This window comes from Paenibacillus sp. UNC496MF, from assembly GCF_900113915.1.
In the GTDB taxonomy this organism is placed as follows: Bacteria; Bacillota; Bacilli; order Paenibacillales; family Paenibacillaceae; genus Paenibacillus_Z; species Paenibacillus_Z artemisiicola.
Genome location: NZ_FORE01000022.1, coordinates 1 through 57671, shown reverse-complemented (window position 1 = coordinate 57671; position 57671 = coordinate 1). Strand labels below are relative to the sequence as shown.

Here is a 57671-nt window from a genome sequence, read left to right as displayed (position 1 = left end):
CTGCTCTTCCGGGCCGGCAAGGCGTGGGACGACGCCGCGGCGCGCGATCTGAAGGAGAGCCAGCCGGATCAATACGCGGCGAGCAAGCTGCTGGAGAAATACAACTTCGACGATTATTCGCTCGGCATGGAGAACCTCGAGCCGGACGGCTCCACGCCGGAGGGCACGATCAACGCGAAGGTCAAGGACCTGTGGAACAAAACGATTCCGAAGCTGATCCTGTCCAAGACGGACGCGGAGTTCGACGCCGCGTACAATGGCTTCCTGAAGCAGATGGACCAAGTCGGCGCCGAGAAGGTCGAAAAAGTGATGTACCAGCGCCACCTGGGCGATCTGAAGAAGAAGGGTTTTTAATCGCCGGGCACGGCCGCAAGGACGATCGGGACGGGCTGCCGCATGCCGGCAGCCCGTTCGCCGTGGCGCCGGGCGAGCTAGGCGGACCGTAAGCGCAAGAACAAGTGCAAGTGCAAGTGCAAGTGCAAGTGCAAGTGCAAGTGCAAGTGCAAGAGCGAGAGCGAGAGCAAATGCAAGAAGGAGGAGAAGCGCGCGTGAGCGACAACCAAACGCTGCTGTTCATCGGCGATTCCATCACGGACGGCGCCCGCGGCCGAACGAGCGACCCGAATCATATCTTAGGACACGGCTACGTCTTCCAGATCGCGGGCAAGCTGGGGCTCGAGTATGGCGCGGACGCGCCGCGGATCGTGAACCGCGGCGTCAGCGGCGACCGCGCGTCCGACCTGTACGCGCGCTGGAACGAGGACGCGATCGCCGTGCGGCCGGATGTCGTCAGCATCCTGGTCGGCGTGAACGATGCCTACTACATCGTGAACGGCGATCCCCGCGGCGCGAGCGACCGGTTCCGCCGGACGTACGGCCATCTGCTGGAGGAGACGCGGACGGCGCTGCCGGACGCCCGGGTCGTGCTGCTCGAGCCGTTCGCGCTGCGGACCGGCGGCGTCGTGGAGCGATGGGACGCGTGGTCGGCGAAGCTGGCGGAGTACCGGCTCGCGGTCGGGGAGCTCGCCCGCGAGCACGGGGCGACGTTCGTGCCGCTCCAGGCGCTTTTCGACGACGCCTGTCTGCGGGCGCCCGAGTCGCATTGGCTTTGGGACGGCATCCATCCGACGGCGGCCGGCCACGAGCTGCTCGCGCGCCAATGGCTGGACGTCGCGGCGTTCCGTCCGCGGGGTCGGACCGGGGATTAGCGGGAGAACGGTCCCGATGAAGGCACGAAGGATGTTGGCCGGCAGAACGATAACAGGGCAGAACGGCAGCATGGCTGTACGTACAAGGTAATGGAATCGAATACGGCATTGTTGCACACGGCGCATCCGAAATACGGTATGAGTCAAGGCCGCCCGACGGGGCGGCCTTTTACTAGGCCGCGAAGCCCGGCTTGCCGCCGTGCGCCGGCGACTGCGATGCATGCGTTCGCTCGGTACCGCCCGACAGGGCGGTTTTTTTGTAGGCTTCGGCACTTGTTGGACGCTTAGTTCGGCACTTAGTTCGGCGCTCGTCCGGCACTTGGTTCGGCGCTCGTCCGGCACTTGGTTCGGCGCTTGTCCGGCACTTGGTTCGGCGCTTAATTCGGCACTCGGTTCGGCGCTCGTCCGGCAACCTGCTTCGCCGCCATGGGCCGCCGACTGCGATGCTTCCGCAAGATGCCGCCCCGACGCTCCTCGCTCCGCCGTCTCGAGTGACGCTCATGATAATAGCGGCACAGACGCCGATTCCCCCCTCCCGCCGCGCTTCTTTTGCCTGACATCCCATATTCCCATCGCTTCGAAGTCATGTTATGGTAGGAGATGCGAAATCGCTTACACCTGTCCGATCGGGACAAGCCCGAAGCGACGGGCTATTGACGCGGGAAGAAGAAAGGAAGGTTGAGGCGCATGTGGCCGAAGCTGTCGAAACTGAATACGCTGCGCAATCAGATGCTGCTCGGCTTCCTGTTCATCATGCTGATCATCCTCGCGTTCGTCGGCGGCATCACGTTCAACGCGGTTTCGGAGCTGCTGAAGAACAACGCCGAGAAGCATATCCAGCAGACCGCGGTGCAGGCGAACGGCCGGCTGGAAAGCGTGCTCGACCAGATCGATTCGCTGACGACGCTCGTCTCGACGAACGGCTACGTCCAGCAGCTGCTCTTGAAGGACATGCACGGCAAGCCGTCGACGTTCGCCGAGCGGCAGGCGCTGCCGCCGATCATCAACCTCGTGCAGATGTACACGGACGGCATCAAGTCCGTCGAGCTGTACAACAAGGACGGGGAACGGCTGTATCCGCTCGACGGCGGCAATCTCGGCGACAAGGTGAGCGAGGATTGGATCGCGCAGACGACGGCGAAGAAGGGCGGCATCGTCTGGTTCGGCATCGATCCGTCCGACCCGTCGTCGCTGCTCGCGATGCGGCGCATCAGCCTCGTGGACCAATATTTCTCCACGGGCGGCTACCTGCTGATTCGCGCCGACCGGGGCAAGTTCGCGCTCAAGGCTCCGCTGTCCGGCGAGGGCCAATCGGAGACGATGCTGCTGATCGCCCGCGACGGACAGCTGATCGCGTCGAACGACGACGCCGTCTCGCAGGCGGAGGCCGCGGGATTGACGGCGTCGAACGATCAGACCGTCGCGATCGGCAGCCGTTCGTTCATCCTCGTCAAGCAGCGGTCGTCCGTCACCGGCTGGACGCTGCTCATCCTGACGCCGGTCGATACGATCACGAAGGGGATCTCGGTCGTGCGGACGACGATCGTCGTCTCGGCGTGCATCGGCACGTTCCTGTTCGCGCTGTTCTCGTTCTTCCTGTCGACGATGATTACCCGGCCGGTGTTCCGGCTGATCAAGACGATGCGCGGCACGCGCCTCGGCGTGCTGAAGCCTACGGCCTCCGTGTCGTCGACGATCGAGATCAAGGAGCTGAACCATTCCTACAACCAGATGGTCGGCAACATCAACGGGCTGATCAAGCTCGTGTACGAGAAGGAGCTGTCGCAGAGCCGCACGGAGCTGAAGGCGCTTCAGGCGCAGATCCATCCGCACTTCCTGTTCAACACGCTCGACGCGCTGTACTGGTCGCTGCTGGACAAGGACGAGGACGAGCTGGCGTCGTACGTCGTCGCGATGTCCGACCTGTTCCGGTACACGATCACGGGGCCGAACAAAGACGAATGGGTCGCGCTGCGCGACGAGCTCGACCATGTCGAGCGGTACTTGCTGATCATGAAAATGCGGTTCGGGGACCGGCTCGCCTGGCGGATCGACGCCCCGCCGGAGCTCGCGGACGCGCAGCTGCCGAAGCTGCTGCTGCAGCCGCTCGTGGAGAACGCCATCCTGCACGGCCTCGAGAGCCGCATCGGGCCCGGGCGCGTCGACGTGTCGGTCGCGCGCGACGGAGACGACGTCGTCATCGCGGTGGAGGACGACGGCGCGGGCATGGACGAGACGCAGCTGCGGCGCGTCATCGACGGCTTGGCGCGCGGGACCGTGCCTTCGTCCAAGAACTCGGGGGTCGGCATCGCCAACGTGCAGCGCCGGCTGAAGCTGTACTTCGGCGAAGAAGGCGGGAGCGGGAAGGTGCCGCGCCTCGTCATCCACAGCCACAAGGGAGCCGGCACGCGCGTCAGCGTCCGGATTCCCGCGAAAAGGGGGAGCACGCCATGAGAATCCGGACCATTCTGATCGTCGACGACGAGCCGCGGTCGCGGGAAGGCATGAAAAAAATGCTGGGCACCTGGGCGGCGGGGCAGTGCGAGCTGCTGACCGCGGATAACGGCGCGGCCGCGCTCCGGCTGCTGGAGGAGATGGCCGTGGATCTCATGATCACGGACATCCGCATGCCGGAGATCAGCGGCCTCGGCCTCGTCGAGCGGATGAACGCGTCGCCGCTGCCGCGCCGCCCGCCGGTCATCCTCGTCTCCGGCCACGCCGAGTTCGAATACGCCCAGCAGGCGATCCAGCTGTCGGTCGTCAATTATTTGCTGAAGCCGGTCAGCCGGGAGAAGCTGATCGCGGCGGTGGAGCAGGCGCTGAAGGCGGGCGAGGAGCGCAACCGCGTCGGGCTGATGCGGAAGCTGGCCGACCCGCGGCTCATGGAAGTCGCGGACGGGGAAGCCGCCTTAAGCGAGCCGGTCCGCGCCGCCATGCGGTACGTCGACGCCCGTATCGGCGAAGCCGTCGGCCTGAAGGAGGTCGCCGACGCCGTCCATCTGAACGGGAGTTATTTCAGCGCGCTCTTCAAGGAGCAGAGCGGCATGACGTTCAGCGAATACGTCGCCCGACGGAAGCTGCACAAGGCGAAGGAGCTGCTGCTCACGACGAGCCTGCCCGTCGCCGAAATCGCCGAACGGGTCGGCTACCAGACGGCGAAATATTTCAACAAGGTGTTCAAGGAATACGAACGCGCGAGCCCGGGACAATTCCGGAGCGGGATGCATAACGCGGAGCCGGATATCGGAACCTAAGACAGGTTCGGATGGAACATCCAAAAATAGTGGAAGTTTAACCAAACGCCGTGCCCTTATCCCTCTTGGGCGCCGATGATACACTTTAGTCAGAAGGAAAGCGCATACATCCTTCGCAACCGTTTAAGGGGGAATTCGTTCATGAAGCGCAAGATCATTTCGCTCGGCACCCTGATGACCGCGCTGCTGCTTGTTGCAACCGCTTGCGGAAGCAATTCGGGCGGCAGCGCCGACAACCAAGCCGCGAACGGCGGCGGCAATAACGCGAACGCGGCGAACGCCGGCGCCGATAACGGCAGCGCGGGCGGGAACGCCGGTTCGGACGAGAAAATCACGCTCAAAATGATGCATCTATGGCCGGACGGCAGCAACTCCGCGCAAAACAAAATGGTCACCGAGATCATCAAGGAATACGAGGAAGCGAACCCGAACGTGACCATCACGACGGAGGTGCTCGAGAACGAGCAGTACAAGAGCAAGCTGAAGGTGCTGTCCGCCTCCAACGACCTGCCCGACGTCGGCTTCACGTGGGCGGCCGGCTTCATGGATCCGTACGTGAACGGCAACATGTTCGCGCCGGTGGACGATCTCCTGCAAGGCGAGCTGAAGGACAAATTCGTCGCGGGCACGACGGAAGCGTATGCCTTCGGCGGCAAGACGTACGCGCTTCCGGTCGAGCTGAACATCGTGCCGGTGTACTACAACAAGGACATTTTCGCCAAATACGATCTGCAGCCGCCGAAGACGCTGGACGAGCTGAAGACGATCATCAAGACGCTGAGCGACAACAAAGTGACGCCGATCACGCTCGGCGGCAAGGACGCCTGGCCGTCCTCGTTCTGGTACATGTACCTGGCGGACCGCATCGGCGGGCCGGACGTGATGGACAAGGCCGTCGCGGGCAGCGACTTCGGCGACCCGTCCCTGCTCGAAGCGGCGAAGCAGGCGCAGGAGCTCGTGAACATGAACGCGTTCGTCAAGGGCTACAACGGCCTGTCCAACGACGAGGCGAAGTCGCTCTTCATGAACGAGCAGGCGGCGATGTTCGCGATGGGCACGTGGGAAGTGCCGAACTACACGACCTCGGCGGACGTGCCGCAGGCGTTCAAGGACAAGATCGGCTACTTCAAATTCCCGACGGTCGACGGCGGCAAAGGCAGCGTGGACGATTGGGTCGGCGGACCGGGCGTGGGCCTGTTCGTGTCCCAGAACTCCAAGCACGTCGACGAAGCGAAGAAATTCGTCAGCTTCTTCGTGCGGAAGTGGGGCGAGCATTCCGTCACGGACGCGGGCGTCATCCCGGCCACGAAGGTCGACACGTCCTCGGTCAAGCTGCCGCAGATGTTCATCGACCTGCTGAACGAATTGAACCAAGCGAGCAAGGTGACGCTGTACCTCGACACGCAGATGAAGCCGGGCGCTTCCGACGCGCATCATAACCTGGTGCAGGCGCTGCTCGGCAAAGCCGTAACGCCGGAAGAATTCATCAAGAAGCAGGACGACGCCCTCAAGGCGGGCAAATAACGACATCCGGGCCATCGGCCGGGGGACGGGCGCGCCGCATGCCGCGGCGGCGTCCGCTCCTTATCCGGACGACCCGGCGGGAGGCTCTGACGAACCATGAATACGGTCATGTCGAACAAACGGATCATCGCCTTGTACGTCCTGCCGTCCTTGTTCCTGCTGCTCGCGATCATCTACGTGCCGATCGTGCTGACCGGCTACTACGGCTTGATGGAGTGGAACGGCATCGGCAAGCCGGACTTTATCGGCTTGGACAACTACAAGACGCTCATGCGCGATAGCGTCTTCTGGCACAGCACGTACCATTCGCTGCTCTTCGCGCTGCTGTCGACGCTCTGCTTGATCCTGTACCTGGCGGTCGCGCTGGTGCTCTCCGGCAAGATCCGGGGCGCCAACCTGCTCCGCAAAATCTACCTGCTCCCGATGCTGCTCTCCTCGGTCGCCATCGCCCAGCTTTGGCAGAAGGTGTACCATCCGACGAACGGCATCCTGAACGGCATTCTCGAGAAGCTCGGCGTGGAGAATACGCCCAGCTGGCTGGCCGATCCGCATCTGGTGCTGTACGCGATTTTCATTCCGATTCTGTGGCAGTTCGCGGGCTTCTACATTCTCATCTACTACGCGGCGTTGAAAAACATCCCCGCTTCGCTCGAGGAAGCGGCCAGAATCGACGGGGCGACTTCGCTGCAGGTCGCGCTGCGGATCAAGCTTCCGCTGATCGCCGAGGTCCTCAAGGTAACCGTCGTGCTGGCCGTCGTCGGCTCGCTGAAGTATTTCGACCTGATCTACGTCATGACGGACGGCGGACCGAACCAAGCGAGCGAAGTGATGGCGTCCTATATGTACCACAAAGCGTTCAAGGAATTCGACTTCGGGTACGGCAGCGCAATCGGCTTCTTCCTGCTCGTCATCTGCCTGGCGGCCACCTGGGTCATCCGGCGCGCGACGGCGACCAAAGACACGATTCAATATTCCTGAACTGGAGGCGATTCCCTTGTCCGGCATCACGACCGCCATTCGACCCCGTACCGGGACGGGCGTCTCTTCGAGGCCCATCGGCAGGACGATCGGCTACGGCATCCTGTACGCCGCGCTTGCCGTCACGGCGGTGCTGCAGCTGCTGCCCCTGCTCTGGCTGCTGCTGTTCTCGCTGAAGAACAACCAGGAGATTTTCAATTTGGCGCCGTTCGCCGTGCCGAAGCAGCTGCACTGGAGCAATTACGCCACGGTATGGGAGCAGGGCAAGATCGGCCGCTACTTCCTGAACAGCATCTGGATCACGGCGGCGTCCGTCGTCTGCACGATCCTGCTCGCCAACTTCGTCACCTTCGCGATGACGCGCATGAAGTGGAAGCTTCACAAGGCGGTGCTCGGGCTGTTCATGGTCGGCATGATGATTCCCGTCCATTCGACGCTCATCCCGCTGTTCAGCCTGTTCAAGACGATTCATCTGAAGGACTCGCAGATCAGCATCGTGCTGTCCTACGTCGCCTTCAACCTGCCGCTGACGATCATGATTCTGATCGGCTTCTACTACGCGCTTCCGCGCGAGGTGGAGGAAGCGGCGGTCATGGACGGCTGCAGCGTGAACCGGATGTTCTTCCGGATCGTCCTGCCGATGACCGTGTCCGTCAGCGTCACGGCCGCCATCATCAACATGATCTACAATTGGAACGAATTCATCTTCGTCAACACCTTCCTAAGCTCGGACGGCAAAAAGACCTTGACCGTCGGCATCCAGAATTTCGTCGGGCAGTATACGACGAACTGGGGCGCGATCGGCGCGACGCTCATGATCAGCATTTTGCCGATCCTAGTCCTGTTCTTCCTGCTCAGCAACCGGATCGTCGAGGGCATCGCCGCCGGATCCGTGAAAGGCTGAGGGAAATCAATTCACGATAGAGGAGAGAGAGCCCATGTCCGATTCGCGCAAGCCGATCGCGCCGAACGAACCGATCGTCACGCATCTCTATACGGCGGATCCGTCCGCGCACGTCTTCGAGGGGAAGCTGTACGTCTATCCGTCGCACGACATCGACCACGACGGCCCGACGAACGACAACGGCGACCAGTACGCGATGGAAGACTACCACGTCCTGTCGTTCGACGAAGAGCTGAAGAGCTGCACCGACCACGGCGAGGCGCTTCACGTCCGCGACGTGCCCTGGGCGTCGAAGCAAATGTGGGCGCCGGACGCGGCGTTCAAGAACGGCCGCTATTACCTCTTCTTCCCGGCGAGGGACCACGACGGAATCTTCCGCATCGGCGTCGCGACGGGCGATTTGCCGGCGGGTCCGTTCCGCGCGGAGCCGGACTGCATACCGGGCAGCTTCAGCATCGATCCCGCCGTGTTCGTCGACGACGACGGCCGGGCGTACATGTACTTCGGCGGCCTGTGGGGCGGCCAGCTGGAGAAGTGGCAGACGGGCGAATACGTCCCGGACGCCGCCGGCCCCGAGCCGTCGGCGCCCGCGCTCGGCCCGCGGGTCGCGGAGCTGAGCGGCGACCTGCTGTCGTTCCGTTCGGCCCCGACCGAAATTCGCATCGCGGACGAGGACGGAACGCCGATCGTCGCCGGCGACGAAGACCGCCGGTATTTCGAGGGGCCGTGGATGCACAAGCACAACGGGCTCTACTACCTGTCCTATTCCACGGGCACGACGCATAAGCTCGTCTACGCGGTGAGCGACAACCCGCTCGGGCCGTTCGCGTTCAAGGGGACGATCCTGACGCCCGTCCTCGGCTGGACCACGCACCATTCGATCGTGCGCTACCGGGACAAGTGGTACCTGTTCTATCATGACGCGTCGTTGTCGGGCGGCGTCGATCACAAGCGCAGCGTGAAGTTCGCGGAATTGCGGTATCGCGACGACGGCACGATCGTAACGATCGATCCGTACGCCTGAAGCGCCGCCGCGGCAAGATCTCGGCAATCCTATGAAACGCAGCCCCCGCGGCTGCGTTTTTTTGGCGTTTCATAGAAAAAAATCGCGGTTATAAAAATTTGACAAGCACTATATATTGATATAAATTATAGTTCAACACCCTATATATTGATTCTATTTGCAGCTATCGATCGAAAAGGAGCTACCAGCCATGATCATTGCTTATGATTCCCGAACGGGCAACGTGAAGCGATTCATTCAGAAAACCGACCTTCCCGCCGTGCAAATCGAGGCGTCCACCGTGCTCGACGACCCGTTCGTTCTCGTTACATACACGACGGGCTTCGGCGGCGCGCCGGAGAAAGTCATGACCTTCCTCGAACGCAACCATCGGAACCTGGTCGGCGTCTCCGCGAGCGGCAACCGCAACTGGGGCGACCGGTTCGCCAAGAGCGCGGACGAGATTTCGCGCAGGTACGGCGTGCCCGTGGTCTCCAAGTTCGAGTTGGCGGGCACGGCGAAGGACGTCGAACGATTCGTCATGGAGGTGAGCGCGCTTGCGGCACATTGAGCTGAACAATTTGCTGATGCAGCGCGGCGAGGACGGCTTCTTCCGGCTGGAGAAGGACCGCGAGGCCGTCGACGCGTTCATGGCGGAAGCGGCGAGCCGCAGCCTGACGTTCGCGTCCACGGCGGACAAGCTGCGCTATATGATCGACCACGATTATTACGAGGATGTGTATCGCGATTATACGGCGCGGGAGGTCGACGAGGTATTCGCGCTGACGCACGGGCATCCGTTCCGCTTCGAATCGTACATGGCCGTTTCGAAGTTCTATACCGATTACGCGATGAAGAGCGACGACAAGTCGCTGTACCTGGAGCACTACCCGGACCGCGTCGCGATCGTCGCGCTGCATCTGGGCCGCGGGGACGCCGAGACCGCGCGGAAGCTGGCGCTGGCGATGATGGAGCAGCGCGTCCAGCCGGCGACGCCGACGTTCCTGAACGCGGGCAAGAGCCGCCGCGGCGAGCTGGTCTCGTGCTTCCTGCTCGAAATGGACGATTCGCTCAATTCGATCAATTACGTGCTCGCCACGTGCATGCAGCTGTCCAAGATCGGCGGCGGCGTCGCCGTCAACCTGTCGAAGCTGCGCGGCCGCGGCGAACCGATCAAGGGCGTCGAGGGCGCGGCCAAGGGCATCATGCCGGTGCTGAAGCTGATGGAGGACGCGTTCTCGTACGCCGACCAGATGGGGCAGCGCAAAGGCTCGGGCGCGGGCTATTACAATATTTTCGGCTGGGACGTCATGGAGTTCCTGGACAGCAAGAAGATCAACGCGGACGAGAAGACGCGGCTGAAGACGCTGTCGATCGGCCTCATCGTGCCGAACAAATTCTATGAGCTCGCCGAGCGCAACGAGAAGCTGCACGTCTTCGGGCCGCACTCGGTGCTCAAAGCGTACGGGACGCATCTCGACGACATGGACATGGACGAGATGTACGAGACGCTGCTGGCCGACGGCCGCGTGAAGAAGAAAGCGGTGCTGGACGCGCGGGACATGCTGACCAAGATCGCCACGATTCAGCTGGAATCCGGCTATCCGTACATCATGAACCGGTCCAACGCGAACCGGGGGCACGCGCTGCGGGGCATCGGCATGATCAAGATGTCGAACCTGTGCACGGAGATCTTCCAATTCCAGGAGACGTCCGAGATCGGCGATTACGGGCAGGCGGACGTCATCCGCCGCGACATCAGCTGCAACCTCGCGTCGCTCAACATCGCGAACGTGATGGCGCTCGGCAAGATCCGCGAGTCGGTGCACGAAGGCATGCTCGCGCTGACGGCCGTCACCGACATGACGCGGATCGAGAACGCGCCGGGCGTGGCGAAGGCGAACGACGAGCTCCGCTCGGTGGGCCTCGGCGCGATGAACCTGCACGGCTACCTGGCCAAGAACCGCATCGCTTACGAGAGCCCGGAAGCCCGCGATTTCGCGCGGACGTTCTTCATGACGATGAACTATCATTCGCTGGAATGCAGCATGGAGATCGCCCGCCGGACGGGCCGGACGTTCGCCGGCTTCGGCAAGTCGGATTACGCCAGCGGCGTCTACTTCGAGCGCTACCTGGAGACGGACTACCGTCCGGCGACGGAGAAGGTGCGGGCGCTCTTCGCGGACATCGCGGTTCCTTCCCCCGCGGACTGGGCGCGGCTGAAGGCGGACGTGGCGGAGCACGGCCTATACCACGCGTACCGCCTGGCGATCGCGCCGACGCAAAGCATCTCGTACGTGCAGAATTCGACGAGCAGCGTCATGCCGATCGTCGAGCCGATCGAGACGCGGACGTACGCGAATTCCACGACGTATTATCCGATGCCGTTCTTGAGCAAGGACAATCTGTTCTATTACAAGTCGGCTTATCAGATGAACCAGCTCAAGGTGATCGACCTGATCGCCGAAATTCAAACGCACGTCGACCAAGGCATCTCGACGATCCTGCACGTCAACAGCGACGTCTCCACGCGGGAGCTGTCCCGGTACTACGTCTACGCCGCCAAGAAGGGGCTGAAGTCGCTCTACTATACGAGGACGAACATGCTGTCCGTCGAGAATTGCATCAGCTGCGCCGTCTGAGCGGCGAAGCCATACGCGCGTAACAAGGGAGAAGAGCCGCCATGTGTGCCATGAAAGCCGTTAATTGGAATCGCCCGGACGACGATTTCACGAGCCAGTTTTGGAATCAAAATATTATGCAGTTTTGGACCGACGACGAAATCCCGCTGTCCGACGACAAAATGTCCTGGATCGAGCTGAGCGGGGCGGAGCGCGAGACGTACATGAAGGCGCTCGGCGGCCTTACGCTGCTCGACACGGTGCAGGGCGGCGTCGGCATGCCGAAGATCCTCGAGCACGTCGACGGCTTGCAGCGCAAAGCCGTGCTCGGATTCATGGGGATGATGGAGCAAATCCACGCCAAGTCGTACAGCAGCATCTTCACGACGCTCGCGTCGACGGAGGAGATCGACGCCGTCTTTCGCTGGGTCGAGGAGAACCCCCGTCTGCAGGCGAAGGCGGAGCGGATCGCCGGGTATTACCGCACGATCGCGACGGGCAAGAGCCTTTATCTCGCGATGGCGGCCTCCGTGCTGCTGGAAAGCTACTTGTTCTACAGCGGCTTCTTCTATCCGCTCTATCTCGCGGGGCAGGGGAAAATGACGAGCAGCGGCGAAATCATCGACTTGATTCTGCGGGACGAAAGCATTCACGGCGTTTACGTCGGCGTGCTCGCGCAGGAGACGTTCGCGGCGCTCGGCGAGGCGGAGCGGGCGCAGGCGCAGGAAGAATTGCTCGGTCTGCTGCACGAGCTGCACGAGAACGAAATGCGCTACACCGAGGAATTGTACGGGGCGATCGGACTGGTCGACGAGGTGAAGACGTTCGTGCGCTACAACGCCAACAAGGCGCTGATGAACCTCGGCCTCGAGCCCGCTTTCCCGGACGAGGACATCAACCCGATCGTGTTCAACGGCATCAGCACGAAGACGAAGCAGCACGACTTCTTCTCCAAGAAGGGGAACGGCTACGTCCGGACGATTCACGTCGAGCCCTTGAACGACGCGGATTTCGTCTTCGAATGAAGGAAGCGCCGGCCATCGGTGCCCGGCAGGACTCCCGCGAGCGGTCGCGGGAGTTTTTCGGCGCGGCGCGCGAAGTTTCATCCGATCTTCATGATGCGGACGACCCGCCGTGGTAAGATGAATGAACAAGGAATATTTAAACTAAATCTAAATATAATGATTGCAGATGCAGCGAATAAGGAGGACGATTCGAATGACGCATTATTTTTCCGATGAGGCTTACGTGTTCTGGGACGATGTGCTGGAGGCGGTCGTCATTCGCTGGCATGCCATGGCGGAGATGGACCGGCTGAGCGCCGTCATGACCCGTGCGATCGAGCTGGCGAAGGCGAAGCGGGCGCGCAAAGTGCTCGTCGACACCCGCCATCTCGCCGGGCTGTCGCCGCAGGACGCGCGCCGGATGACCGAGGAATGGAGCGCCCGGCTCGCGGAAGCGGGCATTCGGTACGCGGCCGCCGCGTTGCCGGATTTCGCCAATCCGCTGATCACGACGAAGTCCGAGCATCGGAACGCGGTGACGGCGGAGCAGACCGAGCTGCTGCACCCGTTCCCGGAGCTGAATCAAGCGATCGCATGGCTATCGGGCATTCCCGCCTGAGCCGCGGCGGGGGCGCCGCTCGCTAAGCGGACGCATGGCGAAGCTTGCGCGGCGGACGCCGCGGCGCTGCTCTCGGCATGACGATGCCGTCGCGGCCGAAGCGGCGGCGCGGCGCTCTTGTTCGCCGACCGAAGACCGGTCAAAGGACGATCCGCCTACGCTAATGATGGCGCCTCGCCGCGCTACGAAAGAGCAGCCGAATTCGGCTGCTCTTTTTTTTGGCTAGACCTGGCGCGATTGCGATTGCCGTTGCCGCTGTCGCCGATCGAACACGCCAAAGCCCGCGTCGCAGTCCGGATCCGCGGCAGTATGGGAGGGGCGATACATGAGTCGCCGCCTTTTGTTCATAGTAAAGAATAGACCAGACCGTAACCGTAAGCCTCCTAAAGGAAATGATTTCGGTTTCCGGCCCGTGGTAGACGAACTATCCGGCGCTTGCGCTGCGTCTATATACATAGGACGCTTTCTTGCGAGGTACAAGATCAGGAATTGCAGTTCTCTTGACGATAAATACATAATTGTTTACTATGTTTACAAGCAATCCAAAACTAGTTTTCGGATTACCATCGATTCATTCGTTGATCTATATCAATTATGATATATATATATTTACTTTATTTTTAGTTCTCCCGATATGAACAAAGGAGTGGTTTCATGGACGCGTCGACATTCATCGGCTACGGCATCGCCGCCGTCGTCATCGTGCTGGTGATTTGGCTGAGATCCCGGGGGAAGCGCCGGCCGGTTCGGAACAACGGCATCGGCATGCTGATGCCCGTTTTCGTGCTGTTGGCCGCGTTCGGCTTCGGCATCAACGCGCTGACGCAGATTCCGGATCATCCGTTCCATATGCCGGCCGCCTGGGAGCTGCTGTGCGCCTTGCTGGTCGGCTGCGGCCTCGGGTCGATCATGCTGTACCATACCGGGTACGAGAAGCTGGCGGACGGGCTCGTGTACGCGAAGCCGAATAAAAATTTCAAATACGTCCTTATCGCGATCGTCGTCATTCGGATTGCGCTGTCGGAGTACTTCAAAGGGCTGGATTATACCGAATTCACGCTGCTGACGATGGTGCTGGCGTTCGCGTACGTAAGCGTGTGGCGAATCGGCAGCTTCGTCAAGTTCCGCCAGGCGCGGCTGACGGCGGCCGAATAAGGCTCCGAGTTGCCAAAGGGAGGGGGAAAGCGTCATGACGAACCCGCAAGCGACCTGCCGGCTGTGCGCCAGGATGAGCCTTGAGCGGACAAGCTGCGACCTGTACGGCCCCATGCTGCCGGAAGAGCTTGACGACGCGGGGCTCGGCCGCATGTGCGTCCGCCTCGGGCAATTCGTCCGGCGGCTGCATGGCGGGACGAGCGGGATCGGCCTTCCGCGGAGGAGCGGGTCCGACGTGGAGGCGGCGGATGAAGGCGGGATGGGCGGGAATCGGGTCTTTCGCGTGCTTCGCGGCATCCCGGTCGAGACGTGGGGCGAGTTGTTCCCGAACGCGAAGCCGCCTCGCGGGCACCCGCTTCAGGATGAAGAGGACCGGCATGAACAGGCCGGTCCCGGTGAGGACGGCGAAAAGAGGGCGGCGCCGCGCATCCCGCCGCGACGCCGATGAGCCGGTTCCGGAGGAGCCGATCCCGGACGAGACGTTCGTTACCGATCCGCCGCGAGATAGTCGCTGAGCACCGACGCGATCAGCCGGTGATCGCCGTCTCCGGGCAAGCCGCTTACGGCGATCGTGCCGATCGCGCCCGCGCCGCGCACGCGAATCGGAAATGCGCCGTTGTAGGGCGCATACATGGACGGATCGAGAAAATAGCGTTCGGCGACCGTCCGGCCCGATGCGCGCAGCTCGACTTCCAGCCGGTAGGAGCTGCAAAGGAAGCGCTCCGCGACGCGCGCTTTCCGCGCCGCCCAGTCGTCGTTATCGGCGGAGGTTCCCGGACAAGCGTAATGGAAGAGCTGCTGGGAACCTCTTCGGATGTCGATCGTCACGGCTTGTCCCGACGCCGTCGCCCGGTCGGCGAGCTCCAGTCCGAGCCGCAGGGCGGTGTCGTTCGTGAACGCGTCGAATTGCAGCTCGGCTTCTTCCCGCGCGAGCGCCTCGAGCAGCTCCGCGTCGTTCAGGCTTCCCTTCATAGCGCGATCCCGAGCTCCGCGGCGACCCCGGAGAGGTGGGAGGCCGCTTCGCGGTAGTCTTCGTTCGTCGACAGATGCTCGATCATCAGCGGCGTATCGGGATGCAGCCGGTTCAGTTCGGCCAGGAACGTCCGATAATCCAGCCGGCCCAGGCCCGGCCGCACTTCGTCCAGATGCACGGTCAAGCTTCCGCGCAGGAGGATGTCCTTGGCGTGGCAGTTGCGGATGTAAGGACCCAGCTTGGCGAAGAAGTCGCGGATGATGTCGCCGTTGCGGTAATAGGCGCGGGGGCTGCTGATGATGTTGACGGGATCGAAATGCACGCCGAAACCCGTCCGGTCGATCGATCGCACGAGCGACAGGTAAGCGTCCGCGGAATCGGGCAGGGCCCACGGCATCATTTCCAGCGCGAAGACCGTTCGCTCCGGCTTGACGGCGTCGATGATCTCGCGGACCGTATCCACGATCAGGGCGTAGGTGTCCTTGGTGAAATTGTCGGGGTCGGGACCGTCCCATTGTTCCCCGCGCGAGCCCGAGATGTTGACGCAGCAGCGCGCTCCGATTCGTTCGGCCAGCGCGAGCCGCCGTTTGCAATAGCCGACGGCCTTCCGTCTCGTCTCGTCGTCCCGGCTGACCGGGTTGCTCCAGGCGCCGACTTCGGCGATCAAGATGTCGTGCCGACGCGCCATCGCCATGTACGCATCGAGCTCGGAGTCGTCTTCATCGCCGCCGACCGGACATGTCGCCGCGCGGAAGCCGGCTTCCTTCAAGGCAATCGCCCAAGTCTCCGGATTTTGTTCGTTTACAAACACTTGACCGCCAAGACGCATCGTTATCCCATCCTTTGCGAGGAGTGTCATGTAGCAGGTGCCTTCAAACTGTGTCTAGCTTACCATAAACACGCGTTTATGCAAGAGTTTCCCTGTTAATAATATTCAAAATGCCTGTGAATGCCTGCCGTTATGCGAAATAGATTGACAATCGAGAAGCCGGATGTGTATCATTACCACGTAAACACGCGTTCATGATAAAGGATGGTTGGATGAAAAAAACGGACATCAACAGCACGGAGATCGCTCGGCTAGCCGGGGTTTCCAGAAGCACGGTAAGCCGGGTCATCAACAATTACGCCAATGTGCCCCCGGAGACGCGCGACAAAGTGTTGAAAGTGATCGAGGAACATAATTATTTCCCGAACGCCTCCGCCCAAGTGCTCGCCGGCAAGCGTTCGCGCACGATCGGGCTTTTCATGATCGAGCAGGGCAGGGTGTCCGGCGACATCTTGACCAACATGCTCATCGTAAGCGTCATCGAGCATGCGTCCGAATACGGCTACTACGTGCTGACCCATATTCTCCGCGACGCGAAGGATGCCGAGCTGGTCAAAGGGGTCCGGGAGATCTTCTATCAGCGCCGCATCGACGGCGGCATCTTCATCGGCGCGGACAATCCCGAGCCGTTCATCGAGGAACTGATCGCCGAAGGGTTCGCGATCGGCGTCGTCGATCAGGAGCTTCCGGAGCATCCGGAGCCGAACCGGATCGTGCTCAATTTCAACAACGATTCGGGCATGAAGCAGGCCGTGGCCTATTTGGCCGGGCTCGGCCATACGAACATCGGCATCATTAACGGCGACATGAAGCGGCTGTCGGGCGTGACCAAATTCGAGGGCTTCAAGATGGCGATGCGCATGTGCGGCCTTCAGGCGAACCCGAGATGGGTGCTCGACGGCGACTTTAACGAAGCGGGCGGGTACGAAGCGATCCAGACGCTGCTGGACCGGCGGGAGGATTTGCCGACGGCCATCGTGGCGGCCAACGACAGCGTGGCTTTCGGCGCCATCCGGGCGCTCAAGGAACGGGGCTTGCGCGTGCCCGACGATATCTCCATCATCGGCTTCGACGATCATGCCCTGAGCGAGAAGCATCACCCGGCCCTGACGACGATTCGCGTCGACCTCGGCGACATGCTGAAACGCATGACGGCGTACTTGATTACGAAAATCGAGCAGAAATCGCCCGGCGCGAAAGAAATCACGCTCGATTGCAGTCTGGTCGTCAGAGATTCGTGCCGGAGAGTTTGATCCGGCGCCGGTCGGGCGGATTCGTACGCCAACCACTGCGTCAAGCGCGTTATCGCGATTTCGCTCGACGCGCCAAAAAAGACTCGCGGCATCGCCGCGGGTCTTTTTGCGCTGCCGGCGCAAGCGAGGCAACCGGCGCGGGGCGCAACCGGGGCAACCGGCGCAACGCTGGCGCAAAGCCGGGGAGGTAAATCCGGCGCATGCGGCAATAAGCGGCGCCTGGCAGACGCCGAGCCGGTCCGGGTCGCGGGCCTATAGTTCCCGGATCCGGATGCCGCGCCACCTGCAGGCTGCGTTCGGCCCCCAGCGGGCGGCGCCCATGCCGGGATCGTTGTCGTGAATTTCGAAGGCGACGTGGCCTCTTACGCCCAGCAGCTCCCGGACCGCGGCGGCGTCGTAGGACGGATGCTGCAAGGCGGCCGCGTCCAGCTCGGCGACCTTCAGGCCGTTCACGTGGACGGTGATTCGCGGCGACGCCCCTTCCACGCGAATGCGGAACGTATTCCAATCGTCCCATTTCCAGACGGACAGAAAGTCCTCGCCGGAAGCGGCGTAGTCCAGAATCGCCGGCTTGTCGGACGTGAGCGGCTCGATGGAAGCCGCGGGATCTTCCAGCTGCAGCCCGACCGGCTTGCCATGTTCGTCGTATACGGCGTCCAGGGTAAACGAAATGCCGTGAAAGCCGCCGATGCCGTTGCCGTACAGGCCGCCGATATTTCCGGAACGGCGATGATCGAGCAAGATCTGGAAGCCTTGCGAGCCCAACGCGGAAGCGCGCACGAGAATGCCGGTATCCGCGGGCCAGTCGGGCCGTGCTTCCGCTTCCAATTCGAAATCGCCGTACAGGCCGTCGCTGACCAGATAACCGCCGTATCCGCATCCGGGCGGATCCTGCCGGCCCGCGATCGCGCCGTCCTCGACCGTCCACTTGCCCGACGTCGCCGCTGCCTTCTTGTAAGCTTCGGCGCCTTTGTCCGGGCCGGGTCCGCCGGGGTAGCGGGGGACGGGCAGGCGCGGGACGGCATGCCAGCCCGCAAGCGTGCGGCCGTCGAACAATGGGCGAAACCCTTCGTCGTTCGTCATCAGGTTGACCTCCTTGCCGCATGGCTGCTTTTCGGAACGACGCGCGTGTTCGAAACGGCGAACGCGGACAGCGCCCGATTGGGAGAAGTTTCAAGTCATTATATAATATAAACGCGTGTTTATTCAATTCAAATTTCTGAATCGGTCCGAATGTTTTGGGAAAACCTTATAATTTAGAGATTGACAGCGTTTTTATTCGTTGTGTATGATGGGCTCGTGGACACGTGTTTATGCCAAATGCGTAAATTGCTGCCAACCCTGTCATTGAGTTCGGCCTGTTCCATAGTCCGGATAAGAAGGGGAGCAACCGGAACGGGCGTGGTGGAAATGCTTGTTTTTCGGCGTGTTTCCGGCATTTTAGCCTGCCTGGCAGCAAATTCGATCGTAGAACAGGGCTTGGTTTTCGCGTAAATAGGGGGTCCTGTATCACTGGAAATAAACGCGTGTTTATGGACATTTTGGGCAAAGAAAGGAGACGGCGGCCGGAAGCAAGCGCAGCTGCAGCGCCGGCGATAGGATTCAGTCAAGATCGCATAGACGATAAGGAGGAGTTGTACGTGAAGAAGAGGAGACCCGGAGGCGTCTTACCGCACGTTCTGGCAGGCTTGCTCATGGTGTTGGCTCTCTCCGCTTGTGAAACCGCTGACAATTCCGGCGCGGGGACGGGGGCGGAGGGCGCGCAAGAGAACGCGGGAAGCGCCGACGCCGGCATGGATCCCGCGAATCCGACGGCCCCTTACGGCAAGCCGGTCACGATGTCGTGGGCCGTGCAAACGGCGGCCGCTTCCAAGCTGCTGGACGGCGATACGTGGGAGGACAACCGGTGGAGCCAGTTGATCAAGGACAAACTCAACATCGATCTGAAGGTGGCTTTCTCCGCCGACAGCAGCACCGACGCGTATAAAAACAAGCTCAACGCCGTCATCGCTTCCGGCGACCTGCCCGACGTGTTCAAGACGCAGGACGCGAACGTCTTCCTGCAGCTGGCGCAGAGCGGGCAGCTGGCCGATTTGACCGACGTCTTCGACAAGTACGCTTCGGATTCGCTCAAAGCGTACAAGGAGCGGTTCGCCGATTCGTTCGCCGGCGCCACCATCGACGGCAAGCTGTACGCCATCCCGCGCATGAACGACAACTTCCACGAAGCGCAGTTTTTGTGGATCCGGGAGGATTGGCTGAAGAACACCCACTCGGAGCCGCCGAAGACGGTCGAGGAGATGGTCGCGCTGGCCGAGAAGTTCGCGACCGGCGACCCGGACGGCAACGGCATCGACGGCGACACGTACGGGCTCGCCCTCAACAAGGATCTCATCCGCCAGAATCACGGCAGCATCCTCGGCCTCGTGTCCGCGTTCGGCGTTCCGGGCAGGGACGAGAGCATGTTCTACCGCGACGAGAACGGCAAGATGACGTTCAGCTGGATCCAGCCGAACACGAAGAAGGCGCTCGCCGTGCTCGCCGACATGTACAAGAAGGGCTTCATCAATAAAGAATTCACGTCCAAGAACGAGTCGGCGCTCGTCGAGGACATCACGAGCGGCAAGATCGGGATGGCGTACGGCAGCAACTGGGGAACCTGGTACCCCTACAACAACGTGTACAAGAAGGACGGCGTCATCGTGCATCCGTACGCGATCCCGACGGAAGCGGGCTACGACTACAAAATCGGCATCGAGAGCAATGCCGTCGGCCAGATGACGATGGTCAGCGCCGGCTACAAGCATCCCGAAGCGGCGATCAAAATCCTCGACTTGTACGACCAAACCGTGAATTACTCGTCGAAGGACGATTATCTCAAGTACTGGGCCGACGAGCAGTACCGCCTGTCCCCCCTCTATATCGACCAACCGGGCGAGGTGTACGCGGCCGATCTGCTGAAGGCGTTCGACAAAGGCTCCTCCGACGGCCTCGCGCCGGCCGCGAAGCCGCTGTACGACTATATCAAAGGCTTCGAGGACGGCTCGCTCGCCAAGGACGACAACGCGTTCGGCACGTGGGGCCAGATGTCCAAATCGGGCTCGCTGCCCATCGTCCTGAACAGATACATGCCCGATAACGCGATCGTCCAGAGCATTCTGGGCATTCAGCGACCGGAAACGTGGCTGACGAACGTGGCGTCGCTCGATACCTTGACGATTACGGCCTTTACCGACATCATCACCGGCGCCAAGCCCGTCGATTCCTTCGACGGCTTCGTGCAGCAGTGGCTGAAAGCGGGCGGCCAGCAGACGCTCGACGAGCTGGATCGGATGTATCCGGCGAAATAGTTCCCACCCGATGGCGAAGCGCGGCCGCCGGCCGGACGTTCGGCCGGCGCCGCGGCGGCCGCGCTTCGCTTACCCTACCAAAGGCGGTGGCAAGGATGTTCGCGAGCCTGAAACGAAAAGACAAGCTGATGCGGGAGCTGCCGCTCTACGCCATGCTGCTTCCCGCCGTCGTGCTGGTGGCCGTCTACAGCTACGGCTCCATGGCCGGCGTCGTGATCGCGTTCCAGAAATTCATCCCGGCGAAAGGGCTGTTCGGCCCCCAGCAGTGGGTCGGATTCAAAAACTTCGATACGCTGTTTTCCATGCCCAACATCGGGCCGGTCATCCGCAATACGGTCGTGATCGCCCTCTCCAAAATGATCGCGGGCGTCGTCGTGCCGGTCGCGTTCGCGCTGCTGCTGAACGAAGTCCGGAGCCTGCTCGCCAAGCGCGTCTTCCAGACGCTGGTTTATCTGCCGCATTTCTTGTCGTGGGTCATCCTGTCCGGCATTCTGATCAACCTGCTGTCGCCGAGCGAAGGGATCGTGAACGTTCTGCTGGCCAAGCTCGGCATCGAGCCGATCTTCTTCCTCGGCAATCCGGACGCGTTCCCGGCCACGATGGTCGTCGCGGACATCTGGAAGAGCTTCGGCTTCGGCTCGGTCATCTACCTGGCGGCGCTGACGGGCATCGATCCCGCGCTGTACGAGGCCGCGGTCATCGACGGCGCGAACCGCTGGCGTCAAACCTGGCATATCACCCTGCCCGGCATCGCCTCGATCGTCGTCCTGATGAGCGTGCTCGGCCTCGCCAACATCCTGAACGGCGGCTTCGACCAGATCTATAACATGTACAGTCCCGTGGTGTATTCCACCGGCGATATTCTGGACACGTTCGTGTTCCGGCTCGGCATCGAGCAGGCGCAATATTCGCTGTCCACGGCCGCGGGCCTGTTCAAATCCGGCGTCTCGCTCGTCTTCATCGTGGCGTCCTACTACTTGGCCGACAAATTCACCGGCTACAAAGTCTTCTGACGGAGGACAGGACTATGAGAATCAAGGCTTCGGTGCCGCGCAGGCTGTTCCTGGCGGCCAACCTGGTATTTTTGCTCGTCGTCGCGCTGCTGTGCATCGCGCCTTTCATTAATTTGCTCGCGGTATCGTTCTCCGACAAGACCGCGGTCGCGGCGGGCGAGGTGACGTTCTTCCCGGTCGGCTTCACGACGGTCTCGTACGAGTTTATCACGAATACGTCGAAGTTCTTCATGTCGCTGCTGGTTTCGCTGCGCCGGACGGCGCTCGGCGTGCCGATCAACCTCCTGCTGATCATCCTGACCGCGTACCCCCTGTCCAAGTCGAGGACGGATTTCAGGCCGCGCAGCCTGTTCTCCTGGTTCTTCGTCGTGACCATCCTGTTCAACGCCGGCCTGATCCCGACCTACATGGTCGTGAAGAGCACCGGACTGATCGACTCCGTCTGGTCGCTCGTGCTGCCCGGAGCGCTTCCCGTGTTCAGCATGCTGGTCGTCATGAACTACATGCGCAGCCTGCCGAAGGAATTGCTGGAGGCGGCCTACATCGACGGCGCGGGCCATGTGCAGACGCTGCTCCGGGTCGTGCTGCCGGTCTCGGCGCCGACGATCGCGACCGTCACGCTGTTCGCGTTCGTCGATCATTGGAACAGCTGGTTCGACGGGATGATCTATATGAACCAGATCGAGAAGTATCCGCTCCAGACGTACCTGCAGACCGTCGTCGTGAATCCGGAGGAATTCATTCGCAACAATACCGACCTGAGCGGCAATTTGTCCAAGTACCTGTCGCTCGTGAGCGCGCGGACGACCGGGGCGGCGCAAATGTTCCTCGCGATGATCCCGATTCTGTGCATCTATCCGTACCTGCAGAAGTATTTCACGACCGGGCTCGTGATGGGGAGCGTCAAAGAATAAGCGAAGGGAGCAAGACGATGAACGTATTCGTAACGGGAGGGACCGGCTTCATCGGTTCGTACGTCGTCAAGGAGTTGCTGGCGCACGGCCACGAGCTGACGCTGCTGGCGCGGAACGTCGGCAAGGTGCCGGCCTTCGTCAATCACGACCGCATCCGGCTGGTCGCCGGTTCCATGGATGATGCCGATGTCATGGCATCGGCGCTCGCGGGGCAGGACGCCTGCGTGCACGTCGCGCTCGCGTGGCTGGACGGGACGGCCATGGACAACATGACGCGCGAAACGATGCCCTCCGTCCGGTTGTTCCAGCTGGCGGCGGAGGCCGGCGTGCGCAAAATCATCTTCACCTCGTCGATCGCCAGCTTCGGCTCGGCCCCCCACGACGACAGGGGCTATATCAAGCCGGCGTCCTATTACGGCGCCGCCAAGGCCGCGACGGAAGCGTATCTCCTCGCGATCGCCGCGCAGTACGGGATTCAGGCGAATATCGTCCGGCCGGGCTACACGTTCGGCAATCCTTGCGTGGAAGGCGGGCCGCTTTATCCCGACCTGAAGCTGGTCCGGATGGTGCGGAGCGCGCTGGCCGGCGAGGACATGACCTTCGTCCGGAACGACGGCACGCAGTTCATCTGGGCGGGCGATCTCGCGAAGGTGTACGCCGAGCTGCTTCATTCGGATACGCTGAACCGCGGCTACTACACGTCCGTCAGCACCGAGTTCCGGACGTGGGCGCAAATCGCGGGCATGGCGGTCGAGCTGCTCGGTTCCGGCAGCCGGATCGCGCTGGAGGACAAGGGCCGTCCCGAGCAGCCCGGGGAGCGGCCGATCGACGTGTCCCGCATCGAGGAAACGTTCGGATTCGCGTTCAAGGCGGACGAACGGATGGCGGAGCATCTGCGCTACTTAAGCACGTTGGAAGCGAAGGCGGGCGCGTAAGCCCGCGGCAGACCGAAAGGATGGGATAGGCCATGGAAAATCAGATCGGCTTCGAAGGATTCATTCAAATCGCGATCGTCGTGGACGACATTGGGAAAGCCGCCGAGACGTGGGCGAATTTGTTCGGCGTGCCCGTGCCGGAGATCCGCGTCCAGCTTCCTTCGCATAATCCGGACTTGACGTATCGCGGCCAGCCGGCGTATTACGGCCTCAAGCTGGCGGTGATCCGGGCCGGCGGCTTCGTCATCGAGCTTCACGAGCCGGACGAACGCCCCAGCACGTTCCGGGAGTTTCTGGACAAACACGGCAACGGCGTGCACCACCTCGGCTTTCAAGTCGGGGAGCGGCGGGACGCCGTCGTCGGCGAGCTGGAGAAGATGGGCTACGCGATGCGGACGATCGGTTATTACCCCGGCAGCAGCTGGACGATCGTCGACAGCGAGGACGACTTGGGCGTGAACCTGAATATCAAGCCCCGCGCATAGCCGGCTTGCAACGGAAGACGAAACCGAAGGAGACGGGACAATGAAACGACCGAACGAGCCGCAGCGCGTGACCAGCATATTGGAAACGGTCGACGTACGGACCGGCGAACGCGTCGCGCTGGCCGAATTCGACGAACGGATCGAAGCGCCGAACTGGACGCGGGACGGGAAGCTTCTCTATAACGGCCAAGGCCGCCTCTTCGCGTTCGATCTCGCGACGCGCGAAGCGTCGCCGATCGACTCCGGCTATGCGGACCGGTGCAATAACGACCATGTGCTCTCGCCCGACCACGAGCGTCTGGCGGTCAGCCATCATACCCGCGAGGACGGGCGGTCCCGCATCTACGTCCTGCCGGCGGGGGGCGGCGAGCCCGCGCTCATCACGCCGCTGGCGCCCAGCTATCTCCATGGCTGGTCGCCCGACGGGCGCACGCTCGCCTACTGCGGAGAGCGGAACGGCGAGTACGATATTTACACAATTCCGGCAAGCGGCGGCGTGGAAACGCGGCTGACGGACGCGCCCGGCCTGAACGACGGGCCCGAATATTCCCCGGACGGCCGGCATATCTGGTTCAATTCGGTGCGGACGGGGCTTATGCAGCTGTGGCGCATGAACGCGGACGGAAGCGACCAAGCGCAAATGACGTTCGACGACGACAGCAACAGCTGGTTTCCGCACGTATCCCCGGACGGCCGGACGATCGCGTATCTCGCATACCGCAAGGGCGACGTCGCCCCGGGCGAGCATCCCGCGAACAAGGACGTCGAAATCCGGCTCATGCCGAGCGCCGGCGGCGCATACCGCACGCTGGTCGGCTTGTTCGGCGGCCAAGGCACGCTCAACGTCCATTCCTGGTCGCCCGACGGCGGCCGGCTGGCGTTCGTCAGCTACCGGCTCGGCGAATAGCGCCGATTCGGCGGCGGACGTCCCGATAACGAAAAGGAGGACTAACATGGAGAAGGCCATTTTGGGAGCGCCGTTCGTCTGTCAGATCGCAATGATCGTGCGCGACGCGCAGAAGGCGGCAAGCCGGTTCGCGGAGCTGCTCAACGTTCCGGTTCCGCAGGTCGTGACGGCCAACGCGGACGGCAGCGATACGGTCACGTACATGGGCCGGCCGACGGAAGGAAGGGTGAAGCTGGCATTCTTTCATCTGGATAACGTGGTCGTGGAATTCATCGAGCCGACCGAGGATCCGACGACCTGGAAGGACTTCCTGGCGGAGAAAGGACCGGGCGTGCATCACATCGCCTTCAAGGCCAAGAACCGGATGCTCGAAACCGCGGCCGAGCTGGAGCGATTCGGCTATCCGCTCATCCAGCACGGCGATAAGTACGCCTACCTGGAAAGCACCGAGGAGCTGGGCGTCATCCTCGAGCTGCTCGACATCGATTAAGGCTTGACGGCATTCCGCCCGAGACCGGCCAAGGCGAGAAAGGCCGTTTAGCGAAAACGAACGCCCGCGGACTGCGTCCGCGGGCGTTTTTTGCTTGTGGTAGGGTGACGATTCGGGTTGATGTGCCTTGCGGTTATGCGCGTATCGGGCGCAAGGCGGGCGGTTTCGCGCCTTAGCGGCCTTCCACGGCCGCCTTGATCGCGGCGAGCGGCAGCTTCGGCTTGCGGTCGTAGGTCAAGAGCCCGTTCAGCTCCTGTTCCACGTCCGTCAGCTGCGTGTAGCAGAAGCCCTGCACGACGCCGGCCAGATACATCGGCTGCACGACGTCGCGCAGCCGCTTCAGGAAGTCATCGTCGTCGGCCGCCGCGGAATAGCCCCAGCCGTCGCGTTCGCTCTTATTATAGAAGATGCCGCCGAATTCCGAGACGAGAATCGGCTGGCCTTCGTACGGATAGCCTTCCACGGCGAGCACGCGGTTGGCCGGCATCGCCGAGACGGCCTTCTCCGCCGTGCTGTAGCGGTCCATCAGCACCTCGCGGCGCCATTCGTAATCGTGAATGTTGAAGAGATCCGTCTTGACGAGCTCCCAGCCGTCGTTGGAGACGACGGGGCGCATCTCGTCGAGCGACTTGGTGAGATGGTACATGGCCATCGCGTGCTGCTGCTGCAGCTTGTCGACGGGAACGTTCGGCACGCCCCAGCTTTCGTTGATCGGCACCCAAGCGATAATCGACGGGTGGTTGTAGTCGCGGTCCACGGATTCGATCCATTCGTTCGTGAAGCGGCGCACGTACTCGTCGCTGTACTCGAACGCGTTCGCCGCTTCGCTCCACACGGCGAGGCCGAGCTTGTCGCACCAATACAGCCAGCGCGGATCCTCGAGCTTCTGGTGCTTGCGCGCGCCGTTGAAGCCCATGGCCTTCGTCAGCTCGACGTCGCGCTTGATCGCCTCGTCGCTCGGCGGGGTCAGCACGCCGTCCGGAAAATAACCCTGGTCCAGCACCATGCGCAAGTAATACGGCCGGTTGTTCAGGCACAGCTTGCCGCCGGCGATCGATACCTTCCGCATTCCGAAGTAGCTGTGCACCTCGTCGAGCACGCTATCGCCGTCGAGCAGCGTGAACGCGACGTCGTACAGATGCGGATGCTCCGGGCTCCAGTAACCGCCGATCTTCAGCTCGCTCAAGTCCTCGATGCCGATCGCGCGGACGGCGGAGGAGCGGCCGGCGCGGACCGAGAACACGTCCTCGGCGACGGGCTGCCCTTCATACGTGATGCTTGCCTTGACGCGGAGAGCGGCATCGGCTTGGGCGCCCGCGACGAAGGCGGCGACGCGGATCTCGTGCCGGTCGATGTCCGGCGTCATCTTGACCTTGTCGAGGCGAACCGGGGACACGGCTTCCAGCCAGACGGTCTGCCAAATGCCGGTCGTCCGGGTATAGAAGATGCTGGCGGATTCCCGCAGCCAGTATTGCTTGCCGCGCGGAAGCGTCAAATCCTTGCTGTAGTCGGCGGCCTTGACGACGAGCACGTTGCCCTCGGCTTTCAAGGCGTCCGTGATGTCCGCGCGGAAAGGCGTATGTCCGCCTTCGTGCGTCGCGACCAGGATGCCGTTGACCCAGACGGAGGCCTCGTAGTCGACGGCGCCGAAATGCAGCAGCGTCCGTTTGCCCGCGAAGGACGCCGGCACGTTCAAGGCGGTGCGGTACCAGACGGTATCGTGAAAATCGGTATCGCCGATGCCGCTCAGCTTGCTCTGGTAGGCGAAAGGCACGCGGATGCGCTTCGAGAACGCCTGCTGCCCGAGGTGCCAGCCGGCAGCGGCGCCCGCTTGCTCGTCGTCGAACTCGAATTCCCATTCCCCGTTCAAATTCAACCAGTCGTTCCTCATGAATTGCGGACGCGGATGCTCCGCGCGCAGCTGTTCTGCCATCTGCATGTCCTCCCATTTAATTAACTATGAGATTAATAAAATAACTGTCTTTCAAGACTCGACCCCATTATGCCTTGCCGCGGACGAGTTCGTCAATGATAAGTTGATTAATTAACCTATGGGTTATATAATGAGGCAATCATTGCGAAGGAACGAGGCTGCCTGATGAACTTTCGCGTCACGACCGCCAACATGGCGCTGCTGGAGTGCTTCGCGTCGGAAACCCGCGTCCGCATCATCGAGCTGCTGGACGCCGCGCCGCGCAGCATCAAAGAGCTGGCCGCTTCGCTCGGCATCTCCTCCGCCATCGTCACGAAGCATATCCAGAAGCTGGAGAGCGCCGGCATCGTCGGCACGGAGAGCATCTCGGGGACGCGGGGCCGCCTGAAGGTGTGCCGGCTGCTGCCGGACGCCGTGACGCTGCAGCTGCGCGCGCCGGCCGCCCGCGACGCCAGCCGGTACGACGTCTCGATTCCGGTCGGCCAATATACCGATTTCAAGGTCAAGCCGACCTGCGGCCTGGCGTCGGAGACGTCGATGATCGGCATCGTGGACGACCCCCGGTACTTCTGGGATCCGGAGCACGTGAAAGCGAAGATGCTCTGGTTCGGCAGCGGCTACGTGGAGTACCGCGTGCCGAATTATTTGGTCGGCGGGCAGACGGTGTCGAGCGTGACGATCTCGATGGAGATCTGTTCGGAGGCGCCGGGCTACAACGAGCGCTGGCCCTCCGACATCACCTTCGGCATCAACGGGCGCGAGCTCGGCACGTGGACCTGCCCCGGCGACTTCGGCGCCCAGAAGGGCGTGTTCACGCCGGATTGGTGGTACCACGGCACGCAGCACGGGCTGCTCAAGACGATCGCGATCCGCCGGGACGGCACGTTCCTCGACGGCATCCGGCTATCCGCGCTGACGCCGTCCGATTTGGGCATCCGGCCGAACGAAGAGCTCCGGCTGCGCATCGCCTGCCCCGAGACGGCGGTCCACTGCGGCGGCGTCAGCCTGCTCGGCCGCCAATTCGGCCATTACGATCAGGACATCGAGGTCGCGATCACGTACGAGCGCCCTGACGAGAGGTTGAACGAACCGGCCGAATAGGCCGGTTCGTTTTAGCTCGGAAGCACTTGAAGGTTCATGCGCATGGAACGGCCCGGGATAAGTGAAAAATCGTTTCCGATTTTTGGACAAGTTGGTATACTGGAAGCGGTCTGTACCATGCATGACATACGGGAGGAGCACGATGTCGTCCGATAGCGTAATGAGTTTGAAATACGAGCTTACGTTCCAAGATTACCATCATTTTATCGGTTATCACGGCAGGCGGAGACGCATAATCGAGGCTTGTTTCTTTGGTCTTTTTTTCGTAGCGGCGACGTTAGCGTTCGGCTCTGACATGAAAGAACTCGCCTATCTCATTCCGATCGGAATTCTGCTTAGTATCGTGCTTTACGCCCTGGCCATGCTGGTTCGTTATATCAAGGCCAAGCGCGCTTACGACAGCAATAAACTGATTCAGAAGGTACAGGAAATTCAGTTCTCGGAACGCGGAATCAAGGTTGACACGGAGAACGGCCATTCGCTCATCGAGTGGGACGATATTTATAAAGTGACGGAATCGCATCGGATGTTTGCCGTGTTTACCTCGCGTCTTCAGGGAGTGGTCATTCCGAAACGACTCGTGGACGCCGATCGGCTGCGCGACATCTTCAAAGCCAACATGGAACCGAAGAAAGTAAAGCGTCTCGGGTAATCCCTGAAAACTGCAATCGGTCATTAACATTCAAGCCGCGCAATGCGCGGCTTTTTTGTATGTCATTTTTGCTGCCGCGGAAAAATCGCTTTCATGCGTTCTTCGCCGATCGTGTCATCTCTGCGTTCGGCCGGCTGCGTACGTCCGTTGATTGGCCAAACTTGCTGTCGACGGCCGGCTGGCCGGAAACGGCAGCAAAAACGACATATGGCGGGGTTGCTGCGTTCGATTGTCAATCACGCTCCGGGCTTGGCATATAACGCTTTCACTCGGATGGCGGAAACGACATATTTACAGCCGCTTCCGCAAACGGCTATCGTGGAGGATGTCAAGGTCAGCTAAGCTTCCATCAACCTACGGGAATCGCGGCTAGCGACACCACAATCCAAGAAGGGAGTGATTCCATGCAGAACACGGAAGCGGTTCCCGCAAGCGCCCCCGCTCCCCGAACGCGGACGGCGGGACGGCGTTGGCGAAGCATCGCCCGCAACTGGGAGCTGTACGTCTTCGTGGCGCCGGCGTTCTTCTATTTCCTTATTTTCTCCTACGGCCCGATGTACGGCATCCAAATCGCGTTCAAAAATTACGTGCCGACCAAGGGCATCTTCGGCAGCGCATGGACCGGCTTCGATCATTTCGTCCGTTTCTTCCATTCCTATTATTTCTGGGACTTGATCTGGAACACGCTGAGCATCAGCCTGTACGAGCTGGCCGTCGGCTTCCCGATTCCGATCATCTTGGCGCTCGCCTTCAACGAGGTGCGGACGGGCTTCTTCAAGAAGCTGGCCCAGACGGTGACGTACGCGCCGCATTTCATTTCGGTCGTCGTCATGGCCGGGATGATCATCACCTTCCTGACCCCGTCGACCGGCATGGTCGTCCGCCTGATCGAAGCGCTCGGATTCGGCAGTCCCGAATTTCTGACCGATCCGCGCTGGTTCAAGACGATGTACGTCCTGTCGGGCGTCTGGCAGAGCGCCGGCTGGGGAACGATCATCTATCTCGCGGCGCTGTCGGGCGTCGATCCGGGACTGCACGAAGCGGCCGTCATCGACGGGGCCTCGCGCTTCCAGCGCGTGCGCCACATCAACGTTCCGACGCTCGTCCCGACGATGACCATCCTGCTCATCCTGAACATGGGGAGCCTGTTCGGCGTCGGCTTCGAGAAGATCCTGCTGCTGCAAAACCCGCTGAACATGGATTCGTCGGACGTCATCTCGACGTTCGTCTACCGCTCGGGCCTCGTGGACGCCCAGTACAGCTTCTCGACGGCGATCGGCCTCTTCAATTCGGTCGTCAACGCCGTGATGCTCGTCCTCGTGAATCAGATCGTCCGCCGGACGAGCGAGAACAGTTTGTGGTAGGAGGAGGTTGCCCATGTTAACGGGCGTGAAAGAAACCGGGCGCGACAAGGCGTTCCTCGCGTTCAATTACTTGTATGTCTTCCTGGCGTTCCTCGTCGTGCTTTACCCCGTGGCGTACATCGTCAGCGCGTCCGTCAGCGATCCGAAGCTCGTCGCTTCCGGCGACATGTGGCTCTGGCCGAAAGGCTTCACGTTCGACGGGTACGAGCGGGTGTTCCAGAATCGGAACATCTGGATCGGCTACGGCAACACGATTCTGTATACGGTCGTGGGCACCGCGATCAACCTGGCGGTCACGCTGCCGGCCGCCTATGCGCTAAGCCGCAAGGATTTCGTCGGCCGTCAATTCTTTACCGGGATGTTCATGGTCACGATGTTTTTCGGCGGCGGCCTCGTGCCGACCTACCTGCTCGTGAAAGGGCTGGGCATGGTCGACACGATGTGGGCGATCGTCGTGCCGTCGGCCGCGTCGATTTGGAACATTATCGTCTCCCGCACTTTCTTCCAAAGCTCCATCCCGCGGGAGCTGCAGGAAGCTGCCCAAATCGACGGGGCCTCGAACTGGCGGCTGTTCCTGACCGTCGTGCTGCCCTTGTCGATGCCGATCATCGCGGTCATGGCGCTGTTCTACGGAGTTGGCAACTGGAATAGCTACTTCTCCGCGCTCATCTATTTGAACGACAACGCCAAGTATCCGCTGCAGCTCGTGCTGCGCCAAATCCTCGTGCTGCAGGAGATGAGCGCCCAGGGCGGCGCCGCGCTTGACGCGTCGACGGCTTCGGCGCTGAACAGCAAGGCGGAAATCGCGGCCCTGGTCCGATACGCCGTCATCATCGTGGCGACCGTGCCGGTCATTCTGGTGTACCCGTTTCTACAGCGGTATTTCGTGCAGGGTGTTATGATTGGCTCTATCAAGGGTTGATCTGGCCATAACCAATTTGAAGGGGGATGTTCGAATGAAAAAGCTACGCAAGGCTTCATCCGTCCTGGTCGGCCTGACCTTGACGGCATCCGTGTTGGCGGCTTGCGGCTCGGCGAACGACAACGAGGGGGCCGCTTCCGATTCGGGCGGCGCGGCGAACGGGAACGGCGCCGCAGCCTCGAACGGCGCTGCCGACGGCGCGGCGAACGGGAACGGCGCAGGGAACGCGGAGGGCGTGAAGAAGGACGGCTTCCCGATCGTCGCCAAGCCGCTGACGCTCACGATGATGTCGCAGGACGCGGGCGTCGCGGATTGGAAGCAGATGCCCGTCCTGCAGGAGATGGAGAAGCTGACCGGCATCGCGTTCGACTACCAGCTCGCGCCGATCGACAGCTTCGCCGCCAAGAAGAACCTGGTGTTCGCGAGCGGCGATCTGCCGGACGTGTTCTACGGCGCCGATCTGAAGCCCGCGGAGCAGGTCACGTACGGCTCGCAAGGCGTGCTCATTCCGCTGGAGAAGTATATCGACGAAGGCTACGCGCCGAACCTGAAAAAGATTTTCGACGAGCATCCGGACATCCGCAAATCGTTCACGACGCCGGACGGCCATATGTACGCGCTGCCCAACATCGACCTCTCCGCGGTCTGGTACCGCAGCCCGATGTGGTACAACGGCAAATTCCTGAAGGCGCTGAACGTGACCGAGCTGCCGAAGACGACGGACGAGCTGTACGCCTTCCTGAAGCGCGTCAAGGACGAGGATCCGAACGGCAACGGCAAGCCGGACGAAGTGCCGCTCACGTCGGTCAAGCTGGACGATCTGCGGATGTTCTTCCTCGGCTTCTGGGGCATCTACGACGAAGCCGTCTACGCGGACAAGGCGGGCAAGGTGCATTACACGCCGCAGGAGGAAGGCTATAAGGGCTATCTGACGTTCATGAACCGCCTGTGGAAGGACGAGCTGCTCGATCACGAGACGTTCTCCCAGACGCCCGAGCAAAAGAAGGCGAAGGGCCAGAACAACCAGATCGCGCTGTTCAACGACTGGTTCCCGTACTTCACGCTCGGCGGCGAGGCGAGCGGCGACAATCCGATGATGCAGCCGGTCAAGAGCGAGGTGCCGGATTCCCCGGTCTACGGCATGCACCCGGGCATATCCGCCAACGGCACGTTCGCGATCACGAGCAAGAACCCCGCGCCGGAAGCGACGATGCGCTGGATCGACTACCAGTACGGCTACGACGGGGCGACGCTGTTCAGCCAAGGACCGGAGAACACGCTGTGGAAGTATAAGGACGAGGCGGCGCACGAGAAGGAGTGGCTGCCGGTTCCGGGCGGCGGAGACCGCGAGGAATACCGCGGCAAGATGACCCCGAATTACGGCATCCTGACGCCGGGCATGAGCTCGAGCGAGCTGACGAAGGGGCTGCGGAGCGAGTTCGACGACTGGATCGACAAGGAGAACGCGGCGAAGCTGAAGCCGATCGGCAAGGCGCCGTTCCCGAACGTGTACCTGACGAACGACGAGCAGACGGAAGCGACGACGCTGCTGTCCGATCTCGACACGTACGTGCAGCAGATGGAAGCGAAGTTCGTCACGGGCCAGGAGCCGCTCTCCAATTGGGACAAATATATCGCCCAGATCAAGAAGATGGGCGGCGACCGGATCGCGGAGCTCTATCAAGACGCCTACGACCGCTGGAACACGGGGAAATAATCCCCGTCCGGCGGCGCGCGGACGCAAAACACGCCCGGCCGCTGCGGCCGGGCGTTCGCATCTTCGGATAACGGGCGGGCGTCTACGCCTCCTCCAGATCCGCGGCCGCTTCCGCCGCGCCCGCGGCGGCGAACTGCTTCCGGTACTGGCCGGGGGTATAGCCGGTTTCCTTCTTGAACTTGCGGATAAAGTTCGGCGCGTCCACGTAGCCGACCTTCTGAATAATGTCCTTGAGCGGGTTGCACGTCGTCGCGAGCTCGCGCATGACCTGCTCCAGCCGCCGCTGCCACACGTACTGGACGAAATTGAGCCCCGTTTTCTCCTTGAAGGACCGGCTGAGGTGGGACGGCGAGATGCCGAACTCGAAGGCGACCGCCTCGAGGCTCAGGCTCGCGTCGGCATAACGGAGGTCCAGATGCGCGGCGATCCGGTCGATGACCGTCTGCTCTTCCTTCCGGTTGCTCTGCTCGACCAGCCGGCACAATCGGGCCGCCAAGTCCAGCAGGCCGCGTTCCAGCTCGTCCGTGGACTTGCCGTACAGCATGTTCGGCGAGACGTCCTGCAGCAGGCGGTGATGGCCGAGCTCGGAGGCGGTCTTCAGAATCGTATTCAACACGTCGAGGCACATGCACCGCGTGAGCAGCGCCGAAAGCCCGGACGCCTGCAGGCTCCGGAACGCGTCCCGGATCATTTGGGCGGCGATGTCGTCGTTGCCCTGCTTCAGGCTTTGGGCGAGTTTCATCAGCGTGTTGGAAGGAATCCAGACCGCCTGCTCCGAAGGGTAAGAGAGCTTCTCGAAATACGTGACGGTGCCGCTGCCGGACGAGACCCGCAGCTCGAACGCCGAGCAGGCTTCGATGAACGACTGGTTCAGCTGATCGGGACCGGCGTAGCACGTGCCGACGCCGACGACGGGGATGAAGTCGAGCGCTTCCAGCATCGTGCTTCGCACGGCTTCGACGATGCGCCGGACCTGCTCGAACTCTTCCGTCCCGGCGACGGGGTCGAAGCCGATCATCAGGCCGAATTGATCGAGCTGCGACAGCTCGACGCCATAGCCCTCGGCGTTCAGCTCCGGGAATTCCAGCTGCGCGAGCAGCTCGGCCATCTCCTGGCGCTCGGCTCTGCCGAGCTCGCCGCTCTCCTCCCAGCCGGCCGCGATGACGAAGTGGCGGGCCCGGTCGAACGACAGGCCGAACGCTTCCTGCAGCTCCGGCGCGAGGCTCCGGGCATGGCCGTGCTTCAGCAGCAGGGAAAGGAAATGGTTGCGCGCGAACGGCTCTTGCAGGTCGATGCGCGAGCTGTAGTCCTGCAGCGCGGACCGGATTCGGTCCAGCTCGTTCCTTGATGCCGGCGCTCCGCTCGCCGCCGGCCGGTCAGCCGCTGTCTTCGCCGCCGCGAACGCGACGAGCGACGAGATCGGCCGGTACTGCGCCCGGGCCAGCAGCAGCGCGATGGCGGCGCCGGCGGCGACGACGATCGCGAAGAGCATGATGACGAAGCTGCGCACGTGAAGGACGCTGCTGAAGAACTGCGCGCTCGGCATGACGGTCACGTACGTCCAGCCGTTCGTTTCCGAGCGGATGGAGACGATCGAATGCGCCTTGCCGTTCAGGTCGCGGGCGGAGATGCCCGGCGTGAGCGTGTCGAACAGGGATTTCGCCTCGGCGCCCGTCAGCGCTTCGCCCTGCCGGTTGTCCACCAGCGGGCGGCCCCGGTTGTCGAGGATGTACGTCAAACCCTTGTAATTGCCGAGGGTCGAATCGATCAGGCTCGTCAGCTCGGATTCCTTGATCAGATACATGACCGTCCCGTGCGGATTCGGATTGTTCGGCGTGATCGGATTGAGGTAGGCGAGCATCGTTTCTTGCAGCCCGTTCGGCTTGCTGACGCTGTCGGCGGGACGCATCGTCGGGTACCGGACGCCGTTCAAATCCCGGAACAGGGCATCCTTGTCCCACTGCCTGAAACGGACGTTCTCGGCGAACACCTCGTAATCGTTCAAGCCTTTGCTGGAGTAGATGCGATCGTCGCCGTGGAAGTACAAGTAGAGTTCTCCGATGATGGAGCTGGTCGCCTTGTATTGGTCCAAGGCCGCGATGGCTTCGCCGGCGTAGATCGGATCGTGCACCCGGTACGCGGTCAGCCGTTTGTCGTAGGAGATGCGGGAGGCGATCTCGCCGAGCTCCTTCATCCGGCCGTCGACGATGATTTTGGCCTGGGTGAGCTGAGCGAGCCGGGATTGCTCGATTTCGGAGCGGAGGTTGTCGACGGCGTTGCGGTAGACGAAGACCGTCAGGCATACGAGCGGGATGAGCAATATGAACAAATACGACCAGATGTAGTTCAGGAACAGCCGGGATTTAAAGTAGGTCATGCTTCTATGGCCTGCCTCCTTGCCGAATGGCCTTGCGCCAAGTTGTTTACATGATAGCAACAAAACCGCGGTTTGAACATAGCCCGCATGGAGGGATCGACATGAAACTCGGCGAAGTGCCGGAACCGAAGATCGACTATAACCCCAAGCACTATCTATGCAAACGCGCCCCGGGAGCGCTCGTCGTGGACGGCCGCGTCGACAAGCCGTTCTGGGATGCGGCGGACTGGACGGACGATTTCGTCGACATCGAAGGCGACCTTCGTCCGAAGCCCGCCAAGCGGACCCGGGCCAAGATGCTGTGGGACGACGACTATTTCTACTTCGCGGCGGAGCTGGAGGAAGACCAGATTTGGGCGACGCTGACGGAGCGCGACTCGGTGATTTTCCACGACAACGATTTCGAAATCTTCATCGATCCGGACGGCGACACGCACGGCTATTACGAGTTCGAGATCAACGCCCTGAACACGGTGTGGGACCTGCTGCTCCCGAAGCCGTACCGCGACGGGGGACCGGCCTTGAACGGCTGGGATATCGCCGGACTGAAGACGGCGGTGCATATCGATGGCGAGCTGAACCGTCCGGAGGCGGACAACCGGAAATGGACCGTCGAGGTCGCCATGCCGTGGGACAGCCTGAAGGAATACGCCTCCGAGGGGCGGCCGCCGATCGCGGGCGAGTATTGGCGGGTCAACTTCTCCCGCGTCGAGTGGCGGGCCGAGGTGCGGGACGGCGAATACCGCAAGACGCCGAATCCCGATACGGGCCGGCCGTATCCGGAGGACAATTGGGTCTGGTCGCCGATGGGGCTGGTCAACATGCACTATCCGGAGCTGTGGGGCTGCGTCGTGTTCGCGGACGCGAACGGGCCGTTCTCGTTCGCGCCGCCGGCGGACGAACGGATCAAGTGGGCGCTGCGCCGGCTGTATTACAAGGCGCGCAATTACCGCGCGGTTCACGGCGTTTATCCGAACGGCGCGGCGTTGGCGGCGGATCGGGAGGCGGCGGGGATCGCGACCGCCATTGAAGCTGCGATCGAGACGACGCGCAGCTTGTTCCAGATCACGGCGCCGTCCGCGGACGGGAGCGCGGTTTATTGCATTCGCGAGGACGGCAAATTATGGAAGGAGTCGATTTGAATGGCTATGACGCAGCCCGCCGTATTTTCGTTGGACGACGCGGCCATGGCAAGCATTGAGCGCAAGTTCCAGGAGAAGCGGGCGATCGCGCAGGCCCGGGAGGACGCGCTGTTCGGGGTGTTCCGGGACGCGCTGACGGACGAGGAACGGTGGGCGCTGAAGTATCTGTACGCCTACATGCCGGTCATCGATTTGGCCGATTATGACGGGAAGCTGTTTCTGGACCACGTGCGCACGACGCTCGAGATCCGCAGGCGGATGCCTTGGGGCGCGCGGGTACCCGACCGCCTGTTCCTGGCGTTCGTGCTGCCGTACCGGGTCAACACGGAGAACATCGAGGATTCCCGCGGCGCGCTGCACGCCGAATTGGCCGGCCGCACGTCGGCGCTGTCGATGGCGGACGCGATTCTGGAGACGAATTATTGGTGCCACGAGAAAGCGACGTACGTCGGCAGCGACCTGCGGACGCTCTCGCCGCTCGCAATGATCCGGAACGCGCGCGGACGCTGCGGCGAGGAGTCGACGCTGGCCGTCGCCGCGCTGCGGAGCATCGGCATTCCCGCCCGGCAGGCGTATACGCCGCGCTGGGCGCATTGCGACGACAACCACGCGTGGGTGGAGGCGTGGGCCGACGGAGCGTGGCATTATTTCGGGGCGTGCGAGCCGGAAGCCCGGCTCGATCAAGGCTGGTTCGGCCCGCCCGCGCGCCGGGCGATGCTGGTCAATACCCGCATCGCCGGAGATTACCCGGGGCCGGAGGACGTGACGCTGGCCGACGCGTGGTATACGGAAATCAACCTGCTGCCGAACTACGCGCCGACGCGGACGCTGACGGTCGCCGCGAAGGACGGGCAGGGCGATGCCGTGAGCGGCGCGCAAGTAAGATTCGAGTTATACAACATGGCGGAGTTCTTCCCGATCGCGGCGCTGCCGACGGACGAGCGCGGCGAGGCCCGCTTGACGACCGGCTATGGCGATTTGCTCGTTCGGGCGGCGAAGGGCGAGCTGTGGGGCGAAGCATTCGCTTCCGCCGGCGACGGCCGCGTCGAGCTCGTGCTCGGCCGCCGGGAGCAGCCTGCCGGCCCGGTCGACGCCGACTTGACGCCGCCGCCCGAGCTCGCGGGCGAAGCGCCGGCGCCGCTGCCCGAAGAAGCGGCCGAGCGGCATCGCCGCCGCCTCGAGGAGGGAACGCGGCTTCGCGCCGCGTACGAGGCGTCGTTCGCGGGCGAAGCCGAAGCGGCGGAGCTGGCCGCGGCGGCCGGGCTGCCGGCGGAGCGGGTCGGAGACGCGCTCCGCAAGGCGCGGGGCAACGCCCGGGAGATCGCGGCGTTCCTCCGCGAGCAGGCCGCGGCACACGGCGAGTGGCCGCTTCGGCTGCTCGAGAGCTTGAACGAGAAGGATTTGACGGATACGTTCTCGCCATCGCTCGCGGATCATCTGCTCGGCGCGATGCCGTACCGCGAGGCGTTTCCGGAAGACGTCTTCGTCCGCTATATCCTCTGTCCCCGCGTGCTGCACGAGATGATCGTGCCGTACCGCAGCCTGTTCGCCGGAGCCTTCGGCGACGAGGAAGCCGCCGCGTTCCGGGCGGCGCCGGCCGCGCTGGCGCGCTGGCTGGGCGAGCGCTTCGGCTTATGGGAGGCGGACGTGCCGAACCTGCAAGGACGGGGCAATCCGGCCGGCAGCCTCCGGCTGATGCGCGGCGACCGGGTCAGCCGGGATATTCTGTTCGCGGCGCTGTGCCGCGCGCTCGGCATTCCCGCCCGGCTCCATCCGAGCGAGCAGAAGCCGCAGTATTGGACGAATGGGCGTTGGACGGATGCGCTGTACGGCGACGGGACGGACGGGGCGGCCGAAGAAGCGGCGAACGGCGACGGGGAAATCGGGGACGGCGCGAACCGCGATAAGGCATGCGGCGGAGAGGCGGATGCCCAAGCCGCGCGCGGGGGAACGCCGTCATCCGAAGCGGCGGCAAGCGGCCGCGGAACGGTGCGCCTGCTGCGGGATGCCGCCGCGGCGCCCGACGCGCCGGAAGCGGCCTACGCCGAGAACTTCACGGTCGCCCGGCTCGCGAACGGCGCGTACGTCACGCTGCTCGATCCGCTCGGCGCCCCCGGCGTCTACGATGCGCCGTTCGAGGCGGAGGCGGGCGCGTACCGGCTGACGACGGGCGTGCGCATGAAGGACGGCGCCGTGAAAGCGCGGTTGTCGTACTTCGCGGTGCGGGCGGGCGAAGAGACGGCCGTGACGCTGTCCTACCGCAGGGCGGCGGAGGCGCTTCCCGTCTTGGGCGCGCTTCCGGCCGATCATCCGTTCGCGCTCGCGGACGGAACGATTCGGAAGCTCGGCGAGCTGGCCGGCCGCAAGGGAGCGCTTGTCGCCTGGCTAGAGCCGGAGCGCGAGCCGACGAAGCATCTGCTGCGCGAGCTCGGCGAGCTGGCCGCGCCGTACGCGGCGCTTGGCGCGCCGATCGTGCTCGCCGCCGGCGGCGCCGAGCCGGCCGCGGCGTTCGACGCCGCCGCGTACCCGGATCTGCCGGCCTACGCGGCGGTCGTACGGGACGCCGGGCCGGCTGACTGGGCGGGCGTGAGCCCGCGGCCTTCCCGCGAAGCGGGTTACCCGCATCTCTTCGTGGTCGACGAACGGCTGCGCGTGCGTTACGCGTCCTCGGGTTATCGGATCGGGACCGGGAAGGAAGCGCTGCGGCTCTTGAACGCCATCGCATCCTTCGCCATGTCAAACGGAGGTGAGAACGCATGACCGGGCAACCGTACATCAAGGCTGGCTACGTTGTGGACGGGAAGCTTCCGTCGCTGCGGCCGGAAGACTTGGCGAAGCTGACCCACCTGAACGTCGCCTTCGGCCACGTGCGCGAGGACGAGATTCGGACGGAGCATTTGAAGCATTTGGACCGGCTGCACGAGCTGAAACGGGATTATCCGAAGCTTCGCCTTCTGCTGTCCGTCGGCGGCTGGGGAGCGGGCGGGTTCTCGGAAGCCGCGTCGACGGAGTCGGGCCGGGCGAGCATGGCCGCTTCGGCGGTGCGCGCGCTGGCGGAGCATCCCTTCGACGGCATCGATCTCGACTGGGAATATCCGTGCTACGGCATAGCGGGTATCGCCTCGAGTCCGGCCGACAAGGGAAATTTCACGCTTTTGCTTCGGGCAATCAGGGAAGCGCTGGATTTGAAGGGCGCGGAGGACGGTAAGCGGTACCTGCTTACGATCGCCGCGGGAGCCGATGCGTATTACGTGGACGGGACGGAGATGCGCGACGCGCAGCGGGCGCTGGATTTCATCCAGCTGATGACCTACGACATGCGCGGCGGCTTCCAAATTTCGACCGGGCATCATACCAATCTGTATACGCCGGACGGGGATTTGTTCCGCAGCAGCGCGGATGCGTCGGTGCGGCTGTTCGCGGAGGCGGGCGTGCCGAAGGAGAAGCTGGTGATTGGCGCGGCCTTCTATTCCCGCGTCTGGGGCGGCGTCCCCGACCGGGCGAACGGGCTGCATCAGATGGCCGCGGGCACCGGCGGCTACGGCCCCGACTTCACGGCGCTGGCCGCGGATTACATCGGCAAGAACGGCTACGTCCGCCATTGGGACGGGCAGGCTTGCGCGCCGTATCTGTTCGACGGAAGCAGCCTGATCTCGTACGACGACGAGCAATCGATCGCCTGCAAGTGCGACTACGTAATCGCGAACGGCTTGGCCGGCATCATGTTCTGGGAATACGGCTGCGACGAAACGGGCCGGCTGATCGACGCGATGCATCGCGGGCTTCGTTGACGGAAGCGGCGGCGGGCATGGGAAAAGGGACTGCCCCGAAGCCGCGAGGCTTGAGGGACAGTCCCTTCTTCCGAGTTGGCGATTTCAACGTTCATAAATGGCAAGTGTTTACAATTGCTGGAACCTTGACGCTCGGCAGCTCGATTTGCCATACTAAGGGGATGGAAACCCGAAAATTACAAATCATCCGGTTCACGGAATCGCTTATTCAGCAAAAAGGCTACGCCGCTTTCAGTTACGACGACCTTGCCAAGCATTTCGGCGTCACGAAAGCCAGCATCCACTATCATTTTGAAAAAAAGGAGGATCTGGGGCTTGCCGTGCTGGAACGGCTTTATCAAAGGTTGCTCGCGTTTTCGGCGCGCATGGCGATCTCGCAAGAACCGGTCGAGGAGAAGCTGGCCCGGTTCAGCAAGCTGCAAATGGAGGAGCTCGCGGACGACGTCATCTGCCCGATCTCATCGCTGCAGGCCGATTTCGAGCTGCTGCCCGACAGCATGAGGATGAAGCTTCAAGCGATCAGCCGTCTGGAACTGAGCGTTATGCAGGGCATCATTGCCGACGGAGCATCCGGTCTCGGGACCGATTCGCGCGCGGTTGCCCTTGCCGTATTGGCTGCCATCAAAGGCTCGCTGCAATATCGGCGCGTGCTGGGAGAGGACCCCGGCCCGGACATCATGGACGGCATTTGCCGGATTTTAACAAGATCATAGCGGCGATATGCCGCACTCAAGCGACCGGCCGCCCCGAAAGGCGGTCTTTTTTTGTGCCTTGGCTCCATCGCGTGCCGGGCCATGCAAGCCGTGCAAGCGCGGGTCTAACTTTTACGGACAGGTCAACATTTGTAATTTAATATAACACATCCGTTGGGTTTATCCAGCGTTTTTTCACAGGTGTTTAAAAAAATAAATTTATTGACTCTCTTAAATGGATAAATATATAATTTTCTCAGATTTTGGAGTCTTTTCTGTCAGAAAATCTGACACAATTCGATTCAATGCTGCAAAGTCCTGTGAACTTCGGGGGAGGTCGATCGCTCGAGCGGGACCGAAGGCACGTAGATCCGAGACTAAAGAGGTGGTCGCATTCCCGATTCCGGCGTATGATTCGTCTTTGGCCTGCGCGGTTGCGCGTGAGGCTTTAGCCGTTCGTTTGCTCCTTATTTACTAGATAGTAAGCGATGCGGCGAATCTTCGTCGCTAGCGTATCCAAGCATCGCGAATTTTGTCGCATTGTCTTCGATTCTAGCATTCTAGCGATCCATCTATCGCTAGGCTTGGTTTTTCATCCGGCCTACCGGCACAGCTTGGCGAACTCGGTATTCCCTTGCTTGCGCGGCGCTCTTGCCGATCCATCGGCTTGGACCTCTTCCCCCGTCCGGTCATCGATCCCCGGCGGAATGTACCGCCGCACGGCTCGCGCGTCGCGCACCATCGCTTATCCGCATCGTCAACGCCTTCGCCGTGCAGCCAATCGGCAGGATCGCCGATCATCGGAACCCCGTCATTTTCAACCGACGACAATTCAGTCATGAAAGCATGACAGAAGGAGCGAAACACTTGAAAAGAAAAGCAGCGAAACGTTCTTTCGCGATGTTCCTATCCGCTTCCATAGCGCTCGGATTGTTTCCTTCCGCACTGTCCGCGGACGCGGATCCGGCCGCGGTTCCGCGATCCGCGGCACCCGTTCTTCCGGGCGGCCCCCCGGTCATCGGCGTTCAGCCGCAGGCGTCCTCCGAACAGCGCGTCATCGTGAAATACAAGGATCATGCCGATCGTGCCCGCGTCCGCGCGGCATCCGCGGCGGCGCGGTTCGAGCCTCTGTCGAGGTTCGGCATGGAGGTGCTGGACCTGGCGCCCGGCGCGGATGCCGGCAGCGTCGTCGCGAGCCTCAATGCGAACCCGGACGTGCTCTACGCCGAGCCGGACGTGAAGATTCGCAAGCATATGTCCTTGAAGCCGAAGCCAAACGGCGCCGCGCCTGGCGGAAACGCCGCCGGTTCCGCGCTCGGCCCGAGCGCCCCGAGCGCCGACCCTCTTGTTGCGCCGTCTTCATCCCCGGACTCGGCGTCGGCGTTGCCGAAGGCGGCTTCGGAGGCTGCCGTCTCCGCCGCCGCCCCGTCCTATCCGAACGATCCGCTGTTCCCATCCCAATGGGGCTTGCACAACGAAGGTCAGAGCATCGACGGTTCGTACGGCAACTACGACGTCGACGTCGACGCGCCCGAGGCGTGGGGCATCGCCAAAGGCTCGCAGGATACGATCGTCGCGATTCTGGATACGGGCGTGGACGTCAATCATCCGGATTTAGCCGCGAACGCTTGGCGGAACGCGAACGAAATCCCCGGCAACGGCGTCGACGACGACGGCGACGGATTCATCGACGATTATTACGGCTGGAACTTCTACGGCAATAACAACCAGCCCTACAGCATCTACGACGATGACTTTTACGGCACGCAGATCGCCGGCGTCCTTGCGGCGAAGGACGATAATTCCGCCGGCATCTCCGGCGTCGCGCCGAACATCCGGTACATGCCGCTCAAGGTCATGGGCTACGACGGCGGTTACGTATCGGACGCCCTGCGCGCGATCGACTACGCCGAACGGATGGGCGCGAAAATCGCGAACATCAGCTGGTCGACCGAAACGTACAGCAACGCGCTCAAGGATGCGATCGACGCCTCCGACATGCTGTTCGTCGCGAGCGCGGGCGAGGATTACGTGAATTTGAACAAGGACGACTTCCCGGAATATCCGGCAGCGTACGACAGCGACAACATCCTGTCGGTTGCCGGTCTCGGCATGGACGGCAATTTTTATAACGTTTACGGCATGAAATCGGTCGACATCGCGGCGCCGAGCTCCAAGATTCTCACGACCCTTCCGACCCGCGATCCGGGCATCGGGGCGGAGATCGACAACGGCACGTACAAAGCGATTTACAACGAAATGGGCTTCGAAGGCATGTGGACGGGCGACGCCTCGTCGATCGAGAACCACCGGGAAGGCTTCGACCGCGCGTTGACGTACTTGGGCAAGCCAGACGGCGGCGCCTCGTCGATCCTGCTGGTCGACGACGAAGAGGTTCCCGAGCAAAGCGATCTCAGCGTGCTCTGGGAGTACGAAAGCCATCTCGATGCGGCGGGCGCCGACTACGACATCGTCAAGGTCCAGCCGGGCGCGGACGGTCCTTCCCTCGAGACGATGGCCCACTACGACATCGTCGTTTGGTTCACCGGGTACGGGTTCGGCTCCTCGCCGGACGGACGGCCGACGACGGTGCTGCGCGGCGCGGACCAGGCGAATTTGACGTCGTACTTGAACGGCGGAGGCCGCTTGATGCTGTCGGGCGTCGGGGCGCTCACCAATATCGAGACGAGCGATTTCGTGAAGAACGTGCTGCATCTGGACTTCGTCCGCTACGACTTCTACCGCGGCACCAGCGACATCAGCCGCTGGAGAGCGGCCGAAGGGCAGCCCGGCACGATCTACGATGGGCAGCGCTACGATATTGCGACGGTCGTCTTCGCGGACTACGCGTCCAACGACGAATCCGTCACGCGCATGAATTTGACGGCCGCGATGGACGATTACGATTACGATTTCGGCGCGTATCTGGCGCCGGCTTATGCGTCCGGCGCCGCCGCGCTCGTGCTCAGCCAGGATCCGGCGCTCGACGCGAAGGCGGTCAAAGAACGCGTCCTCCTTGCCGGCAAGCATCTCGAAACGCTGTGGAACGAAGACGCGCAGGGCTACATGAACAACGGCCGAATGGTCGACGCGTTCCGGGCCGTCAGCGACGACGACGTACCCGGCAAGCCGCTCAAGCCGCTGCAGACGGATTCGCTCGATCAGCCTTCCGGCGATATGCAGGACGTTTACTATGTCCATTTGAACGCCGGCGATAAGCTGAACCTGTCGCTGACGGGAGACGCCGGCTCGAATTTCATGCTGACGCTCTACAATCCCGACCTGAAGTCGGTCGCCGACTGGGACGCGCAGGACAAGGTGCTCGGATCGTCCATGGCGGCCGGCGAGCCGGCAGCGATCGCTTATCAAGCCGACCGGACCGGCTACTATTACGTAGGCGTCTTCTTCGTCGGCAGCTCCGGCGCCTACACGCTCGGCATGAACGCGGATCCCGCCCATACGGCGGGCACGTACGAGGATAACGCCGATGCGGTTGCGTTCGACGGCCCGTGGGCCGAGAAAGCGGATGGCGGTTATTCCGGCGGCACGCTCAAGGCCGTCGATTCCGCAGGCCGCGCGACCTTCGCGTTTACCGGCAGCCGGATCGAGCTGACGGCGCTCAAGGACGATACGATGGGCATCGCGGACGTGTTCGTGGACGGCGTCAAGACCGCTTCGCCTTCCTTGTACGGCAAGACGCCGCAAGCGAAGCAAACGGTCTACCAACAATCGCTGCCGTACGGCTACCATACGATCGAAGTGGCCTGGACGGGCAAGTCGGATCCGGCCGCGAAGCGGACCGTGCACGCGATCAACGTCGACGCGTTCGTCGTCGGCGACGGCGGCGGCGCGTATACGTCCGTCGCGGAAGAGTCGGACAACGCGTTCCGATACGCCGGGCTGTGGTCGCTGCAGACGAATGCCGGCTACTCCGGCGGCCGCGCGCAAGCGACCGATAGCGCGGGCGCGTACGCGGTATTTTCGTTCACCGGCACGAGCGCGGCGCTGAAAGCCGCGACGACGCCGAACAGCGGCAAGGTCACGATAATGGTCGACGATCGGCCCGAAACGGCGAAGACGGTCGATCTGTACGGCGAAGCGACGCGATACCAGGTGCCGGTCTTCGACACGGGCGCGCTGCCTTACGGCCCCCACACGCTGCGAATCGTCAACGCGCATGCGAAGAACGAGAAGTCCGGCGGGTACGGCACGAACGTCGACGCCGTCGTCGTGACGAAGCCGGCGGGCGGCGAAAGCCTGAAAATTTACCAGGACATGAACCCGTTCGTGAGCTACGTTGGCGTTTGGGCCATGCAGCTGTCCGCGAAGAATTCCGGCGGCAGCGCCAAATACTCCGACGCGGCCGGCAATGCCGCGAGGCTGGCTTTCTTGGGGACGAAGGTCACGCTGCTGTCCCAAACCGGGCCGAACCGGGGGATGGTCGATATTTATATCGACGGCGCGAAAGCGAACGAGGCGCCGGTCGATCTGTACGGCGAGAAGCTCCAATATCAGGTGCCGGTATTCGAATCGGCCGTCCTGTCTGCCGGAAACCATGACGTCAAAGTCGTCAACACGGGCGGGAAGAACGCCCGGTCCGCCGGCCATACCGTCAGCATCGACGCGTTCTATGTCCTGAAATAGGTCCGGCTTGCACGTACAGCTCCGGCGCTTCTTAACATTCATGGGAAATGGGGAACCGAGACTTGAAAAACGTACTTTTGAAAAAGTCGGCCGCTTTGACGGCCGCCGCGCTGCTGCTCCTGAACGTGCCTGCGCACGTGCTCGCCGCGGATAACGAAGCGGCGGCCAATGCGATGAGCGGCATGCCGAAGCTCGATTATCAGCAGTTGAAGGCGGCGCTTGCGAAAGCGTCATCGGCCGAAACGGCGTCGGCGCCGATCCTATCGCCGAGCTTGGACACGAAGTCGACCGGCAGCGTGAACGTCATCGTGCGGTTCAGCAAAGAGCCGGTCGCGGTCGGACGCTATGCCGCCCAATCGCGCAGGCAGGCGTTCTCCGCGCAGACGGCGACGCAGGCGATCCAGCAGGAACAGGCCGCTTTCGTCAGCGCCTCCAAGGCGAAAGGCGTATCGCTGAAGGTGAACCGCAAGTTCAATACGGTGCTGAACGGCATGGAAATCACGGTGCGCGCGGACCAGCTTCCGACGCTGGCGAAGCTTCCGGGCGTCGTCGGCATCAGCGAAAACCTGACGTATTATCCGCTTGCCGCGGACGGAGGGGGCGCGGCCGTCGCTGCCGAGCCGGTCTACGAGGAAGCGCCGCTCAAGCAAATCGGCGTCGACAAGGCATGGGCCGAAGGCTATACGGGCAAGGGCATGAAAGTCGCCGTCCTGGATACGGGCGTCGATTACATGCATCCGGACTTGAACATCGCGGGCGGCTACGACGCCTTCTATCAGGACGAGGATCCGTACGAGGAACCGCCGCTGACGCCGATGCAGGATCCGCTCGGCCTCGGCTTCGAAGGCACTCAGCACGGCACGCACGTCTCGGGCACGATCGCGGGCCGGGCGCGTAATACAGCGGCGTCGCAGGTTCAGAAGGGCGTCGCGTACGAGGCGGATTTGTACGTCTACAAGGTGCTCGGAAGAGCGTCGAACGGACTCGTATCCGGGTCCTCGGCCACGATCATCGACGGTCTCGAGCGGGCGGTTCAGGCCGGCGTGGACGTCATCAACATGTCGCTTGGCGCGGACGAGAACAAGAACCCGAACTCGCCGGATTCGATCGCGGTCAATAACGCGGTGCTGGCGGGCGTCACCGTCGTCGTCGCGAACGGCAACGCCGCGACGCAAGGTCCTTATTATTACTCCATGGGCACGCCGTCGGCGGCGCAGCTGGCCTTCTCCGTCGGCGCGGCCACGAGCCCGAGCGACATTCCGATCTACAGCGCGAGCGTCGCGCATCAGATCTCGGGCCAGGCGCCGTCCGATGCGAAGCCGCTGAAGCTTGCCGAATGGAAAACCGGCCAAGAGGACTTCGAAGCCTTGTTCGGCGCCGATCCGATCGAAGCCGCGTACGTCGGCCTCGGCAAGGATGCCGACTACAAGAACGTGAACGTGACGGGCAAGATCGCGTTCGTGTCGCGCGGCGACAATACGTTCGTCGAAAAAATCGCCAACGCGAAGAAGCACGGCGCGCTTGCCGTCATCATGTTCAACGGCAACTCGAAGGTCGTCGGCGGCGCGACGGTTCCCGATCTGACCGAAGACCAGGCCGGACGCAACGGTCTGATCGGCCTCGATTCGGGGCCGGGACCGGACAACATTCCGACATTCGACATGGCCGGCGTCGAAGGCCGGGCGATCGCGCGCCAGCTGACGGCCGGCGCGGGCAAGACGCTCAGCTTCACGTTCGAAGCCATTCGGAAGCTGGTTAACGAAGGCGACCACATGGCGGACTTCAGCTCCCGGGGACCGAACTCGGACGGCAATTTCGGCATTAAACCGGACCTTGTCGGCCCGGGCGTGAATATCTATTCGACGTGGCCGATGTACGGCAAGGTTAGCCCGGGTGCGGATTATAGCCAGGCTTACATGCGCGAATCGGGCACGAGCATGGCGACGCCTCACGTCGCGGGCCTCGCGCTGCTCGTGAAGGAAGCGCACCGGGATTGGAGCCCGCTCGATATTCGCGCCGCGCTGGACAACACGTCCGAAAGCATTCGCGACGAGTCGGGCACGCGCTATGACGTCTATTCGCAGGGCGCGGGCCGGGCGAACGTGGCTAGCGCCATCGCGACGCCGGCTTTGCTGAAGTCGATGGACCCCATTACGATTTACGACAGCTACATGAACGCGACGCAGATGGCGAGCGAAGCGGGCAGCGTCAGCTTCGGCCTGATCGACGCCGGCTCGCAGGCGGTATCGAAGCCGCTGGAGCTGGAAAACAAGTCGAACGAAGCGCTGACCTATAAAGCGAGCGTGGAGATGCACCCGCAGGTCACGTCGGATCCCGATCCGCTCCGCGCCGTGCCGACGCCGGACGCCTCCAAAATCGGCATGAACTTGGAAGGACTAAGCGACGACGGCACGCTGACGGTTGCGCCCGGCGGCGATGCGGACTTCGAGCTGACGGCCGAAGCGCAAGCGGACGCGGCGGACGGCGTTTACGAAGGGGAAGTGGTGCTGGCAAGCGAAGGCTTGCCGACGCTGCACCTGCCGTTCGTCCTTCACGTCGGCGAAGACTCCGATCCGACGGAGTGGGGCGTGACGGACATGAAAGCATCGGACGCGATCGCCGCTCCCGATCACCCGATCGACGTGACGGCGAAGCTGAACGCCAAGGACATTCAGCAAATTTTGCTGGTGGCCATGCCGCTGGATCCAAACGGCGCGGTGTGCCTCGTGTCCAGCATGTACGACGAAGAGCTGGCCGCGATTCCGACCGGACCGATCAAGTTCGAGCAGATCGACGGCAGCTGCATCGACATCGACGATCCGCAGCTGGACGACGAGGGGAATTATATTCTCGGTCAGCTGGACGGGCTCTACGAGCTCGAACTTTTCGCGCAGCACATCGATAAAACGACGGGCCAAGCCGATTACGACCACATGCAAGTCGCTTACACGACCGTGAAATTCAGTAAGACGAATATCGGGACGCCTGGCGACGGCGATCCGGGAGACGGCGATCCGGGAGACGGCGATCCGGGTAACGGCAATCCGGGAGACGGCAATCCGGGCACCGGCAATCCGGGCACGGGCGGTCCTGGCGGTCTGCCCGGCGGAGGCAACGGGGGCGAGACGCCGCCGGCAAGCGCCATCGTGCCGACGGTCGTCGAGCAAGGCCAAACGGCCATTGCCGCCGAGACATCCTCCGCGCTTCAAGGCGACCGGTTGGTCGCGACCGTGACGGATGACGCGCTGCAGCGGGCAATCGCGGCCGCGAAGCAATCCCCGGCGGCCATTACGCTGACCGCCGCGGACAAGAACGCGGCGGAAGCGCAGCTCCAGCTGACGCCTGCGCAAGTCGACCTGCTGCGCAAGGCGCCGGCGAACAGTTCCATCGTCTTCACGTGGAACGAATCGTCGTCCGTCGCCTTCCCGCTGTCGGCGCTCGCGGGCGCATCGGAGGGGGCGGGCTTGAACGTGCGCGTAGCAATGAACGCGGCGGCCAAGGCGACGTTCCAAGCCGCGTATCCGGAGGCCGAGCTTCTGGGGGACGCCTACGCGTTCGAGGCGGAATTCGTGCTGAACGGCAAGACGGTGCCGGCTGCCTTCAAACCGGAACAGTCGTTCAAGCGTTCCTTCGCGATCGCGCAGTCCGCGGATACGGCAACGGCCGGCGTCCTGTATGAAGAAGACGGCAGCGTGAGCCCGGTAGCCGCGACGTTCAAAACGGCTGCCGGCTCGACGATCGTCACGATCGACCGGCCGGGCTTGTCGACCTACGTAGCGGCCAAGCGCCGCGTCGCGTTTGCCGATATCGGCGCGTCCTGGGCGAAAGAAGACATCCAATCGTTGGCCGATATGTTCTTGCTTAACGGCACGACGGCAGGCAAGTTCGAGCCGAAGGCGAACGTCACGCGCGCGCAATTCGCGTCCATGCTCGTCCGCGGGCTCGGTTTGCAGACGGCGTCGGAGCCGGCTCCGTTCGGGGACGTGGCGCCGAAGGACTGGTTTGCGCAGGACGTTGCGGCCGCGTACGCGGCAGGCCTCGTCGAAGGCGCGGACGGCCAATTCCGTCCGAATGCCCAGATCAGCCGCCAGGATCTCACGGTCATGCTGGCCAGAGCGGCCGAATTGCTCAAGCTGACGAAGCCGTCCGGCACGCATAAGCCTTACGCGGATGCGTCGCAGATCAGCGCGTACGCGCAGGCCAGCGTACAGACGGTGAGCGACTTCGGCCTGATGCAGGGGTACGAGACGAAGGGCGGCACCGCGTTCGACCCGCGCGGCGCGACGAGCCGCGAAGCCGTGGCGAAGGTGCTCCGCAGCTTGCTTCGAGCCGCCGGTCTGATTCAATAAACCGTTAGCATTCGCTCATGAGGACGGAGAGCGGAGAGGAGCCGCGAGCCGGCTTCGTCCGCCGTCCTCCTCGTGGCTGCGCGGCAGCCTATTATCTGTGACAGAAGGAGCCAATACCTTGAAAAGACAAGTACGCAAGCAAGCGCTCGTCGCGGCGCTTTCGTTGTCGACGGCGTTCGGCCTGACGGTGCCGGCCTTCGCGGCCGACGCGGGAACGGCAGGCGAACGGGAACCGGTCACGCAAACGATCGCGAATAAAGCGCGCAAAAGCCAATGGCCTTCGGCCGTTCCGTCCGAAAGCGCGGGCGCCCTGGCGGCGGGCGGACAAGCGCCGCCGTTGTCGCTTCCGCCGAACGGGCAGGACCGGTTTCTCGCGAGTCTCGCGAAGCGGGCGGACGCGGAGGCGCGTCCGGAGGAAAGCCGAATCATCGTGAAATACAAGCCGGGCGCGGGCGGCGCGGCGTATCGCGCCGAGTCCGCGGCTGTCGCGGATGCATGGACGCTGCCCGGCACGGACCTTGCCGTGCTGGAGACGGCGTCCGCCGATGCGAGCGGCGTGCTGGCCGAGCTCCAAAACGATCCGAACGTCCTGTACGCCGAACCGGACGTCAAAGTTCATATGGCTTCCATGCCGAACGATCCGTTATTTCCCGACCAATGGGGGCTGCGCAACGTCGGGCAAATCATCGACGGTCCCATCAAGGGCCTCCCCGGCTTCGACATTAACGCCGTGAACGCCTGGGAGATCGGCCAAGGCGGCGGAGACGTCGTCGTCGCGGTTCTCGACACGGGCGTGGACGTCGCCCATCCGGACCTGCAGGCCAATATTTGGCGGAACGCGGTCGAAGTGCCCGGCAACGGGATCGACGACGACGGCGACGGGTTCGCGGACGACGTGAACGGCTGGGACTTTTATAACAACGACGGCACGGTGTACGACGCCAGCCAAGGCGATTATCACGGTACCGCGGTCGCGGGCATCATCGCGGCCGAGGCGAATAACGGGACCGGCATTGCCGGCATCGCGCCGAACGTGAAGATCCTGCCCCTGAAGGTGCTGGGACCGGACGGAACCGGCTACGCGTCGGACGTCATTCGGGCGATCCAATACGCCGATCGCGCCGGCGCGCGCATCGCGAACCTGAGCTGGACGACGGATACGTACAGCAAGGCGCTCGAAGACGCGATCAAGGCTTCGCCGATGCTCTTCGCCGTCGCGGCGGGGAACGAGCCGAAGGAAGACTTCTCCTTGAAGCCGCCGAAAAACCTGGACGAATCGCCGGTCTATCCAGCTTCGTACGGCAGTCCGAATATCGTGACGGTCGGTTCGGTCGGTCCTGACGGACTGTTCTCGTATTTCAGCAATTACGGACCGGGAACCGTCGACTTGGCGGCCCCGGGCATCGCGGTGCTTAGCACGGCGCCGTCGCGGAACATCGGGCTCGGCGCGCAGATCGACAACGGCAATTTCAAAGCGGTGTATAACGTCTTCGGCTTCGAAGCGATGCCGGTGAGCGAACAGCGGCGCGCGGCTTTCGACGGCGCGATGCGCTTCTTGAGCGACGACGGCGGCAAGAAGCCGTCCGTCCTGCTCGTGCAGGACGACATGCACGACGTCGGCAATCCGGACGCGCTCCCCGTGTACGCCGATTTGCTGGCCGGCGAGGGCTACGCGTACGACGTGGAGACGGTGCCAGCCGGGGCCGCCGGCCCGTCGCTCGAGAAGCTGAGCGGCTACGACGCGGTCATCTGGTTCACGGGCTTCGGCAACGAATCGCTGAACCCGGCCGATGTCGGCAACGTCACGGCTTATTTGAACGGCGGCGGGCGCTTGCTCCTGACGGGACCGGGTACGCTGTTCCGATTGGCCGATACGCCGTTCATGCGCGACATGCTCCATCTGGACTTCGTTCGTTTCGAAGATTCCGACAACGAGAGCTGGGGCGTCGCGTCGGGCGTCGCGGGCACGGTTTACGAAGGGGCGCAGTACAGCCTGACGGATCAGGGGATTTTCAGCGACGTCGAAACGAACGACCCGGCCGTCGCGCGCATCAATCTGGAAATCCCGGTGGACGATTACGACAAGAGCACGGGGACGTCGATGTCCGCTCCTTACGCCGCGGGCGTTGCCGCGCTGCTGCTCGGCCAAGACCCGTCGCAGGATGCCGAAGCGGTCAAGGCGCGTCTCAAGCTTAGCGGCAAGCCGCTCGCTTCGCTGCAAGGCAAGACCGCGAACGGCAAGATGCTGGACGCCTACGGCGCGCTGACCGACGACGAGCTGCCGGGCAAACCGCTTGCGGGAAGCGGCGCGGGCGGGAAGTTGGACATCGCGGCGAATCCGGACGACGTTTACTTCGTCCGCTTGCTTGCCGGCGACACGCTGTCCTTGTCGATGACGGGAAGCGCGGATACGGATTTCGACCTGTACGTCTACGATCCAACCGCGGAAACGATCCAGTCCGGCAGCGGCATGGCGGCGCATTCGGAGACGGAAGGCAGCTCGACGGAGTCCATCGTCTATCGGGCGCCGGCGACCGGTTACTACTACGTCGACGTGCACGCGTTCGCCGGGAAAGGCACGTACGAGCTGCGGTCGTCCCGCGGCGAGACGGCCGTTAACGGAGAGGGCGTTTACGAGGATAACGATCCGGCCATCGCGTTCGACGGCGCGTGGACGCCGGCTTCCGACGCGGGCTATTCCGGCGGAACGCTCAAGCGCGCGAATGCCGAAGGCAGCATGAGTTTTCCGTTCGGCGGCGGCGAGATCACGTGGACCGGCATGAAGGGACCGGACCAGGGGATCGCGGACGTGTACATCGACGGCGTCAAGGTCGCGTCTCCGTCCTTGTACAACAAATGGAAACAACTGCGCCAGACCATCCTGAAGCAGTCGGTGCCGAAGGGATCGCACACGCTGACCATCAAGTGGACCGGCAACCAGGAAGCGGCCTCGACCGGTTCGGCCATTAACGTGGACTCGCTTCGCGTGGCTGCCCCGTCCGAAGCCTACACGGTGCGTCTGGAAGAGAACGACGTGAATTTCGCGTTCAAAGGCTCGTGGAAGAAACAGTCTTCCGTCATGTACTCGAACGGGCATGCCATGGCATCGTTCGAGACGGGGGACGAAGCCGTGCTTACGTTTACCGGCACGCGGGGGGTTCTGTTAGCCAACCGATTGAACGGCGTTTATCCGAAGATCGCCGTAACCGTCGACGATCGCCCCGAGTCGGAGGTCGTCATCGATTTGAACGGGGACAAGGATCATAAGGACACGTACCAAGTGCCCGTCTTCGACACGGGCGAGCTGCCGAACGGGAAGCATGCCATTCGCATCATCAATGTCACGGACTTCATCGCGATCGGGCAGCTGCCGATCCTCGTCGACGCCCTTGTCGTGACCAAGGCGACGAAGGAAGAAGCGGCCTATACCACGACGACTTCGATTGAAGACACGGACGCGGCGGTCGCATTCGCGGGAATCTGGCAGACGAACCTGTCCCCGCGCAACAGCGGCAAAAGCGCGAAGTATTCGAACCGGAAGGGAAGCGCGGTCGAGGTGACCTTCCGCGGCGGCCAAATCATCGTCATGGGGACCAAAGGACCGGATCGGGGCAAAGCCGACATCTACCTCGACGGAAAGCTGGCGACGCCGAATCACGTCGATCTGTACAGCGCGTCCTATCGGTTCCAATCGCCCTTGTTCGAGCTTTCGGATCTCGACAATAAGCCGCATACGATCAAAATCGTAAACGCGGGCGAGAAAAACCCGAAATCTTCGGGCGATTATATCTCCTTCGACGCGCTTAAAGTCATTGGCGATCAGTTTGAAATCGATTGAACGGGCAAAGTCGACCCCGGACCTCATTCGGTTCGGGGGTTCTTTGCGTCAATAAAATGTTAACTATATGTTAATAATCCTTCATTTATTCAACGCTATACTCTGCTAAAGCTTAATTATTTAAAGATATCTATTTACAAAATGCTAGTTCCGGATTTAAAATGTAAGAGTCCTGTTAGAAAACATGACATAACTACATGAATGGTTCTTTCGACAGGGGAGCTAGGAGAGAAGAAAAGAAAAATAACGACGGGGAAGTGTGAAGATGAGCAAAAGGAAACGATTAACGGTCTTACTATCCATCATGGCATTGGCGGGTTCGATGGCTGCGGGCTGCAGCAACAATGCGAATTCCGGTTCGGACGAGACGAATACGACGGCGAACAATACGCAGAACGCGAACAAGCCGGCGGACGAGACGTCCACGAATACGAACTCGGGCACGAACGCGGCGACGACGCCTTCGGCGGACACGCCGGTGGACGGCGGCACGCTGACGGTCGGCACGTTCTCGGACATCAATTCCGTCAATCCCCTGTACATCGCGGACACCGCTTCCGGCGACCTTGCCACCTTCCTCAACGCCAATTTGTACGACGTCGATCGGACCAATAATTTGGTCATCGAGCCTTGGTCGCTCGCGTCCGAACTCCCGACGATCAGCGCGGACGGGCTGACCTACACGGTCAAGCTGAAGCCGGAAGCGAAATGGAGCGACGGTCAGCCGGTGACGGCCGACGACGTCAAATACACGTTCGATACGATCAAGAACCCCGATGCGGGCTCCCCCGGCATCAGTACCTTCGATAAAGTCGATACGGTTACGAAAGTCGACGATCACACGGTCGAAATCAAATTGAAGCAAATCTACGCGCCTTTCTTGTACGCCTTGAATACTTCGGTCGCGCCTTATCATATTTTGAAGGACGTGCCGCCTACGGAGCTGGAGAAGAACCCGTACGGGACCGATCCGGCCAAGACGGTCACGAACGGTCCTTGGAAATGGACGAAATGGGAGCAAGGCCAATACACCACGGCGGAAGCCGATCCGAACTATTGGGGCAGCGTGAAGCCGCACATCAAAACGGTCACGCTGAAAATTTACGCCGACCAAAACACGCAAACGCAGGCCTTGCTGAAGGGCGACGTCGATCTCGTCTCGTCCGTGCCGCTGACGATTCTGGACACGGTCAAAGCAAAGGACAACCTCAACGTCGTGTCCGAGCCGGGGCCGTCGTACGAATTCATCCAATTCAACTTCAAAGGGGACAACTTCCCGGATAAATACGTCCTGTTCCAGAGCCAGAAGACGCGCCAGGCGATCGCGACGGCGATCAACCGCCAAGGCATGGTCGACAACATTCTGAAAGGCACGGGCCAGCTGCTGAACGCGCCGTTCCTGCCGACCTCGTGGGCCTATGACGCGAACGCGGCGACGAACTACGCCTACGATACGGAGAAAGCGAAAACGATGCTTGCGGAAGACGGCTGGAAGCCGGGCAAGGACGGCATCCTCGAGAAGGACGGCCACCGCTTCTCGTTCGAGCTGCAGTACAACGCCGGCAACGCGCGCCGCGAGCAAGTCGCCGCCGTCGTGCAGCAGAACCTGAAGGACGTCGGCATCGAAGTCGTGCCGAAGGCGATCGAATTCTCGGCCTGGATCGACCAGAACGTCACGCCGGGCAAGTTCGAGGCCGTGCTCCTCGGCTGGGTGCTGAACAGTCCGGATCCGGACGGCGAGAGCACCTTCTCCTCCAAGTACTTCCCGCCGGGCCAAAACGCCGGCTGGTACAAGAACGCGAAGCTCGACGAGCTGTGGGTGAAGGGCTATTCCACGGTCGACCAGAACGCGCGCAAAGCGGCGTACGCCGAAGCGGCCAAAGAAATTTCGACGGATCTGCCGTACGTGTTCCTCTATCAATACGGCGCGCCGGAAGCGTTCGACAAGAACAAGGTCAAATTCGCCGAAGCCGACAAGCCGGAAGCGACGCTCAGCTACGGATATTTCTACCACGTCATCAACTGGTGGACCGCCGCGAAATAACGCGGGACGCCAAACTTCTACAACTTGAGAACGACAGCCGAAGGATAATGAGGGGAAGGGAAGGCCCATTCGGTCCTTCTCTTCTTCCTTGATAAGGGGGTATACGACGTGACGGATTATTTCGTAAGGCGCGTGCTGCAATCGCTGCTCGTGCTGCTGCTGATCGCGATATTAAGCTTTCTGCTGATCCATGCGGCACCCGGCGGCCCGAAGACGATCTATCTGTCCCCGGGCCTGTCGACGGAAGCGGCGGCGATTCAGGCGCATAATCTCGGGCTCGACCGTCCGCTGCCGATGCAGTTCGTCAGCTGGCTGGGCAATCTGCTGAAGGGCGACCTCGGCTTTACGTTCAAGAACCATCTTCCCGTCGGCAAGATCGTCTGGCCGACGATCGGCCACACGATGATTCTGATGGGCACGGCGTGGGTGCTGTCGCTGCTCATCGCGATCCCGTGGGGGATCTACAACAGCACGGTGGAGTACAGCTTGTCCGACCAGACGGCGTCGTTCGTCGCCTACATCGGGTTCGCGATGCCGACCTTTTGGTTCGGGATCATCCTGCAGGAGCTGTTCTCGCTCAAGTGGGATCTCCTGCCGCTCTCCGATATGTACACGATGGGCAAGGAAGGCAATCTGCCCGACCTGCTGCTGCATCTCGTGCTGCCGGTCAGCGTGCTGACGCTCGGCTTCCTCGCGGGGTATTCCAAGTACGCCCGCGCGAGCATGCTCGAGGTGCTCGACCGGGATTACATCCGGACGGCGCGGGCGAAAGGGCTGCCGGAGCGGAAAGTCATCTTCCGGCACGGGCTGCGCAACGCGCTCATTCCGATCGTGACGCTGCTCGGCCTCGATCTGCCGATTCTGGTCGCGGGGGCGGCGCTGACGGAGAGCGTGTTCAACTGGCCGGGGATGGGCCGGCTGTTCGTGCAGATGGCCGTCGCGCGGGAATATTCCGTGCTGATGGCGATCACGCTGATCACCGCGGTGTTCGTCATCATCGGCAACTTGCTGGCTGACATCCTATACGCGCTGGTCGATCCGCGCGTCCGGCTGGACCGGAAAGGAGGCGCGTCGGCATGAGCGAGGCAAGCGTAACCTTAAGCGACGGGCCGGGCATTTCGAAGCCGGGGCGGCCGGTCAGCGCGTGGCGCACGGGCTGGAAGAAGTTTTCGGCGAACCGCTTCGCGCTGGCGGGCCTATGCGTGCTCGTCTTCTTCCTGCTCGTCGCCTTCGCGGCGCCCCTGATCGCGCCGTACAGCCCGTCGAAGATCGACATGATGGTCCCGAACCTGCCCGCGGGTACGGACCATCATGTGCTGGGCACGGACGACCTCGGGCGCGATATCTTCTCGCGTCTCGTCTACAGCAGCCAAGTATCGCTGCTCGTCGGGTTCGCCGTCGCGTTCGCGGCGGTGCTCATCGGCACTTTGATCGGCGCGATCTCCGGCTTCTTCGGCGGCTTCGTCGATACGTGCTTCATGCGGCTCGTGGACGTGATGAACTCCATTCCGCTGCTGTTCCTGAACATCTTGGTGCTGGCGATCTTCGGCAACAAGTTCTATTACATGATCCTCGTGCTGTCGCTGACGAGCTGGATGGGCGTGGCGCGGCTCGTGCGCGGGACGTTCCTGCAGCTGCGGGAGATGCAGTACGTCGAAGCGGCCAAGGCGATCGGCGTGTCGGACT

At 62.3% G+C, this 57671-nt stretch carries 42 protein-coding genes (1 of these 42 running past the window's edge); 37 read left to right on the top strand and 5 right to left on the bottom strand.

Annotated features, from left to right (window positions below; translation table 11 throughout):
• From BMZ79_RS31640 to BMZ79_RS31575, 14 genes are all read left to right on the top strand, one after another.
• Positions 1-354, top strand: the 3' portion of a protein-coding gene (locus BMZ79_RS31640) for a type 2 periplasmic-binding domain-containing protein (protein WP_090648707.1). It extends 1356 nt beyond the left edge of the window; the window shows 354 of its 1710 coding nt (coding positions 1357-1710); its start codon lies off the left edge, out of view; its stop codon occupies positions 352-354.
• 170 nt (positions 355-524) lie between these two features.
• Positions 525-1208 carry an SGNH/GDSL hydrolase family protein gene (locus tag BMZ79_RS31635; RefSeq protein ID WP_090648704.1) on the top strand — a complete coding sequence of 228 codons (684 nt, stop codon included), beginning with the start codon at positions 525-527 and terminating at the stop codon, positions 1206-1208.
• Positions 1209-1895: 687 nt separating this feature from the next.
• A complete protein-coding gene (locus BMZ79_RS31630) occupies positions 1896-3662 on the top strand; it encodes a cache domain-containing sensor histidine kinase (RefSeq protein WP_090648702.1) in 1767 nt (588 codons plus the stop codon).
• Entirely contained in the window at positions 3659-4462 is an 804-nt protein-coding gene (locus BMZ79_RS31625; RefSeq protein WP_090648699.1) for a response regulator transcription factor, read from the top strand. Before BMZ79_RS31630 ends, BMZ79_RS31625 begins: the two co-directional genes overlap by 4 nt.
• A 141-nt stretch (positions 4463-4603) precedes the next feature.
• Complete coding sequence (locus BMZ79_RS31620) at positions 4604-5986, top strand: extracellular solute-binding protein (protein WP_256253285.1); 1383 nt, start codon at positions 4604-4606, stop codon at positions 5984-5986.
• Positions 5987-6082: 96 nt separating this feature from the next.
• Positions 6083-6964, top strand: a complete 882-nt coding sequence (locus BMZ79_RS31615) for a carbohydrate ABC transporter permease (protein ID WP_090648697.1) — start codon at positions 6083-6085, stop codon at positions 6962-6964.
• Positions 6965-7001: 37 nt separating this feature from the next.
• On the top strand, positions 7002-7868 hold the full coding sequence (locus BMZ79_RS31610; protein ID WP_256253290.1) for a carbohydrate ABC transporter permease: 867 nt from the start codon (positions 7002-7004) through the stop codon (positions 7866-7868).
• 34 nt (positions 7869-7902) lie between these two features.
• Positions 7903-8892 (top strand): glycoside hydrolase family 43 protein, encoded by a 990-nt coding sequence (locus BMZ79_RS31605; RefSeq protein ID WP_090648694.1) that lies wholly within the window; start codon positions 7903-7905, stop codon positions 8890-8892.
• Between the two features lie 190 nt (positions 8893-9082).
• Complete coding sequence (gene nrdI / locus BMZ79_RS31600; RefSeq protein WP_090648692.1) at positions 9083-9442, top strand: class Ib ribonucleoside-diphosphate reductase assembly flavoprotein NrdI; 360 nt, start codon at positions 9083-9085, stop codon at positions 9440-9442.
• Positions 9429-11513: a class 1b ribonucleoside-diphosphate reductase subunit alpha gene (gene nrdE / locus BMZ79_RS31595; protein ID WP_090648689.1), complete on the top strand. Its 2085-nt coding sequence runs from the start codon at positions 9429-9431 to the stop codon at positions 11511-11513. The genes nrdI and nrdE overlap by 14 nt, the downstream gene beginning before the upstream one ends.
• 41 nt (positions 11514-11554) lie before the next feature.
• Positions 11555-12517: a class 1b ribonucleoside-diphosphate reductase subunit beta gene (nrdF, locus tag BMZ79_RS31590; protein WP_177222455.1), complete on the top strand. Its 963-nt coding sequence runs from the start codon at positions 11555-11557 to the stop codon at positions 12515-12517.
• Positions 12518-12710: 193 nt separating this feature from the next.
• Positions 12711-13115, top strand: coding sequence for a hypothetical protein (locus tag BMZ79_RS31585; protein WP_090648683.1), 405 nt, complete (start codon positions 12711-12713; stop codon positions 13113-13115).
• A 654-nt stretch (positions 13116-13769) separates the two neighbouring features.
• On the top strand, positions 13770-14270 hold the full coding sequence (locus BMZ79_RS31580) for a CcdC protein domain-containing protein (RefSeq protein WP_090648681.1): 501 nt from the start codon (positions 13770-13772) through the stop codon (positions 14268-14270).
• A 34-nt stretch (positions 14271-14304) separates the two neighbouring features.
• Positions 14305-14718, top strand: a complete 414-nt coding sequence (locus tag BMZ79_RS31575) for a hypothetical protein (RefSeq protein WP_090648678.1) — start codon at positions 14305-14307, stop codon at positions 14716-14718.
• Positions 14719-14756: 38 nt separating this feature from the next.
• Here the strand turns inward: BMZ79_RS31575 and BMZ79_RS31570 are convergent, their stop codons facing one another.
• Positions 14757-15242: a heme-degrading domain-containing protein gene (locus tag BMZ79_RS31570; protein WP_090648675.1), complete on the bottom strand. Its 486-nt coding sequence runs from the start codon at positions 15240-15242 to the stop codon at positions 14757-14759.
• Positions 15239-16072 (bottom strand): sugar phosphate isomerase/epimerase family protein, encoded by an 834-nt coding sequence (locus BMZ79_RS31565; RefSeq protein ID WP_090648673.1) that lies wholly within the window; start codon positions 16070-16072, stop codon positions 15239-15241. The genes BMZ79_RS31570 and BMZ79_RS31565 overlap by 4 nt, the downstream gene beginning before the upstream one ends.
• Before the next feature lie 212 nt (positions 16073-16284).
• On the opposite strand from BMZ79_RS31565, the gene BMZ79_RS31560 reads away from it, so the two are divergent.
• Positions 16285-17325: a LacI family DNA-binding transcriptional regulator gene (locus tag BMZ79_RS31560; protein ID WP_090648671.1), complete on the top strand. Its 1041-nt coding sequence runs from the start codon at positions 16285-16287 to the stop codon at positions 17323-17325.
• 252 nt (positions 17326-17577) lie between these two features.
• Here BMZ79_RS31560 and BMZ79_RS31555 read toward each other — a convergent pair whose 3' ends face one another.
• Positions 17578-18408: a 3-keto-disaccharide hydrolase gene (locus BMZ79_RS31555; protein ID WP_090648667.1), complete on the bottom strand. Its 831-nt coding sequence runs from the start codon at positions 18406-18408 to the stop codon at positions 17578-17580.
• 557 nt (positions 18409-18965) lie between these two features.
• On the opposite strand from BMZ79_RS31555, the gene BMZ79_RS31550 reads away from it, so the two are divergent.
• The 7 genes from BMZ79_RS31550 (at position 18966) to BMZ79_RS31520 (ending at position 25419) form a co-directional block, all read left to right on the top strand.
• On the top strand, positions 18966-20675 hold the full coding sequence (locus BMZ79_RS31550) for an extracellular solute-binding protein (protein WP_177222454.1): 1710 nt from the start codon (positions 18966-18968) through the stop codon (positions 20673-20675).
• Positions 20676-20770: 95 nt separating this feature from the next.
• Positions 20771-21688, top strand: a complete 918-nt coding sequence (locus BMZ79_RS31545; RefSeq protein ID WP_090648662.1) for an ABC transporter permease — start codon at positions 20771-20773, stop codon at positions 21686-21688.
• Between the two features lie 14 nt (positions 21689-21702).
• Positions 21703-22602 (top strand): carbohydrate ABC transporter permease, encoded by a 900-nt coding sequence (locus BMZ79_RS31540; protein ID WP_090648659.1) that lies wholly within the window; start codon positions 21703-21705, stop codon positions 22600-22602.
• A 17-nt stretch (positions 22603-22619) separates the two neighbouring features.
• The gene (locus BMZ79_RS31535; RefSeq protein WP_090648657.1) at positions 22620-23537 is read left to right on the top strand and encodes an NAD-dependent epimerase/dehydratase family protein; all 918 of its coding nucleotides are present in this window, start codon (positions 22620-22622) and stop codon (positions 23535-23537) included.
• A 32-nt stretch (positions 23538-23569) separates the two neighbouring features.
• Positions 23570-24022 carry a VOC family protein gene (locus tag BMZ79_RS31530; protein ID WP_090648654.1) on the top strand — a complete coding sequence of 151 codons (453 nt, stop codon included), beginning with the start codon at positions 23570-23572 and terminating at the stop codon, positions 24020-24022.
• A gap of 40 nt (positions 24023-24062) precedes the next feature.
• Complete coding sequence (locus BMZ79_RS31525) at positions 24063-24929, top strand: TolB family protein (RefSeq protein WP_090648652.1); 867 nt, start codon at positions 24063-24065, stop codon at positions 24927-24929.
• Positions 24930-24975: 46 nt separating this feature from the next.
• Positions 24976-25419, top strand: coding sequence for a VOC family protein (locus BMZ79_RS31520; RefSeq protein WP_090648649.1), 444 nt, complete (start codon positions 24976-24978; stop codon positions 25417-25419).
• 172 nt (positions 25420-25591) lie between these two features.
• Here the strand turns inward: BMZ79_RS31520 and BMZ79_RS31515 are convergent, their stop codons facing one another.
• Complete coding sequence (locus BMZ79_RS31515) at positions 25592-27352, bottom strand: glycoside hydrolase family 2 protein (RefSeq protein WP_090648646.1); 1761 nt, start codon at positions 27350-27352, stop codon at positions 25592-25594.
• A gap of 165 nt (positions 27353-27517) precedes the next feature.
• On the opposite strand from BMZ79_RS31515, the gene BMZ79_RS31510 reads away from it, so the two are divergent.
• From BMZ79_RS31510 to BMZ79_RS31490, 5 genes are all read left to right on the top strand, one after another.
• A complete protein-coding gene (locus BMZ79_RS31510; protein WP_090648644.1) occupies positions 27518-28453 on the top strand; it encodes an ArsR/SmtB family transcription factor in 936 nt (311 codons plus the stop codon).
• Positions 28454-28613: 160 nt separating this feature from the next.
• Positions 28614-29105 (top strand): YcxB family protein, encoded by a 492-nt coding sequence (locus BMZ79_RS31505; protein ID WP_218154853.1) that lies wholly within the window; start codon positions 28614-28616, stop codon positions 29103-29105.
• A gap of 404 nt (positions 29106-29509) precedes the next feature.
• Positions 29510-30469: an ABC transporter permease gene (locus tag BMZ79_RS31500; RefSeq protein ID WP_090648639.1), complete on the top strand. Its 960-nt coding sequence runs from the start codon at positions 29510-29512 to the stop codon at positions 30467-30469.
• Positions 30470-30482: 13 nt separating this feature from the next.
• The gene (locus BMZ79_RS31495; RefSeq protein WP_090648636.1) at positions 30483-31391 is read left to right on the top strand and encodes a carbohydrate ABC transporter permease; all 909 of its coding nucleotides are present in this window, start codon (positions 30483-30485) and stop codon (positions 31389-31391) included.
• A gap of 34 nt (positions 31392-31425) precedes the next feature.
• Positions 31426-33108, top strand: a complete 1683-nt coding sequence (locus BMZ79_RS31490; protein ID WP_090648633.1) for a type 2 periplasmic-binding domain-containing protein — start codon at positions 31426-31428, stop codon at positions 33106-33108.
• An 82-nt stretch (positions 33109-33190) separates the two neighbouring features.
• On the opposite strand, the gene BMZ79_RS31485 is transcribed toward BMZ79_RS31490, so the two are convergent.
• Positions 33191-35485, bottom strand: coding sequence for a helix-turn-helix domain-containing protein (locus BMZ79_RS31485; protein WP_090648628.1), 2295 nt, complete (start codon positions 35483-35485; stop codon positions 33191-33193).
• Positions 35486-35586: 101 nt separating this feature from the next.
• Between BMZ79_RS31485 and BMZ79_RS31480 the strand changes: the two genes are divergently transcribed.
• The 10 genes from BMZ79_RS31480 to BMZ79_RS31435 form a co-directional block, all read left to right on the top strand.
• Complete coding sequence (locus tag BMZ79_RS31480) at positions 35587-36627, top strand: carbohydrate-binding family 9-like protein (RefSeq protein ID WP_090648625.1); 1041 nt, start codon at positions 35587-35589, stop codon at positions 36625-36627.
• Complete coding sequence (locus BMZ79_RS31475; RefSeq protein ID WP_371263831.1) at positions 36628-39387, top strand: transglutaminase-like domain-containing protein; 2760 nt, start codon at positions 36628-36630, stop codon at positions 39385-39387. It begins immediately after the preceding gene.
• On the top strand, positions 39384-40418 hold the full coding sequence (locus BMZ79_RS31470; protein WP_090648622.1) for a glycoside hydrolase family 18 protein: 1035 nt from the start codon (positions 39384-39386) through the stop codon (positions 40416-40418). Before BMZ79_RS31475 ends, BMZ79_RS31470 begins: the two co-directional genes overlap by 4 nt.
• Complete coding sequence (locus BMZ79_RS31465; protein WP_256253282.1) at positions 40415-41131, top strand: TetR/AcrR family transcriptional regulator; 717 nt, start codon at positions 40415-40417, stop codon at positions 41129-41131. The genes BMZ79_RS31470 and BMZ79_RS31465 overlap by 4 nt, the downstream gene beginning before the upstream one ends.
• A gap of 846 nt (positions 41132-41977) precedes the next feature.
• A complete protein-coding gene (locus BMZ79_RS31460) occupies positions 41978-45754 on the top strand; it encodes a S8 family serine peptidase (RefSeq protein WP_177222452.1) in 3777 nt (1258 codons plus the stop codon).
• Positions 45755-45816: 62 nt separating this feature from the next.
• The gene (locus tag BMZ79_RS31455) at positions 45817-50103 is read left to right on the top strand and encodes a S8 family serine peptidase (protein WP_177222451.1); all 4287 of its coding nucleotides are present in this window, start codon (positions 45817-45819) and stop codon (positions 50101-50103) included.
• Positions 50104-50221: 118 nt separating this feature from the next.
• A complete protein-coding gene (locus tag BMZ79_RS31450) occupies positions 50222-53941 on the top strand; it encodes a S8 family serine peptidase (RefSeq protein ID WP_090648612.1) in 3720 nt (1239 codons plus the stop codon).
• A gap of 265 nt (positions 53942-54206) precedes the next feature.
• Positions 54207-55985 carry an ABC transporter substrate-binding protein gene (locus BMZ79_RS31445; protein ID WP_090648609.1) on the top strand — a complete coding sequence of 593 codons (1779 nt, stop codon included), beginning with the start codon at positions 54207-54209 and terminating at the stop codon, positions 55983-55985.
• 108 nt (positions 55986-56093) lie between these two features.
• Positions 56094-57065, top strand: coding sequence for an ABC transporter permease (locus BMZ79_RS31440; RefSeq protein ID WP_090648606.1), 972 nt, complete (start codon positions 56094-56096; stop codon positions 57063-57065).
• A partial coding sequence (locus BMZ79_RS31435) for an ABC transporter permease (RefSeq protein ID WP_143089186.1) occupies positions 57062-57671 on the top strand: 610 nt, incomplete at its 3' end. The genes BMZ79_RS31440 and BMZ79_RS31435, both read left to right, overlap by 4 nt.

What these genes read in the sequence shown, in the direction of transcription:
- BMZ79_RS31475 (WP_371263831.1), top strand. Translation starts at nt 36,628, where the DNA reads ATGGCTATGACGCAGCCCGCCGTATTTTCGTTGGACGACGCGGCCATG.
- BMZ79_RS31570 (WP_090648675.1), bottom strand. Translation starts at nt 15,242, where the DNA reads ATGAAGGGAAGCCTGAACGACGCGGAGCTGCTCGAGGCGCTCGCGCGG.
- BMZ79_RS31515 (WP_090648646.1), bottom strand. Translation starts at nt 27,352, where the DNA reads ATGGCAGAACAGCTGCGCGCGGAGCATCCGCGTCCGCAATTCATGAGG.
- BMZ79_RS31495 (WP_090648636.1), top strand. Translation starts at nt 30,483, where the DNA reads ATGTTAACGGGCGTGAAAGAAACCGGGCGCGACAAGGCGTTCCTCGCG.
- BMZ79_RS31445 (WP_090648609.1), top strand. Translation starts at nt 54,207, where the DNA reads ATGAGCAAAAGGAAACGATTAACGGTCTTACTATCCATCATGGCATTG.
- BMZ79_RS31585 (WP_090648683.1), top strand. Translation starts at nt 12,711, where the DNA reads ATGACGCATTATTTTTCCGATGAGGCTTACGTGTTCTGGGACGATGTG.
- BMZ79_RS31630 (WP_090648702.1), top strand. Translation starts at nt 1,896, where the DNA reads ATGTGGCCGAAGCTGTCGAAACTGAATACGCTGCGCAATCAGATGCTG.
- BMZ79_RS31625 (WP_090648699.1), top strand. Translation starts at nt 3,659, where the DNA reads ATGAGAATCCGGACCATTCTGATCGTCGACGACGAGCCGCGGTCGCGG.
- BMZ79_RS31520 (WP_090648649.1), top strand. Translation starts at nt 24,976, where the DNA reads ATGGAGAAGGCCATTTTGGGAGCGCCGTTCGTCTGTCAGATCGCAATG.
- BMZ79_RS31565 (WP_090648673.1), bottom strand. Translation starts at nt 16,072, where the DNA reads ATGCGTCTTGGCGGTCAAGTGTTTGTAAACGAACAAAATCCGGAGACT.
- BMZ79_RS31580 (WP_090648681.1), top strand. Translation starts at nt 13,770, where the DNA reads ATGGACGCGTCGACATTCATCGGCTACGGCATCGCCGCCGTCGTCATC.
- BMZ79_RS31605 (WP_090648694.1), top strand. Translation starts at nt 7,903, where the DNA reads ATGTCCGATTCGCGCAAGCCGATCGCGCCGAACGAACCGATCGTCACG.
- BMZ79_RS31575 (WP_090648678.1), top strand. Translation starts at nt 14,305, where the DNA reads ATGACGAACCCGCAAGCGACCTGCCGGCTGTGCGCCAGGATGAGCCTT.
- BMZ79_RS31555 (WP_090648667.1), bottom strand. Translation starts at nt 18,408, where the DNA reads ATGACGAACGACGAAGGGTTTCGCCCATTGTTCGACGGCCGCACGCTT.
- nrdI (WP_090648692.1), top strand. Translation starts at nt 9,083, where the DNA reads ATGATCATTGCTTATGATTCCCGAACGGGCAACGTGAAGCGATTCATT.
- BMZ79_RS31510 (WP_090648644.1), top strand. Translation starts at nt 27,518, where the DNA reads ATGAACTTTCGCGTCACGACCGCCAACATGGCGCTGCTGGAGTGCTTC.
- BMZ79_RS31540 (WP_090648659.1), top strand. Translation starts at nt 21,703, where the DNA reads ATGAGAATCAAGGCTTCGGTGCCGCGCAGGCTGTTCCTGGCGGCCAAC.
- BMZ79_RS31545 (WP_090648662.1), top strand. Translation starts at nt 20,771, where the DNA reads ATGTTCGCGAGCCTGAAACGAAAAGACAAGCTGATGCGGGAGCTGCCG.
- BMZ79_RS31470 (WP_090648622.1), top strand. Translation starts at nt 39,384, where the DNA reads ATGACCGGGCAACCGTACATCAAGGCTGGCTACGTTGTGGACGGGAAG.
- BMZ79_RS31615 (WP_090648697.1), top strand. Translation starts at nt 6,083, where the DNA reads ATGAATACGGTCATGTCGAACAAACGGATCATCGCCTTGTACGTCCTG.
- BMZ79_RS31530 (WP_090648654.1), top strand. Translation starts at nt 23,570, where the DNA reads ATGGAAAATCAGATCGGCTTCGAAGGATTCATTCAAATCGCGATCGTC.
- BMZ79_RS31505 (WP_218154853.1), top strand. Translation starts at nt 28,614, where the DNA reads ATGAGTTTGAAATACGAGCTTACGTTCCAAGATTACCATCATTTTATC.
- BMZ79_RS31480 (WP_090648625.1), top strand. Translation starts at nt 35,587, where the DNA reads ATGAAACTCGGCGAAGTGCCGGAACCGAAGATCGACTATAACCCCAAG.
- BMZ79_RS31490 (WP_090648633.1), top strand. Translation starts at nt 31,426, where the DNA reads ATGAAAAAGCTACGCAAGGCTTCATCCGTCCTGGTCGGCCTGACCTTG.
- BMZ79_RS31560 (WP_090648671.1), top strand. Translation starts at nt 16,285, where the DNA reads ATGAAAAAAACGGACATCAACAGCACGGAGATCGCTCGGCTAGCCGGG.
- BMZ79_RS31535 (WP_090648657.1), top strand. Translation starts at nt 22,620, where the DNA reads ATGAACGTATTCGTAACGGGAGGGACCGGCTTCATCGGTTCGTACGTC.
- BMZ79_RS31485 (WP_090648628.1), bottom strand. Translation starts at nt 35,485, where the DNA reads ATGACCTACTTTAAATCCCGGCTGTTCCTGAACTACATCTGGTCGTAT.
- BMZ79_RS31525 (WP_090648652.1), top strand. Translation starts at nt 24,063, where the DNA reads ATGAAACGACCGAACGAGCCGCAGCGCGTGACCAGCATATTGGAAACG.
- nrdF (WP_177222455.1), top strand. Translation starts at nt 11,555, where the DNA reads ATGTGTGCCATGAAAGCCGTTAATTGGAATCGCCCGGACGACGATTTC.
- BMZ79_RS31500 (WP_090648639.1), top strand. Translation starts at nt 29,510, where the DNA reads ATGCAGAACACGGAAGCGGTTCCCGCAAGCGCCCCCGCTCCCCGAACG.
- BMZ79_RS31620 (WP_256253285.1), top strand. Translation starts at nt 4,604, where the DNA reads ATGAAGCGCAAGATCATTTCGCTCGGCACCCTGATGACCGCGCTGCTG.
- BMZ79_RS31635 (WP_090648704.1), top strand. Translation starts at nt 525, where the DNA reads ATGCAAGAAGGAGGAGAAGCGCGCGTGAGCGACAACCAAACGCTGCTG.